The sequence below is a fragment of the Methylobacterium indicum genome, assembly GCF_017347565.1.
In the GTDB taxonomy this organism is placed as follows: domain Bacteria; phylum Pseudomonadota; class Alphaproteobacteria; order Rhizobiales; family Beijerinckiaceae; genus Methylobacterium; species Methylobacterium indicum.
This window is the reverse complement of sequence record NZ_AP024145.1, coordinates 3393264-3450072: the sequence shown is the minus strand read 5'-3', so window position 1 is coordinate 3450072 and position 56809 is coordinate 3393264. Positions and strand designations below refer to the sequence as shown.

The following is a 56809-nucleotide window of genomic DNA, read 5'->3' as shown; positions in this document are numbered from 1 at the left end:
GGATCCCGCCGCCCTGGAGGCTCTGGCGGTCGAGATCGACGGCCTCGTCATCGACGTGGTGCGCCATGCCCGGGCGCACGACACCGATGTCCGCACGATGAGCGCGCTGATCCTGGCGGTGGATGCCGCCCGCGCCGCGGTGGCCGATTGCCGGCGGGACGGCACGCCGATGCGGGAGCGGTCGGGGCGGGTCCTGTCGCTGAGTTCGGCCGGGAGTGGGTGACCCACGACCCATCAGGTGATGAGGCGGTCGCGCTCCCTCAGGGCCGGAAACAGCCGTCCCCACAAGGCCGCCACCGCGACCGTCGCGACCCCACCCGCCACCACCGCCGGCACCGCCCCGATGAAGGCGGCCAGCGTGCCGGATTCGAACTCGCCGAGTTCGTTCGAGGCGCCGATGAACACGGTGTTGACCGCCGCGACCCGGCCGCGCATCGCGTCCGGCGTCTCGCCCTGGACCAGGCTCTGGCGCACGTAGACGCTGACCATGTCGGCCGCCCCCGTGACGAACAGGCAGACCATCGACAGCGGCAGCGAGGTCGAGAGGCCGAAGCCGATCGTCGCGAGACCGAATACCCCGACGGCGACGAGGAGCCGCGGGCCGACGCCGCGGGTCAGCGGCTGATGGGCGAGGAGGATCGCCATCAGGACCGAGCCGAGCGCCGGCATGCTGCGCAGGAGCCCGAGGCCGAGGGGGCCGACGAACAGCACCTCCTGGGCGAAGATCGGCAGGAGTGCGGTGGCACCTCCGAGCAGCACCGCCACGAGGTCGAGGGTGATGGCCCCCAACACCACCGGCTGCGAGCGGATATAGGTGAGGCCGGCGAGCAGCGTCGACCAGGTCACGGCGGGCCGGGTGGCGACGGCGGCCGGCCGCGGCCGGATGCCGATGATGCTGGCGGCGGCGAGCGCGAAGCAGGCGGCGGCGAGGCCGAACACGACGGCCGGTCCGAGCGCGTAGAGCAGGCCGCCGAAGGCCGGGCCGGTGACCGACGCGCTCTGCCACAGCGAGGAATTGAGCGCGATGGCGCTGCCGAACTGCTCGCGCGGCACCAGGGTCGGCAGGAGGGCCTGGCTCGCCGGGTTGGCGAAGGCCCGGGCGGTGCCGACGAGGATCATTAGGGCGTAGACCGGCCAGGCCGGCGCCGTACGGGAGAGGGCGAGCGCCATCAGGCCGAGCCCGGCGAGCGCCAGCAGCCCGTAAGCCAGAGCCGCCACCCGGCGTCGGTCGTAGGTGTCGGCGACGTGGCCGGTGACCAGGGCGCCCAGCATCGCCGGTGCGAAGCTCGCCAGCCCGACGAAGCCCAGCGCCAGGGCGCTGCGGGTGAGATCGTAGACGAACCAGCCCACCGCCACCGCCTGCATCTGATAGGCCAGACCGGTGAGGAAGCGGGCCCCGCCGAAGAGCCGGAAGTCGCGGTTGCGGAAGAGCGTCCAGCCGGACGGCGCGGGGGAGTGCATGGTCGGTCCGTGCCCCGCCGACCTTGCGGGGCGGGGTTCAGGAGGAGAGCCCGTCGGGCGGGCCGGTCAGGCGGGGGTCTTGGTCAGGCGAGCGCCTTGCGGGCGAGGAGCGAGAGGCCGAAGGCCAGGGCCGAGACGGCGACCGAGATCGCGATGAACAGCGTCCGCCGCGGCTCCTGCGCCGATTCGGCCCGCACCGGCTCGACGATCATGCTGAAGAACTCGATCTGCCGGTCGGCGATCATCCGTGAGCGCTCCCGCGCGGCGATCGTCGCCGCGTAGTACTTCTCGGCGTTCTTGCGCTCGGCGTCGAGCTCCTCGAACTTGGTCAGCGTCGCCGAGAGCACCCGGCGCTGCTCCGGATCCTGGTTGGCCGCCTCGCGCTCGATGCGCGCGATGGTGTCGTCGAGCTGGGCGATCTGTGCCTTGAGGTCCTGGACGCTGCGGCTGTCGTCGCGCAGATCGCGCTGGAGCAGGCTGAGCTTGACCGCGAGGTTGATCCGTTGCGTCCGGATCTCGGCGACCATCTTCAGGTTGGTGTCGTTGGATTTCTGGGCGTCGAGCACGCCGTCGCGGTTGCGCAGGTCGCGCACCGCGAGCTGGACCTTCATCAGCCGCGCCTCGGCGCGCTTCATCTCGCGCTCGCTCTCCGCCAGGGCGTCGGTTCGGGCCCGCTCGGTGAGCTGGTTCACCAGCCGCTCGCTCTCGGCGAGCACGGCCTTGTTCAGCGTCAGGGAATCGTCCGGGTCGAAGGCGTTGACCGACACCTCGATCAGGCCGGAGGACTCGACACTGACCTTGACCCGGTCGGCCCAGTATTTAACCAGCTTCTCGATCGGCTTCGCGGGATCGAAGCGGGAATACTGGTCGATGTCGTCGCGGGAGAACATCCGGCGCAGCGGCAGGCTGCGCTCCAGCGTCTCCACCATCGTGCGGCTCTTGATGTACTCGCCGACGATCATCGAGTCCTGGGCGATCATCTGGGCCGGAATGCTCGACGTGGTCCCGACCGAGTCGGGCGTCGCCTTCTCGGCGCCGCCGATCGCCGGCCGCAGGGCGAAGCGGGCATCGGTCACGTAGCGGTCCGACAGGTAGAGGCCGAAGAACACCGCGCTGCCGAGCGACGGGATCACGAACAGGAACAGGCACAGGAGCGGGGTCACGATGTCCCGGCGCCGATGCGCCCGGATCGTGCGGATCGTGGTCTTGTTCGGGTTCGAGAAGCGCGACACCCGGGCCGCCTGCCGCAGGGCCTCGCCGATCATCCGGGAGCGGTCGGCGGGGCTGAGCGCCTTGCCTTCCGGGTTGCGGGCGTCGATCGTCATGGACAGGTGTTCCGGCTGCGGTCGGGGCCGGGGCGCGGGGCGCGCCGGCCGGCAGGGAGGGCATGGAGCGGGGCGGCGGCGCTCACTGGTTGAGGCGCTGATAGACCTCGATCGCGTCGTTGACGTCGGGATAGATCACGGCACGGCCGTTCGCCAGCACGATCCCCTGCTGGGCATAGTCGCGGATCGTGTCCATCGAGTGCGAGCACATGATGATATCGGCGTTCGCCCGCCGCTGGCTCCATACTTCCTCGCAGCGCTTGGCGAAGCGGGCATCGCCGACGCCGGTGATCTCGTCGACGATGTAGCAGTCGAACGGGATCGCCATGCTCATCCCGAAGGCCAGCCGCGCGCCCATGCCGGACGAGTAGTTGCGGATCGGCACATTCATGTAGTCGCCGAGCTCGGCGAAATCCTCGACGAAGGCGAGTACCCGGCGCGGATCCTCGCCGTGGATGCGCGCGACGAAGATCACGTTCTCGCGACCGGTCATGAACGGGTGGAAGCCGCCGGCGAAGCCGAGCGGCCAGGAGATCCGGGTGGTGCGGATCACCCGGCCCCGGGTCGGCAGCTCGCAGCCGGCGAGCAGGCGCAGCGTCGTCGACTTGCCGGCGCCGTTGATCCCGAGGATGCCGTAGCTCACGCCCGGCTTCAGCGTCAGCGACGCCTGGTCGAGGATGACGCGGCGGTATCCGTCCGTCTTGTAGATCTTGGTGACGTTGTCGAGGCGGATCATCGGCGGAAAGGCACGCTCGCAGGGCTGGCGGTCGCCGTCCGGACGAAGGGCCGGACGGCCAGGGCCTGTCCGATCATGCGCCGCGCCGGCATCCACACGGTTAACGAGGCCGGCCGCGTCGGCCGGCAGCGTCGGGGCTTAAGCGGAGAAAGCGGCGAATCTGAGAAGGATCGCCTCCGCGGACCCTGGGGGCGGGATCGCGGGCGACGTCCGTCACGGTTCCGTACATCGCGCGCCAGGTTCAAGTTATTATAAAGTAAAAGCGCGGCGCGCCGTCGTCTTGAGTTCCGCAGGCTTTCGATTAAAAGCCGCTCCCATTCGTATCGTTGACGGAAAGACGCCCGTGCTGATTGCGTTCCTGATCATGCTGCGCGAGGGGATCGAGGCGGCCCTGATCGTCGGCATCATCGCGGGATACCTCGCCCAGACCGGGCGGCGGGCCTGGATGCCGGCGGTGTGGGGCGGCGTCGTCCTGGCGGCGTGCCTCTGCCTGGCCCTCGGCCTCGGATTGCAGGCGATCGGCGCCGAGTTTCCGCAGAAGCAGCAGGAACTGGCCGAGGGCGTGATCGCGCTCCTCGCCGCCGGGATGCTGTGCACCATGGTGTTCTGGATGCGCAAGGCGGCCCGCTCGGTGCGGGCCGAGCTGCACGGCGCCGTCGACGAGGCTCTCTCCCGCGGCGGCAGGGCGCGGGGCGGCTTCGGGCTCGCCGTCATGGCCTTCCTGGCGGTCGGCCGCGAGGGGCTCGAATCGGTGTTCTTCCTCCTCGCCACGGTGCAGCAGGATGTCGGCTGGGGCGTGCCCGTCGGCGCTGGCCTCGGCCTCCTCGCCTCGCTCGCGATCGGGATCGCGCTTGCCAAGGGCGCGGTCCGCCTCGACCTGCGGCGCTTCTTCCGCTGGACCGGCGTGTTCATCCTGTTCGTGACCGCGGGGTTGCTCGCCAGCGCGCTCAAGGCCTTCCACGAGGCCGGGCTGTGGAACCACCTCCAGGCCACCGCCTTCGATCTCGGTCACGTCCTGCCCGCCGACACGGTGCTGGGCACCCTGCTCACCGGCATCTTCGGCTACCAGGAGGCGCCGGCCTGGGGCGAGGTGATCCTCTATCTCGGCTTCCTGATCCCGGCCCTCTGGGCCTTCCTGGCGAGCGCCCGGCCGGCGCCCGCCGCGCAAGCCCGCCACGCCTGATTGCCTGAAGGACATCCCCGATGACCGCCCGCCGGCCGGCCGCCCTCGCCATCCTCCTCCTCTCCGCCGGTCCCGCCCTGGCGCAGGCCCCCGAGCCCGTCGCCGTCACGGTGACCGACAAGGGCTGCGAGCCCGCCGCCCTCACGGTCCCGGCGGGCAAGTCGGTGTTCAAGATCAGCAACAAGAGCCGGCGCGTCCTGGAATGGGAGATCCTCCAGGGCACGATGATCGTCGAGGAGCGGGAGAACATCATCCCGGGCTTCGTGCAGTCGCTCTCGGCGACGCTCCAGCCCGGCACCTACGCGATGACCTGCGGGCTCCTCAGCAACCCGAGGGGCTCCCTCACGGTGACGGCGGCCGCCGCCGCCGCCCCGGGCGCCCCCGATCCGATGGCCCTCGTCGGCCCGCTCGCTGCCTACAAGCTCTACGTGATGACCGAGGTCGATGCGTTCCAGGCGCAGACCGCCGCCTTCGTGGCGGCGGTGAAGGCCGGGAAGATCGCCAAGGCCAAGGCCCTCTACCCGCAGGCGCGCCGCCACTACGAGCGGATCGAGCCGGTGGCGTCCCTGTTCAACGACCTCGACAAGAGCATGGACGTGCGGGCCGACGACTTCGAGAAGAAGGAGGCCGATCCCGGCTTCATCGGCTTCCACCGCATCGAGAAGGGGTTGTGGGCCGACAACAGCACGGACGGGCTGGCGCCCCATGCCGACCGGCTGCTCGCCGACGCCACCGAACTCAAGCGCCGCATCGCCGACCTGACGATCCCCCCGGCCCGGATGGCCGGCGGCGCCGCCGGCCTGATCGAGGAGGTCGCCGCGACCAAGATCTCCGGCGAGGAGGACCGTTACAGCCGCACCGACCTGTGGGACTTCCACGCCAACGTCGAGGGCTCGCGCAAGATCTTCGACCTCCTGCGTCCCCTGGTGGCGCCGCGCGACCCCGACCTCGTCGCCCGCACCGAGAAGAATTTTTCGCGGGTCGAGTCGCTGCTGGCGAAGTACCGGACCGAGGATGGCGGCTTTGCCCCCTACGACCACCTGAGCGATCGCGACCGCAACGCGCTCAAGGCCCCGATCACCGTGCTGGCCGAGGACCTCTCGACCCTGCGCGGCAAGCTCGGCCTGGATTGAGGCGCCGCCCATGGCCTCCTGCCCGTTCTCGACCTCCCGCCGCTCGCTGCTGCGAGGCCTCGCGCTCGGTACCGGCGCCGCCGCGCTCGGCTCCGGCTCGGGTCGCGCCGCCGACGCGACGCCCTCGGCGCAGAGCGACGGCACCCTCGACCGCCAGCCGTTCCACGGCCCGCATCAGGCCGGCATCGTCACACCGCAGCCCGCCGCCGCCCTGTTCGTCGCCCTCGACGTGCTGGCGGAGGATCGCGGCGAGCTCGCCAAGCTGTTTCGGGTGCTGACCGAGCGCTTCGCGTTCCTGAGTGCCGGCGGGCCCGTGCCCTCCCTCGACCCCCGGCTGCCGCCGGCGGATTCCGGCATCCTCGGACCGCAGGTCCTGCCCGACAACCTGACCGCCACGCTCGCCGTCGGCGCGAGCCTGTTCGACGACCGCTACGGGCTGGAGGGCGCCAGGCCCCGGCACTTGCGCCCGATGGACCGGTTCCCGAACGATTCCCTCGACGGCAAGCTCTGCCACGGCGACCTGCTGCTGCAATTCTGCGCCAATACCGCCGAGACCAACCTTCACGCCCTGCGCGACGTGATCCGCCACACCCCGGGCCTCGTCGCGTTGCGCTGGAAGCTCGAGGGGATGCTGCCGCCCCACGTCGTCAAGCGGCAGGGGCAGGACACGGTGCGCAACTTCCTCGGGTTCAAGGACGGCACCGCCAACCTCGACGCGGCCGACGCCGCCCTCATGCGCCGCCAGGTCTGGGTCCAGCCGGGCAGCGGCGAACCCGGCTGGGCTGCGGGCGGCTCCTACCAGGTCGTGCGGATCATCCGGAACTTCGTCGAGCGCTGGGACCGCACCCCGCTCGGCGAGCAGGAGCGGATCTTCGGCCGCCACAAGGACAGCGGCGCGCCCCTCGGGGCGACCGACGAGCACGCCCTGCCGGACTACGCCTCGGACCCGGCCGGGGTCCGCACGCCGATGGACGCCCATATCCGGCTCGCCAACCCGCGCACCGCCGAGACGGCGTCGAGCCTGATCCTGCGCCGCGGCTACAACTATTCGGCCGGAATCACCCCGTCGGGCCAGCTCGACATGGGCCTCCTGTTCTGCTGCTTCCAGGCCGACCTCGATGCCGGGTTCGTGGCGGTGCAGAACCGGCTCAACGGCGAGCCGCTGGAGGAATACATCAAGCCGGTCGGCGGTGGGTACTTCTACGCCCTGCCGGGCGTGCCCGAGCCGGGGGGGTTCCTGGGGCAGGGGCTGCTGGTCGGGGCCTGAGCGCGGCCCCGATCCTCCCTATTCCGCCTCGTCGCTCCCGGGCGGCTCCGGCAGCGCCATGACCCGGGGCGTATGACCCGTCGCCTCCAGGAAGCGGATCAGGTCGTCCGGCGCCACGGCCGTGGTGGCGCCGTTGTGGAGCGGGTGGAAGTTGACCGGGTCGTGCGCCATCAGCCCGGCATCGAGGATCACCGCCACGGCGCCGTCGCGGTCGTTGATGAGGCCGAACGGCGTCACCGAGCCCGGACGCACGCCGAGGCGCTCGTAGAGCAGATCCTGCGAGCCGAAGGAGAGCCGGCCGGTGGCGCCGAGCGGCCCGTGCAGGCGCTTGAGGTCGATCCGCGCCTCGGCCTCCGCCACGACGAGGAAGAGCCTCCCGCGCTTGTCCTTCAGAAACAGGTTCTTCGAGTGCCCGCCCGGAATCCCGGCCTTGAGGTCGCGTGATTCCGCCACCGTGTGCACGGGCTCGTGCGCCACGGTGGCATGCGCGATCCCGAGGCGGTCGAGGAGCGCGAACAGCTCCTCGGGGGTCGCTGCACTCATTGCGTTCGGCTCACGCGGCGAGGTGGCGGCCGAGCGCCGCCGGATCGACGTTGCCGCCCGACAGGATCACCCCGACTCGCTTGCCCTGCACCGGCACCGCGCCCTCGAAGGCGGCCGCCGCCGCGAGGCAGCCGGTCGGCTCGACGACGAGCTTCATCCGCTCGACGAAGAACCGCATGGCCGAGACGAGCTGGGCATCCGTCGCCGTCACGATGCCGGCGGCCTCGCGCTGGATGATCGGGAAGGTGTGCTGGCCGAGATGCGTGGTGAGCGCCCCGTCGGCGATCGAGACCGGAACCGGGATCCGCACCACCTCGCCCTTGGCGAGCGATTGCTGGCCGTCGTTGCCGGCCTCGGGCTCGACGCCCCAGATCGCGACCTCCGGCGACAGGGCCCGGGCCGCGAGGCACGAGCCGGCGAGCAAGCCGCCGCCGCCGAGGCAGACGAGCAGGACGTCGAGGGGGCCGACCTCCTCGATCAGCTCCTTCACGGCGGTGCCCTGGCCGGCGATCACGTCCGGGTGGTCGTAGGGCGGGATCATCGACAGGCCGCGCGCCTCGGCGATCCCCCGGCTCACCGCCTCGCGGTCCTCCTTGTAGCGGTCGTAGGTCACGATCTCGGCGCCGTAGCCGCGGGTCGCCGCGACCTTGATGGCGGGAGCGTCGTGCGGCATCACGATGACGGTCGGCACGCCCTGGAGTGCGCCCGCATACGCGATCGCCTGGGCGTGGTTGCCCGACGAGAAGGCGAGCACGCCACGCTGGCGCTGCTCGGGCGAGAGCGCCGCGATGGCGTTGCAGGCACCCCGGAACTTGAAGGCGCCGGCCCGCTGCAGCGGCTCGGCCTTGAAGAACAGGGTGGCGCCGGTCCGTGCGTCGGCGGTGCGGGAGGTGAGCACGGGCGTGCGGTGGGCGATGCCGCGGATGCGCTCCGCGGCGGCCTCGACGTCGGCGAAGGTGACGCTCATCAGCGGTTCTCGAAGTTGGGTTTGCGCTTCTCGACGAAGGCCTTCATGCCTTCCTTCTGGTCGTGGGTGGCGAAGAGCCCGTAGAAGACCCGGCGCTCGTAGCGGATGCCCTCGGTGAGCGTGGTCTCGAAGGCGCGGTCGACGCTCTCCTTGGCCACCATCACGGCGGGCAGCGACATCGACGCGATGGTCTCGGCCGCCTTCATCGCCTCGGCGAGGAGATCGGCCGCCGGCACGACGCGGGCGACGAGGCCGGAGCGCTCGGCCTCCGCCGCATCCATCATCCGGCCGGTGAGGCAGAGCTCCATCGCCTTGGCCTTGCCGACCGCACGGGTCAGGCGCTGGGTGCCGCCCGCACCCGGGATGACCCCGAGCTTGATCTCGGGCTGGCCGAACTTGGCGGTGTCGGCGGCCAGGATGAAATCGCACATCAGCGCCAGCTCGCAGCCGCCGCCGAGCGCGTAGCCCGCCACCGCGGCGATGATCGGCTTGCGGCGCCGGCCGACCTTGTCCCATTCGCCGAACGGATCGGCCATGTAGAATTCGGGATGGGTGCGGTCCTGCATCTCGCGGATGTCGGCACCGGCGGCGAAGGCCTTCTCGGAGCCGGTGATGACGATGCAGCCGATCCCCTCGTCGGCCTCGTAGCCGTCGAGCGCATGGTTCAGCTCGGCGATCAGCGCGTTGCAGAGCGCGTTCAGCGCCGCCGGGCGGTGCAGGGTGACGAGCGCCACGCGCCCGCGGGTCTCGACCCGGATGTTCTCGTAGTCCACGGCGTTCTCCCGATCGTCTCTCCCGCTTGGCTAGGGGAGGGCGAAGCGGGGCGCAAGCAGGTCGACGGGAGGGCAGGGCTGCCGGAGGAGCACCCCCGTACCTTCATCTTCCGTGCCATCCCGGGGCCGCGCAGCGGAGCCCGGGATCCGTAGCCGCCGACGGTGACGGACGAGACCGTCGGTGTCCCGCTTCATCTTGAACGGTCAGCAACCATGGATCCCGGATTCTCGCCTGCGGCGAGCCCCAGGATGGCACCGAGGGTGGTAAAACCGCCGGGAGGCGACTGATCACGCCGGCGGTGGCGGGTCCGGCGCTTCGACCACCGCCTGGCGCTGGAGCTGCAGGGCGACGAACCAGCACAGCGAGGCCCAGGCGGCGCCGATGCACCAGCCGGCGAGCACGTCGCTCGGCCAGTGCACGCCGAGATAGATCCGGCTGATGCCGACGAGCAGCGTGGTGACGACGCCGAGCCCCATCACGAACGCCTTCACCCGGCCCGAGCGCTCGACCCGGGCGAGCAGGATCGCTAGCGTCAGGTAGGCGATGGCCGACAGCATGGCGTGACCGCTCGGGAAGCTCGCCGTGAAGGTCTCCATGCCGTGCGGCACCAGGTCGGGCCGCGGGCGGTGGAAGAACAGCTTGAGCCCCGTCGACAGCAATTCGCCGCCGCCGATCGCGATCACCACGAACAGGGCGGCGCGCCGCCGCGCGGTGATCGCCAGATAAAGCACCACGCAGGCCGTGACGTAGACGATGCCGAACACGCTGCCGAAGGCCGTGATGTCGCGCATCGTCTCGGGCAGCCAGGACGGCCCGATCGGCTGGGCGAGGTCGCCGGGGACGCGGAGCGCCAGGAGCAGCCGGTCGTCGAAGCCGAACGAGCCGCCCTCGCGGATCTCGTCGGCGAGCTTGAAGAACCCGAAGCCGAACAGGCTGACGGCGAGCAGCGAGGCGAGCGGCCCGATCTCGTTGAGGCGCAGGCGCAGCCACACCGCCGTGGCGTGGCGCCGGAACGGAATCTCGACCATCAGGCGCCCCCGAACGGAAACCGGCCGCGGGGCTCCCAGGGCCCGCCGAGATAGCGCCAGAGCAGGAGCCCGGTCCCGGTGATCGTGCGGGGCACGAAGGACGCCTCCAACTCGCGGTGGAGCGCGCGGGCCTCCTCCGGCGCGACCTTGTTCTGCACGGTGACGTGCGGCCGGTAGCCCTGCCGGTCCTGCGGCGTCAGCCAGGGCTCGAACGTCGTGGCGAGGCGCCCGCGCAGGGCCGAGAGCCGGCTAGACGCGAGCGTGTAGGCGACGCCGCGGCCGATGAAGCGCAGGCCCGCGACCTCGACCGGCATCGGCGCCTCCGCCCGCACCGAGGCGGCTAGGGCCTCGACCACGGCGCGCTCCTCCTCCCCCGGCAGGTGGTGGAAGAGCGTGACATGGGCGGGAATCTTGTTGAGGGCCGGCGGGAAGTGGCGGCGGCGCTGGCCGTCGAACTCCGCGAAGGCGGCCTCGTCGAGTTCCAGGGTGAGGATCAGGGGGGCTTGCGACATCCTTCAGGCGACATGGCGCGGGCGGCGCCAAAGGCCAGTGCTGTTCAGCTCGTACCGTTCCCGCTACACGGCGCCCATGCGCGACAGCACCGACATGGTCCATCTCGGCCGGGATGGCTGGCTCTTCCTGACCGGCGGCAGCAACCGGGTGCGGGAGCAGTACCGGGCGAGCCTGCCCGTCGCCTGGCGGCTGTGGCGCTGGCGCCGGCTGGTCGAGGCCCGCACCGCGAAGGCCGCGTCCCTCGGCCTCCGCGCCTTCCACGTCGTGGTGCCGGAAAAACTCAGCATCTACGACGACCGCCTCGACGGGCTGTCCCTCGACCCGGCGCTCTCCCCGGCCCGCCGGCTCGGCGTACGGCTCGCCCGCTCGCGGGTCGCCGGCTCCTGGATCGACCTCGTCGGCCCGTTGCGGGCGGCGCGCGACGCCGAACCGCCGCTGTATCTGCGCACCGACACGCACTGGAGCCAGGAGGGCTGCCGGCTCGCCTTCGGCGAGATCATGCGGGCGATGGGCGCGGTGCCGCCGGCCGACCTCGCCGGTCGGCCGTTCCACGACCATGACGGGGTGCGCGACCTCGGCGCCAAGCTCGACCCGCCGTGGCGCGAGACGATGCGGGTGCACGAGGTCCAGCGCGACGCCGTGCGGGTCTTCGCCAACCCGCTCGTCGAGGGCCACGAGGCGCGGGGCACGGCGGCCGACCTGCATGTCGGCGCCCACGTGGTCTTCCGCAACGACAGCCCGGCCGCCGACCCGCGGACCCTGATGCTGTTCGGCGATTCCTGCTCGCACTTCCACCCGATCTTCCTCACCGGCCTGCTGGCCGAGAGCTTCCGCGAGCTGCACTTCGTCTGGTCGGCGAACCTCGACTGGGCCTATGTCGAGCGGGTCCGGCCTCATCTCCTCCTGGTCGAGGTGGCGGAGCGCTTCCTCGCCCGGGTGCCGACCGACCGGTTCGACGTCGCGGCCGAGGGCGCGCGCGCCTTGGCCCCCGTCCCCACGGCCTGACCCCGCCCATTGCGGTGCCGGAGCGCCGCCCCACCTTCGGAGGCGACGGGTGAGGAGGGCACGATGGGGCTTCTGGTCGACGGCGTCTGGCACGACCAATGGTACGACACCAAGGAGACCGGCGGGCGCTTCGTGCGCAAGGACGCGGCCTTCCGCCACTGGATCACCCCAGACGGCGCGCCGGGGCCGAGCGGGGAGGGCGGGTTTCCCGCGGAATCCGGGCGCTACCACCTCTACGTCTCGCTCGCCTGCCCGTGGGCGCACCGCACCCTGATCGTGCGGGCGCTGAAAGGGCTCGAGGATGCGATCTCGGTCTCGGTGGTCGATCCGCTGATGGGGTCCGAGGGCTGGGTGTTCGGCGAGAGCCCGGGAGCGACCCCCGATACCGTGAACGGCGCGACGCGGCTCTACGAGGTCTACCTCAAGGCCGACCCGCACTATTCCGGCCGGGTCACCGTGCCGGTCCTGTGGGACAAGGTCCGGGGCACGATCGTCTCGAACGAATCGGCCGAGATCATCCGGATGCTAGGCGCCGCCTTCCCGGGCGGGCCGGACCTCTACCCGGAGGACCTGCGCGCCGAGATCGACACGGTCAACGCCCGGGTCTACGACCGGGTCAACAACGGCGTCTACAAGGCCGGCTTCGCCACGACGCAAGCGGCCTACGCGGAGGCCGTGACGGCGCTGTTCGCGGAGCTCGATGCTCTCGACGCCCGCCTCGACCGCTCACGCTACCTGGTCGGCGACCGGCTGACCGAGGCCGACATCCGGCTGTTCACCACGCTGGTGCGGTTCGACCCGGTCTATGTCGGGCACTTCAAGTGCAACCTGCGCCGGATCGCCGATTATCCGAACCTTGCGCCCTATCTGCGCGATCTCTACCAGACCCCCGGCATCGCCCCGACGGTGAACCTCACCCACATCAAGCGGCACTATTACGAGAGCCACGGCACCATCAACCCGACCGGCATCGTCCCGCTCGGACCCGTCCTCGATTACGACGCGCCGCACGGGCGGGCCGAGCGGTTCGGGGGATAGCCGGCGCTCAGCCCGAGGCCGGACCCGGTCGCCGCCCTTCCGCGAGATGCACCGCCTGGGCGCCGACCTCGTAGGCGAGTTCCCGCGCCGTCCGGAATCCGATCGGCGTCGGGTCGGTCACCGGGAGCGGCAGGTCGGATTCCGCGATCCGGCCCGCCACGAGGTCGGCGAGCACCGCGCCGAAGGCGGTGCCGGGCGCGATGCCGCGGCCGTTATAGCCGCTGAAGCCCACCACGTTGCGGGCGAGCCGGTGGAAACGCGGCAGGGCATCCGCCGTCATGCCGATCCGGCCGTACCACTCCGATTCGAACGGCACGTCGGCGGCCTGCGGAAACAGCGCTCGCAGGGTGCGCCGGGCCCAGGCGCGGTGGATCGCCGTCCCGGTCCCGCGCAGGGCGCCGACGCTGCCGATCACCAGCCGCCCGGCGGCGTCGAGGCGGAACGAGGTCAGGACCGGCTTGGTGTCCCAGGCGCCCTGGCGCCCGGGCAGGATCGTGCCGCGCAGGTTGTCGCTCAAGGGTGCGGTCGCGATGTTGAAGTAGGGCAGGTGGGCGATCTCCGCCCGGATCTCCGGCCAGGGCGCGCGCGTATAGGCGTTGGTGGCGACGATCACCCAGTCGGCGGTCACGCCGCCCGCCGGCGTCGTCACGTGCCAGCGCGAGCCGGTCTCGGTCGCGCCGATCACCGGGCTGCCGGCATGGATCGTCACCCCCGTTCCCAGCGCCGCCCGGGCGAGGCCCCTTGCATAGGCCAGCGGCTGGATCGTGCCGGCGCGCTCGTCGAGGAGGGCGCCCGCATAGGCCCGCGTTCCGGTGAGGCGGGCCGTCTCGGCCGCGTCGAGGAGGCGCACCGGCGCCCCGCGGGCCTGCCACTGCCGGGCCCGGTCCGCGACGTCGGCCAGGCCCTTGGCGCCGACCGCGCAGTGCAGGGTCCCGGCCCCTTGCGCCTCGCAGGCGATGCCGTGCCGGGCGACGAGATCGAACACCCGGCGCGGCGCGTCGCCGAGGAGCGCGAGCAGCCGCTCGCCGCGCTCGCTCCCGAGGGCGGCCGGCACGAGGTCGGGCTTCACCCACAGCCCCGCATTGACGAGGCCGACATTGCGCCCCGAGCCGCCGAAGCCGACCGTCTCGCCCTCGAGCACCACCACCCGGGCGCCGGCTTGCGCGAGATGGAGAGCCGCCGACAATCCGGTATAGCCCGCCCCCACCACCGCCACGTCGGCGGTGGTCTCGCCGCGCAGCGCCGGCATGTCGGGAGCCGGCGGGGCGGTGCGCGCCCAGAGGCCGTGCGAGCGGGGATCGGTGGTCACGGGGCTGTCGGGTCCTGGCATCGGTCCGGCACCATGCCCCATCGGGTGGTCCGGCGCCACGGCTGGCGCCGGAGCCGGACCGGCCTAGACTTGCCCTCCAGGGAGGCCCGCATGACCGAATCCAACGCCGTGGACGCGGCGATCACCAGCCGGCGCAGCGTCCGGGGCTTCCGGCCCGATCCGGTGCCGACGGCGACGATCCGCGACCTCCTGGCGCTCGCCGGCCGCGCCCCGAGCGGCAGCAACATCCAGCCCTGGAAGGTCCATGTCGTCACCGGCGCCGCCCTCGCGCGGCTGACCGACGCCCTCTCGGCCGCGCACGAGAGCGACACGCCGGAGGCGCGAGAATACGAATATTATCCGGTGACCTGGCGCGAGCCGTATCTCGGCCGGCGCCGGGCGCTCGGCTGGCAGCTCTACGGGCTCGCCGGCATCGCGAAGGGCGACACGGCGGGCGCCAGGCGCCAGATGGGCCGCAACTTCACGTTCTTCGGCGCCCCCGTCGGCCTCGTCTTCACCATCGACCGCGACCTGGAGCAGGGCAGCTGGCTCGACTACGGCATGTTCCTCCAGACCCTGATGCTCGCCGCCCGCGGGCGCGGCCTCGACACCTGCCCGCAGGCGGCGATCGCGAGCTATCCCGGGGTGGTGCGGGGGCAGCTCGGCATCCCGGAGAGCGAGATGGTGGTGTGCGGCATGGCGCTGGGGTTCGCCGACCCGGAGGAGCCGGCGAACCGCCTGCGGGCGGAGCGGGAGCCGGTGGAGAGCTACGCGGTGTTCCACGAGGGGTGAGCGGACGCCCGGCCCCGTTCATCCCAGCGCCGGTCCGCCATCGTCAGACGGTCACATGATCCCGTGCATCCTCGTACCGCGACAGGTCCGGCTCGGCCGAACGCCCACCGAACAGCCTACCCGCCACCCGGCGAAAGGCCGGCCGACTCGCCGTGCGCAAAACCGCGTGCAGTGCGCGGATGCCGGCCTGGGTTCGCGGATGCATCAGCCGCGGCGCGATCTTCGGCACGCCTTGCGCCTCCTCGACCATCGGGCGCATCGCCCGCTCATAGGCCGTGAAGGCGGCCGGGACGTCGCCGGTGCGGGCGAGCTCGCCCGCGAGCACCCGCGCCCCGGCGATGGCCAGGGTGGCGCCGATGCCGGCAAGCGGCGTGACGCACCAGGCCGCGTCGCCGGCGAGGGCGACGCGGCCGCGCGACCAGCGCGGCATCCGCACCTGGCGCAGCACGTCGAAGTAGACGTCGTCGGCGGCGTCGAGGGCCGCCAGCACCCGCGGCGCCTGCCAGCCGGCATCGCGGAATCGCTCGCGGAGAAAGGCCTTTTGGCGGTCGCGGTCCCAGCCCTGCGCCTCGGCCAGCGGACCATGGACCGACAGCATCGCCCGGGTGGTGCCGTGCGGGTCGGGGCGCAGCGACAGGCTGCGACCGCCGGGCGCGTTGTACCAGCGCCAGAGCCGGTCGTCGTCCGGGGTGCGGGGCACCGTGAAGTAGGCGATCGTCAGATCCATCCAGCGTGGATCGTTCTCGCCCGGGAACACCCGCTCGCGGGTCGTGGAGCCGACGCCCTCGGCGACGACCACCGCGTCGTAGGCGGCCGTCTGCCCGCCCGCGAAGGTGACGGTCGCGGCCTCCGCGCCGTCGTCGATGCGCTCGACCACGTCGCCGAAGCGGAAGGCGGCGTGGGGGCGGGCCGCCGCGAAGAGCAGGCGCGCGAGGTCGCCGCGCAGGATCTCCATCTCGGCCGTCGGGCCGTCGCCCTCCATCTCCCCGGTCATGAAGCGCGCCCGGGGACGGCCGGCGGCATCGACCCAGGCGGTGCCCTCCTCGCCGGTGCCGCGGTCGAGCGCCGCCCGCTCCAGCCCCATCTCGCGCAGGATCCGGCGGCCGATTCCGCGGACGTCGACGTTCTGGCCGCCGTCACGGAAGGCGGGGGTACGCTCGACCACCGTGACGTCGAACCCGGCGCGGCCGAGCCACCAGGCCGCGGTGGTGCCGGCGATGCTGGCGCCGGTGATCAGGATGCGGCGAGCCATGCGCTTGACCCTATTCCACCCGCACCACGGGCTCGAACCGCCCCTTCACCTTCACCGGCACCGTGAAGGTGCGCCCGGCGAAGCGGTCGTCGGTGCGGTCGGGGTCGAGGCCCTCGGTGGCGGAGGTCACCACCAGGGTGTCGGCATCCGGCCCGATGAAGGCCGGGCAGGTCACCTGGCGGGCCGGCATGGCGAGGCTGCGCACCCGCGTGCCGTCGGGGGCGTAGGCGTCGAGGCTGGCCCCGCCCCAGCGGGCGTTCCAGACCAGGCCCTCGGCATCGATCACCGCGCCGTCCGGCGCGCCCTCGGAGGCCGGGACCTGGACGAAGACATGTCGGTCGCCGACCGGCAGGCCGGTCGCCGGATCGGTGTCGATGCGCCAGATCGTGCCGGCCTCCGAATCGGCGAAGATGGCGCTCGTGCCGTCGGCCGTGAACGCGATGGCGTTCGGGATGGTGAGGCCGGTGAACAGGGTCCGCATCGCGCCGCGGAAGAACCAGTGGATCGCGCCGTAGCCTCTCTGCGCCTCCCGGCCCATCGTCCCGAGCCACAGGGCGCCGCAGGGGTGGACCCGGCCGTCGTTCGAGCGGGTCTCCGGCCGGTCGGCCTCGAGCGCCGTCAGGAGCCGCATCCGCCCGGTCGCGATGTCGCGCAGGTAGAGCCCGTCCTCGGCGCCGAGCAGCAGGGTCGCATCGTCGACCCGCGCCACCATCGAGGCCATCACCGGCAGGTCGTGCAGGGTGGTGACGCCGCCCGAGAACGGTCGCTCGCACAGGTGCTTGCCGAGGATGTCGAGCCAGTAGAGCCGGCCGAGGCCGGGATGCGCCGCCGGCCCCTCGCCGAGGATGCAGGCGCGGTCGCAGAAGATGCCGGCCCAGCCGCTCATCGGGCGGTCTCCTTCGTGAACCGGTACGCGATGATCTCGCGATAGGTCTCGCCGGGGCGCAACACCGCGCTCGGGAAGCCCGGATGGTTCGGCGCGTCGGGAAAGGCCTCGGGCTCGAGGCAGAGCCCGCTGCGGGCGGCGAAACCCAGGCCGGCCTTGGCGAGGTGGGTGCCGTCGTAGAACTGCACCGCCGGCGCGGTGGCGAGCACCGTCAGCGCGAGGTCGCTGCCCGGTGCCGTGACCCGGCCGACGGGGCGCGGCTCGGCGGCGGAGTCGCGCCCGAGCACGAAGGCATGGTCGAAGGCCCGGTCGCCGATCCGCGTCGCGCGGCGCAGGTCGAAGCGGGTGCCGGCGACCGGAGCGACCGCGCCGGTCGGGATCTGGGCCTCGTCGACCGGCAGGTAGGACTCGGCCGGGATCTCGATCGCGTGGTCGTCGATCGGCGGGGCGGGGTGCCCCTCGGGCGGCAGCATCAGGTTGAAGTAGCTGTGGTTCGTCAGGTTGACGATCGTCGGCGCGGTGGTCGCCGCCGTGAGGGTGAGACGCAGTGTGCCGGGCGCGACGATGGCATAGGTGCAGGCGACCGCGAGCGCCCCGGGATAGCCCTCCTCGCCGTCGGCCGACCGGTAGGTGAGGGTGAGGCTGCGCGCCCCGGTCTCGGTGAAGGTCCAGTTGCGGCGCGAGAAGCCCCGGGCCCCGCCATGCAGGTGGGTGCGGCCGGCCTCGTTGCGGGGAAGCTCGTGGGTCACCCCGTCGAGGGTGAAGCGCCCGCCGGCGATCCGGTTGGCGAAGCGCCCGACGACGGCGCCGCATTGCGGGGTCTTCTCCACGTAGTCGTGCGGGTCATCGCGCCCGAGCACCACCGGGCGGCCGTGGACGTCGAGCCGGCGGATCACGGCGCCGAGGCTCAGGATCGCGACATCCAGCCCCTCGCCGGACAGCCGCGCCTCCAGGATCGGGCTGCCGTCCGGCATCGTGCCGACGGGGACGGGCGCTCTGTCGGTCATGCGGATGTCCTGATGCGAGCCGGGGTCGGGGCGGGTCGGTCTTAAGGGTAGGGCGCCCCGGGCGCCCTCTCCACCGCCGCCGCGCTGTTGCGCAGGCCGTCACGCACCACCACCTCGGTCGCCGCGGCGGCGGCGGGCGGGTCGCCGGCCCGGATCGCCGCCGCGATCGCCGCGTGGGCTTGCCAGGCGACGGCGTGCTCCTGCGGGTCGGTGGGCCGGCTGAGCTGAAAGAGCACCGCGAGCGCCGCCTCGGTCACCGCGCCGACCGAGTGCATGAAGACGTTGCCGGAGGCGTCCGCCAGGGCGAGGTGGAAGGCGAGATCGGCCCGCGCGAAGGCCGGATCGAGCCCGGCCGCCGCCCGCGTGGCGGCGACGCAGGCGTCGAGCCGCTCGAGGTCGGCGGCCGTCCGGCGCTCCGCCGCCAGCGCGGCGGCGGCCGGCTCGACCGCGAGGCGGATCTCGGCGAGATCGCGCAGGAAGCGCGCGTCGATGCCACCCTCGATCGTCCAGGCGAGCACGTCGCGATCGAACAGGTTCCAGGCCGCCCGCTCGCGCACCCGCGTGCCGACCCGGGTCCGGGCTTGCAGCAAGCCCTTGGCCGACAGGGTCTTGATCGCCTCGCGCAGGAGCGTGCGCGACACGCCGAAGCGCGCCAGCAGGGCCGGCTCGCCCGGCAGCGCCTCGCCCTCGCGGTAATCCCCGGCGACGATGCCGGTGCCGAGCATGCGCGCCACCCGGGCATGGCCCGGCCCCTCGACCCGGCCCATGTCGGGCCTTCCGGACAATCTCTTGCGCGAAATCGCCGCGGCCCCACTCCCATCCACGGTTGCGCCCTCCCGGTGAGTGTCGGCCTCTTGCCCGCGCGTCAGGAATCCGCGATAAGGGCCGGACCGCTGCAATAATCATATTAAATGATTTACGGCGCGTCGAGCGGACCGACGGGCTTCGAGGGAGGAAGCGGTGGCGGCAATCTATCCGGACCTGGCGGGCAAGGTCGTGGTGGTGACGGGCGGCGGCTCCGGGATCGGGGCGGAGCTGGTCCGTCATTTCGCCCGGCAGAAGGCCCGGGTCGGTTTCCTGGACATCGCGGACGAGCCCTCGCGGGCGCTCGCCTCCGAGCTGGAGGGGGACGGCCTGTCGGTCGCCTTCGAGCATGCCGACGTCACCGACATCCCGGCGCTGAAAAGCGCGATCGGCCGCATCCGCGACCGGTTCGGCCCGGTCGACGTGCTGATGAACAATGCCGCCCACGACGAGCGCCACGCCACCGAGGAGGTGACGGAGGCCTATTGGGACGGCCGCATCGCGGTGAACCTCAAGCACCAGTTCTTCGCGGCGCAAGCCGTCCTGCCCGACATGAAGGCGAAGGGCGGCGGCGCGATCGTGAATTTCGGCTCGGTCTCGTGGATGATCGGCCAGGGCGGCATGGCCGCCTACACCGCCTGCAAGTCGGGGGTGATCGGCCTGACCCGCTCGCTGGCGCGGGATTTCGGTCCCTTCAACATCCGGGTCAACGCGCTCGCGCCGGGCTGGATCATGACCGAGCGCCAGCTGGCGCTGTGGGTGACGCCGGAATCGGATGCCGAGATCAACGCGCGCCAGTGCCTCAAGCGCAAGCTGGTGCCGGCGGATGTCGCGCGCTTCGCGGTGTTCCTGGCTTCGGAGGAGGCCGGGGCGTGCACCAACCAGCATTACGTCGTGGATGGCGGGTGGGTGTGAGGGTGTCCGCAGCCGAACATGGCGCGGGTTTCCCCTCTCCCCGCGGGCGGGGAGAGGGCTTCACCCCCCTCGTCGGGGGTGAAGCAAGCCCGCAGGGCGGGGGTGAGGGGGAGGTGCCGAATGTGGCTGCTCCGGAAACACCCCCTCACCCTCGCTCCGGCTTTGCCTCCGCTTGCCGACTACACGACAAGGTGTAGTCGGCCCTCTCCCCGCCCGCGGGGAGAGGAGGGAACCCGCGCCATGTCTTGTGTCGGTTAGCCCCGAGCCTCCCCCAGCGGAAGTATCAGGCCGTTCCCACGCACCAGCCACACGACAGAAACACCAACCCCGGCAGATGAGCAGGCCACAATCCTGCCGGGCCCCCACTCACCGGCAGCCCCGCGCGAGGAAGACGCGGGGATTTGGGAGGAACCATGAAGTCGTTCGTCGCCCTCATCGGCGGAGCCCTGATGGCTGCCGCGCTGCTCGCAACCCCGGCTGCCGCCCAGCAGAAGGGCAAGGTCGGGGTGTCGATGCCGACGAAGTCCTCGGCGCGCTGGATCGCCGACGGCCAGGGCATGGTCCAGGCGCTCAAGGCCAAGGGCTACACCGCCGACCTGCAATACGCCGAGGACGACATCCCCAACCAGCTGTCGCAGATCGAGAACATGATCGCGACGGGCGCCAAGGTGCTGGTGATCGCGGCGATCGACGGCACCACCCTGTCGGACGTGCTGCAGCAGGCGAGCGACCGTGGCATCAAGGTCATCGCCTACGACCGCCTGATCCGCGGCTCGAAGAACGTCGATTACTATGCCACCTTCGACAACTTCCAGGTCGGCGTGCTGCAGGGCAGCTACATCGTTGACAAGCTCGGCCTCAAGGACGGCAAGGGTCCGTTCACGGTCGAGCTGTTCGGCGGCTCGCCCGACGACAACAACGCCTACTTCTTCTACGACGGCGCGATGTCGGTGCTGAAGCCCTACATCGATTCGGGCAAGCTCACCGTGCCGAGCAAGCAGCTCGGGATGGACAAGGTCTCGACCCTGCGCTGGGACGGCGCGGCGGCCCAGGCCCGCATGGACAACCTGCTCTCCGCCTTCTACGGCAACAAGCGCCTCGATGCGGTGCTGTCGCCCTATGACGGCATCTCGATCGGCATCATCTCGTCGCTCAAGGGCGTCGGCTACGGCTCGTCGGACCAGCCGATGCCGGTGATCACCGGCCAGGATGCCGAGATCCCCTCGGTCAAGGCGATCATCCGCGGCGACCAGAGCATGACGGTGTTCAAGGACACCCGCGAACTCGCCAAGGTCACGACCGACATGGTCGACGCGATCTCCACCGGCGGCCAGGTCCCGGTCAACGACACCAAGACCTACAACAACGGCGTCAAGGTGGTGCCGTCCTACCTGCTGAAGCCGGTCACGGTCGACAAGTCGAACTGGGAGAAGGTCCTGGTCGACAGCGGCTACTACAAGGCGTCGCAGGTTAAGTGATGGCGGGGTCCCCGGCCCTCGCGGTGGCGCCCGGCGCATCTCCGATCCTGGAGATGCGCGGCATCACCAAGGCGTTCCCGGGCGTGAAGGCGCTCGACGACGTCACCCTCGCCGTCCGCGCCGGCGAGATCCACGCCGTCTGCGGCGAGAACGGGGCCGGGAAGTCGACCCTGATGAAGGTGCTGAGCGGGGTCTATCCCGCCGGCTCCTATGACGGCCGCATCCTGTTCGACGGTGAGGAGCGGCGCTTCTCGGGCATTCCCGACAGCGAAGCGCTCGGCATCATCATCATCCACCAGGAGCTCGCCCTGGTGCCGCTCCTGTCGATCGCGGAAAACATCTTTCTCGGCAACGAGGCGGCGTCGCGCTTCGGGGTGATCGACTGGCCGCTCGCCATGGCGCGCACCCGCGAGTTGCTGGCCCGGGTCGGCCTCGACGAGGCGCCCGAGACGCTGGTGACCGATCTCGGCGTCGGCAAGCAGCAGCTCGTCGAGATCGCCAAGGCACTCTCCAAGAAGGTGCGGCTCCTCATCCTCGACGAGCCGACCGCCTCCCTCAACGAGAGCGACAGCGCGGCGCTCCTCACCCTGCTCGAAGCCTTCCGGCGTCAGGGCATCACCTCGATCCTGATCTCGCACAAGCTCAACGAGATCGCCCGGGTCGCCGACAGCGTGACGATCCTGCGCGATGGCGCCAGCGTCGAGACCCTGCCGCGCGAGGCGATGCTGGGGCCGGACGGGCGGCTGAACGAGGACCGGATCATCAAGGGCATGGTCGGGCGCGACCTCGCCCACCGCTATCCGCCGCGGCAGGGCGTGACGATGGGCGAGCCGCTGCTCGAGGTGAAGGGCTGGAGCGTGCGCCATCCGCTCCATCCGGACCGGCTGGCGGTGGAAGACGTGAGCCTCACGATCCGCCGCGGCGAGGTCGTCGGCATGGCGGGGCTCCTCGGGGCCGGGCGGACCGAGTTCGCCATGAGCCTGTTCGGCGGCGCCTACGGCCAGCGCGTCGCCGGCGAGGCGCGGTTGCGCGGCGAGCCCGCCGATCTCCGCAGCGTCGAGACGGCGATCCGCTCCGGCCTCGCCTACGCCACCGAGGACCGCAAGGGCTACGGCCTCGTCCTGCACGAGGACATCCGCACCAACGTGTCGCTGGCCAACCTCGCGGGCGTCGCGGCACGCGGCGTCATCGACGAGGACCGCGAGCGGGCGGTGGCGGAGCGCTACCGCGAGCGCCTGCGCATCCGCTCGTCGGGCATCGACCAGGCCACGGTGAATTTGTCGGGCGGCAACCAGCAGAAGGTTGTGTTGAGCAAGTGGCTCTTCGCCGACCCGGACGTGCTGATCCTCGACGAGCCGACCCGCGGCATCGATGTCGGCGCCAAATACGAGATCTACGCGATCATCAACGACCTCGCCGCCCAGGGGAAAGGCGTGCTGATCATCTCGTCGGAGATGCCGGAACTGCTCGGCCTATGCGACCGCATCCTCGTCATGAACCGCGGCCGCATCGTCGGCGAACTCCCCGCCGCGGAGGCCTCGCAGGAGGCGATCATGCGGGCCATCGTCACCTCGGGAGGCTGAAGACCAACGATGAGCGACACCGCCACCCCCCTCGAGGCGCCGCGCCCGCCGACTCTCGCCGGCCTCAACGCCAAGGCCTTCTCCGGCTCGCTGCGCGACTACGGCATGATCCTGTGCCTCGTCGGCATCGTGCTCTTCTTCCAGTTCTTCACCGACGGGGCGCTGCTGCGCCCGCTCAACCTCACCAACCTGGTGCTGCAGAACAGCTACATCGTGGTGATGGCGCTGGGCATGCTGCTGGTCATCGTGGCGGGCCACATCGACCTGTCGGTCGGCTCGACCGCCGGCTTCATCGGGGCGCTCGCCGCGGTGCTGATGGTGCAGATGGGCCTGCATCCGCTCCTCGCGACGCTCCTCTGCCTCGTCGCCGGCGGGCTGATCGGCGCCGCGCAGGGGTGGTGGGTGGCTTACCTGCGCATCCCGTCCTTCATCGTGACGCTCGCCGGCATGCTGGTGTTCAAGGGCCTGACTCTGGCGCTGCTCGCCGGCCAGTCGGTCGGGCCGTTCCCGCCGGATTTCCAGAAGCTCAGCTCCGGCTTCATCCCGGACATCGTCACCGGCGGCTCGCTGCGGATCACCTCGGTGCTGGTCGGCATCGCACTGGCCCTCATCCTCGTCGGCTCGAACCTGCGCCGGCGGCTCGGCCAGCAGCGCCAGGGCTTCACCCCCGAGCCGGTCGGCGCCTTCGTGCTCAAGAACGGGCTCGTCGCCGCGGTGATCGTCGCCTTCAGCACCTGGCTCGCCACCTATCGCGGCCTGCCGAACGTCTTGATCGTGATGTTCGCGCTGATCCTGCTCTATCGCTTCGTCACCAGCCGCACGGTGATCGGCCGGCGGATCTACGCGCTCGGCGGCAACGAGAAGGCGGCCAAGCTCTCGGGCATCAACACCGAGCGCCTGACCTTCCTGACCTTCGTCAACATGGGGGTGCTGGCCGCGCTCGCCGGCCTGATCTTCGCCGCCCGCCTCAACACCGCGACCCCGAAGGCGGGCCTCGGCTTCGAGCTCGACGTCATCGCCGCCTGCTTCATCGGCGGCGCCTCGGCCTCGGGCGGCGTCGGCAAGGTCACCGGCGCGGTGGTCGGCGCGCTGATCATGGGGGTCATGAACAACGGCATGTCGATCCTCGGCATCGGGATCGACTACCAGCAGGTCATCAAGGGGTTGGTGCTGCTCGGGGCGGTGAGCATCGACCAGTATTATCGCAAGCGATAAGATCGGCGGGGCTCTGCGCTGGGCCCGCGTCACGCGCCGGTGATCGTATGCCCGAACTCGATGTCGAGACCGTTCGTCGGCCCGATGCGTGAGCATCTCGGGCCGATGATATCGCACGGGTGAGCCGATCTCGTCGGAAGGCGAGGGCCGTACCATCTCCCCGCCTCCTGGCATCGGTCAACGTCGCCGCCAAGGCATCCGGCGCATCGGCACCGGCGCCCGTTCGGGCTTGACCCCCGAACGGGTGCGCTCGACGGCGCGGCGGGCTCACTTGTCGGTGCAGAGCCCCGCGGCCGAGAGCCGGCGATGGTTGCGCGGGTCGCAATCGGTGGCCAGGAACGAGGCCCATTCGGCCTTGGTGCCGTAGAACGCGTTGCGGTCGACGTCGCCGCGCACGCCCGGCACCCGGCCGGTCGAAGTGAACTGCCACAGCATCCAGTCGCGGTTGACGTAGCGCTGCTCGGGCTCGGCCGCGGTGGAGCGGACCCAGTGCGGGTAGTCCGGCAGCTCGCCCTCCAGCACGTCCTTGTGGAAGGTGATGTCGGTGTAGATGATCGGCCGCTTGCCGGTATAGGCCTCCATCTCCCGCAGCATGTACTCGGTCATCGCGAGCGCCTGGGCCTTCGGCAGCTTCTTCGGGCAGAGCTGGGAATGCCCGTTCCACTCGACGTCGAGAACCGGGGGGAGGGCGGTCGGGTCGTTGGGGACGTTGCGCTTGAACCAGTCCATCTGGTCCTTCGCCGAGCGGCACCAGAACACGAAATGGTAGGCGCCCCGCGGCACGCCGGCCCGGCCGGCGCCGTCCCAGTTCTCGCGGAAGCGGTCGTCGACGTGGTCGCCGCCCTCGGTCGCCTTGATGTAGGCGAACTGGGTGCCGGCGCCCTTCACCGAGGTCCAGTCGATCGGCCCCTGCCACTTCGAGACATCGATGCCCTGGATCGGGTGCAGCTTCGCCTTGGCGACGCCCGGATGGGGCTTCGCGTCGCCCTTGGTGGGATAGAAATCCGCACCGCCGCCGGCGCAGGCCGCCAGCGTCGCGAGGCTCGCGGCCGCCAGCGCGCGCCGGCCCCACAGGACGCTGCGCGACAGGACGGAGGACCACGGGGCGGAGGGGATCGTCGACTCCATCGGCATCGGGGCGCGGCCTGACTTGACGCGGAACACTATGGCTATTCGATGCGGTGGGGCCGGTTAATGGAAGCTTGACGGAATTGGGACGGAATTTCGAAACCCGTGGCACCAAAGCCACGTAGGCCTAGCTCGCAGCTCGTCGTGGGGATCACCGTCGGGCATAAGCCTCGCTCGGAATTGACGTTTGTCGAGGCGCCGCGTGGACAAGGTTCTGTTTACCATCGGGTACGAAGGCGCCGATACCGAGCGTTTCGCCGCGGCCCTGCGCGACGCGGGCGTCGCGACCCTGGCCGACGTGCGCGCGGTGGCGGCCTCGCGCAAGCGCGGCTTCTCGAAGAGCGCGCTCGCGGCCGGGCTCTCCGAAGCCGGCATCGGCTACCGGCATCTGCGCGGCCTCGGCACGCCGAAGGCCGGCCGCGAGGCGGCCCGGGCCGACGATGCCGCGCTGATGCGCCGGATCTACTGCGAGGAGGTGCTGGAGACCGGGGCGGGGCAGACCGCCCTCGACGAACTGGCGGCTTTGGCCGAGGCCGGGCCGACCTGCCTGCTCTGCTTCGAGCGCGACCCCGCGCGCTGCCATCGGCGGATCCTGAGCGATCGGCTGGCGGGGAGGGGGTTCGCGGTCGTCGATCTGTTCGCGTGAGTCGGCGGGAGCCGGTCAGCCCTCGCCCACCCGCCGCAGCGGCGCCTCGCGGGGAAGCGGCAGCCCGATGCGCCGGCGCCGCTGGATCGTCGCGCCCTCGGCATGGGCGGCCTCGATGTTGCCGTAGAACTGGTCGGCGCTCGCCGCCCAGGTGTAGCGCAGGGCTTCCGCCCGGCAGGCCTCGCGGGGGATCGCCAGAGCCGCCCGGGCCGCCGCGCCGAGATCGTGGTCCAGGACCCCGACGCTCGTGCCGCCGATCACGTCGAGGGGGCCGGTGACCGGATAGGCGGCGACGGGCAGGCCGCTCGCCAGCGCCTCCAGCAGCACGATGCCGAAAGTGTCGGTCAGGCTCGGGAAGACGAAGACGTCGCTCGCCGCATAGACCTGGGCCAGGGCCTCGCCGGTGAGCGTGCCGAGGAAGCGGGCCTCGGGAGCGAGGCCGGCGAGCCGCGCCCGGTCGGGCCCGTCGCCGACGACGAGCTTGGTGCCGGGCAGATCGAGGCGCAGGAACGCCTCGACGTTCTTCTCGACCGCGAGGCGCCCGACGAACAGGAAGAACGGGCGGGGGAGACCGGCGAGCGCGTCCGGGACCGCCGCGCCGTCGCGGGGGCGAAACAGGTCGGTGTCGACGCCGCGGGTCCAGCGCATCAGGCGGCTGAAGCCGCGCCCCGCGAGATCGCGCTCGAGCGAGGGCGTGCTCACCATCGTGCCGCTCGACGCGCCGTGGAAGCGGCGCAGCCAAGCGTAGCTCCAGCGTTCCGGCACCGGCAGGCGGGCGGCGAGGTATTCGGGGAAGCGGGTGTGGTAGCTCGTGGTGAAGGGCCGCCCCTGGGCCAGGCAGACCCGGCGGGTCGCGAGCCCGATCGGCCCCTCGGTGGCGATGTGGACGTGAGTCGGGGCGAGGGCCGGGAAGCGGGCGGCGACGCCCCGGGCGGTGACGAGCGAGAGCCGGATCTCGGAGTAGCCCGGCAGCGGCACGCTGGCGAAGTCGAGGGGCGTCAGCATCACCGGGTCGTGGCCGCGGCGGCGGCCGGCCGCGACCATGTGTTCGAGGGAACGGACGACGCCGTTGACCTGGGGGTGCCAGGCGTCGGTCGCGACGAGGAGCCTCACGCGACGGCCCGGGTGCCGATGGACGGGTGCTCCGGCAGGGTGCGGGCGGCAGGTGCCAGGTCCTCGACCGGGACGACCGGGCGGCTGCGGGAGGTCAGCGGCACCGGCGCCTCGGCGCTGGCCCGCTTCCACTCGGCGAAGCGGATCACCTCCATGGTGCCGTCGTAATGCTCGACGACCGCCGTGCAGGATTCCACCCAGTCGCCGGTATTGAGGTAGTGCATGTCGCCGACCATGCGGCTCGCCGCGTGGTGGATGTGGCCGCAGATCACCCCGTTCGCGTCGGCCCGGCGGGCCTCGGCGATCAAGAACTCCTCGAACCGGCCGATGAAGTTGACGGCGTTCTTCACCTTCAGCTTGGCCCAGGCCGAGAGCGACCAATAGGTCAGGCCGAGGCGCCGGCGCACCCAGTTGAGGTGGGTGTTGACGAAGAGCGCGGCCGTGTAGGCGCCGTCGCCCAGCAGGGCCAGCCAGCGGGCGTGGCGCACCACGAGGTCGAACTGGTCGCCGTGGATCACGAGGTAGCGCTTGCCGTCCGCCGCCTCGTGCAACACCTGATCCTGGATCTCGATGCCGCCGAAATGCATGTCGAGGAAGTCGCGCAGGAACTCGTCGTGGTTGCCCGGCACGTAGACGAGCCGGGACCCTTTCCGCACCTTCCGCAACAGCTTCTGCACCACGTCGTTGTGCGATTGCGGCCAGTACCAGCCGGAGCGCAGCTTCCACCCATCGACGATGTCGCCGACGAGGTAGATCTCGTCGGCATCCACTTCCCGCAGGAAGTCGAGCAGAAGCTCGGCCTGACATCCCTTCGTTCCGAGGTGGAGGTCAGAGAGGAACAGGGTTCGCACGCGAAGCGCGTCGGCGTCCTCGGCCACGTGCACTCTCCTTGGCGGCATCTCGCGCCAGCCAAACCCCATTCGCGTATCACTTTGATGACGCGCGGGCGGATCGCCGATCCTTGGCCGGGGAGGCAGGCGCAGATTCGTTTGCGGAGATTTAAGGACGACCATGCGGATCGCGCAGATCAGCCGCTCGGGGAGGCCTCTACCTCGGCCGTGCCGATTCGTGGTTCTGACAGGACGCCCCGCCGCGGCTCTCGCGGCCGCGCCTCTTCCCCCCGCGACCTCAGAAAAGCGCCCCGCCCATGGCAGCCCCCCTCGTCGTCCCCGGCCAGTCGGTCACCGGAGCTGGCGCGTCGGCACGCGGGGCCGCCCGGCCCTATCTCGGCATCGGGCTGAAGGTCCTCTCGGCGCTCGCCTTCACGCTGATGTCGGCCGGCGTGAAGACCCTGGCGGACCGGTTCCCGACCGGCGAGATCGTGTTCTTCCGCTCCTTCATCGCCATCGCGCCGCTGCTGGTCTGGCTGCGCTGGCAGGGCGGCGTGATCGAGGCGGTGCGCACGCAGAACCTCAAGGGGCACATGCTGCGCAGCATCATCGGCGCCTGCGGCATGTTCGCGGGCTTCGCCGGCCTGTCCTTCCTGCCGCTCTCCGACGCGGTGGCGATCGGCTACGCCTCGCCGCTCCTCGTCGTGGTGCTCGCGGCCATCGTGCTGCGCGAGCGGGTCCAGGCCTATCGCTGGGCCGGCGTCAGCGTCGGTTTCCTCGGCGTCCTGATCACGCTCGCGCCGCATCTCGAATTCGGCGGCGCGGGCGGCGGCGGCACGACGGGCGCGCTGTTCGCCATCCTGGCGGCGGCCTGCTCGGCGGCGGCCACGATCCAGGTGCGCAAGCTCACCGGCACCGAGCGCACGGGCGCCATCGTCCTCTACTTCTTCCTGTTCACCTCGCTGCTGGGTCTCTCCACCCTCGTCCTCGGCTGGAAGATGCCGGGCTGGACCGATCTCGCGCTGTTCGTCGTCGTCGGCGTGCTCGGCGGCATCGGCCAGATCCTGCTCACCGAGAGCTACCGGCACGGCGACGCCTCGCTGGTCGCGCCCTTCGAGTACACGACCATGCTGTGGTCGGTGCTGATCGGCTGGTTCGTGTTCGGCCAACTCCCCACCGCCTCGATCGCGCTCGGCGGCGGCATCGTGGCGGCGGCCGGCGTGTTCGTGGTCTGGCGCGAGCGGCGCCTGGTGGTCGAGCGGGCGCGCGAGGCCGCGGCGGGCGGGGCCCGGGCGGGGTAGAATCCCCCTCGACGGCGCGGGCGACGGCTTCGCGCATCTTTGGCGCCCGTTGACGCCCGCGCTCGGGCGCCCTTACTCCGGGGGACGATCGTCAGGCCCCCGGGCCCAGCAGGGAATGCCCGTCATGTCCGCACGCCGCCTCACGCCCCGCGCGGGAGCCCGCCCGTGAGCGCCGGCCCGGCGACACGTCCGGCCGGCATCGTGCCGGTGGACCTGCGGCTCTACGGCCTCCTCGATGTCGGGGTGTGCGGCGGCGATGCCGAGCACCTCGCCCGGATGGCGGCCGAGGCGGCCGCCGGGGGCTGCACGCTGCTGCAATACCGCGAAAAGACCATCGCCAATGCCCGCGAGACGGTGGAGCGGCTGCGCCGGATCCATGCGGCGCTCGAGGGCACCGGCGTGCCGCTCCTCGTCAACGACCGGGTCGACCTGGCGCTCGCCGCGGGTGCCGAGGGCGTGCATCTCGGCCAGGAGGACATGCATCCGGCCGACGCCAAGCGGCTCCTGCCGCGCGGCGCGATCGTCGGGCTCACCGTCAAGAACGCCGCCCAGGCGGACGAGCTCTACCGGCTGCCGGTCGACTATGCCTGCATCGGCGGCGTCTTCGCCACCACCAGCAAGACCAACCCGGATCCTCCGGTCGGGCTCGACGGGCTCAACCGCATCGTCTTCCGGGCACGCCTCGCCCGCGGCGGCAACCTGCCGGTGGGCGCCATCGCGGGAATCGACCGCGGCAACGCCGCCGCGACGATCGGGGCGGGGGCGGACGGGATCGCGCTGATCTCGGCCCTGTTCGGCACCGGCCAGGACGTCGAGGCGCGGGCCCGCGACCTGCGCGGCGTCATCGATGCGGCGCTGGCCGCGAGGGGCTCCGCATGATCGAGACCTGCATGATCGAGACCTGCACGATCGAGACCTGCACGGTCGGAGACCGGACATGATCTCCGTCACGATCGCGGGCTCGGATTCCGGCGGCGGCGCCGGCATCCAGGCCGATCTCAAGACCTTTTCCGCCCTCGGCGTCTACGGCGCCAGCGTGATCACGGCGCTCACCGCCCAGAACACCCGCGGCGTCCAGGCGATCCACGACGTCGAGCCCGAATTCGTAGCGCGCCAGATCGAGAGCGTGTTCACCGACCTCGACGTCAAGGCGCTGAAGATCGGCATGCTCTCGCGCAGCCCGACCATCGCCGCGGTGGCCGAGGGGCTGGCCCGCCACGCCGCCGGCCTGCCCGTGGTGCTCGACCCCGTGATGGTGGCGACGAGCGGCGACCGGCTGCTCGCCGACGACGCCGTGGCGGCGTTGCGGGCCAAGCTCGTGCCCCACGCCGCGGTGCTGACCCCGAACCTGCCGGAAGCCGCCGTGCTCCTGGGGGAGGGGATCGCGGACTCGGAGGCCGCGATGCTCGACCAGGGGCGGCGCCTCCTGGCGCTCGGGCCCCGGGCGGTGCTGATGAAGGGCGGCCACGGCACCGGCGCCGAGAGCGTCGACCTGCTGGTCGGCCCGGGCGAGGCGGTGCTGCGCCTCGCCGGCCCCCGGATCGAGACCCGCAACACCCACGGGACCGGCTGCACCCTGTCGGCGGCGCTCGCCGCCGGGCTCGCCCGCGGCCTGCCCCTGCCGGAGGCCGCCCGCGCCGCCAAGGCCTACCTGAGTGCCGCGCTCGCGGCCTCCGGGCAGCTGCGGATCGGCCACGGCAACGGCCCCGTCCATCATTTCCATGCATGGTGGAACTGACGCCCGACCACCAAGAAACGCCCCGCGCGGCCCGATGAACCCTTGCGCGCTCCCGGCGATTGCGTTTGATGGAGCGTACGGGCGTTCGGTATGCGGAACGACCGGCGGTGATCCAGCGGGGTTCGAGGGCGGGCGATGGGCGTCGAGCGGGGGCGGGAGCGCACCAGGGACCTTGTGAGCGGGGCGCAGGTCTTGTCGGGGCAGCTCGGCAAGACCATCCAGCGGCTGCGCAAGGCCTACAACCTGTCGCTGTCGGAACTGGCCGAGCAGTCCGGCGTCGCCAAGTCGATCATCAGCCAGATCGAGCGCAACGAGACCAACCCGACGCTGGCGACGATCTGGCGCCTGAGCCAGGCCCTCGACGTCTCGATCGAGCGGGTGCTCGCCACCGGCGACGAGGAGCCCTTCATCGAGAAGTCGTCCCGGGCCGACACGCCGATCCTCGTCTCCGACGACGGCCGGATGCGGCTCGCGATCGTCGGCTGGATCAAGACCGTCGAATGGCTGCAATGGTACGACCTCTCGGCCGATCCGGGCGGCGTGCTCGATTCGGACGCTCACCAGCGCGGCTCGGTCGAGTCCCTGTCGGTGACCGAGGGCGAGTTCGAGGTCGACGTGGCCGGCGCGGTGCAGCGGGCCCGGGCCGGCGAGACCCTGCGCTACCGCTGCGACCGGCCCCACACCGTGCGCTGCGTCAGCGAGACGACCGGGCGCGCCATGATGGTGGTCATCATGAAGGCGGCGGTGATGGAATGACCGCGCGAACCTTCGGTTGATCTCACAAGCAAAAATACACGGAACCTTATCGGATCGGATGGGAGACCTGCGTGATGCAGGGAAACCTCCATGCCGCCCGTCCTCGCCGCCCCCCACATCGCTCCGCCGACGAGCGACCCATCGATTCTCGACGCGAGGTCGGAGCCTCGCCCGGCGCTTCGGGGCCCGATTGACGACCTTGAGACCCGTCCGGTCGCGAGGCGATCGGGCGCTGTTCTCGGTGGGCCCGCCCTAGTCTGCTGGAGCGTTGTCGCAGCGGCGGGCGGCCTCCTCCTCGCCGCGGTGTCGGTGGGCGGCTTCCGGATCGCCGACCACGTCCTGGCCAGCGCGCTGGTTCAGCTTGCCGCCCTCGGGGCCTGCGGTGCTGCCCTGCGCACCCGCGGCTGGGAGCGGCTCGGCTCGGGTGCCGAGGTTGCGTCGCAACTCCTGCTCGCCGGGCTGCTCGCGCCTCTGTTGAGCGTGGTCGCCGCTGGTACGAACCTTCCGTATCGCGATCAAGACCTGCTCGACCTCGACATGGCGCTCTTCAGTTTTGACTGGGCGCACGTGATCGCGGCGGCTCGGAGCTGGCCGCTCCTCCTGGAGGTCCTGAGCCACGTCTATGCCAGCCTGCTGCTGCAACTCGCGATCCTGGTCGCGGTGCTGCTCATCATCGGATGCGTGGCCCGGGCCCAAGCCTTCTGCCTCGCCTGGGTCCTGACGCTCGCCGCCACCGTCGCGGTCTTCCCGCTCATGCCGGCCCTCGGGGGTTACCTGCATTTCGGCGTCGCACAGGCCGACACCCACGTGCTGGTCACCGCGGCCTGGCACCACGTCGAGATCCTGGCACCCGCCCGAGCAGGCACGCTCTCGGCCCTCACCGGCGACACGCTGGGCGGCATCGTCACCTTCCCGAGCTTCCACGCCGCCGCCGCGGCGCTGCTCGCCTGGGGCTTCTGGGGCGTGCCGGTGCTGCGCTGGCCGGCGCTGGCGATCAATCTCGCGATGGTCGCCGCGACGCCCGTGATCGGCGGCCACTACCTCGTGGACGTCCTAGCCGGCCTCGTCATCGCCGGTCTCGCCCTCTGCGTCGCCACCCGTCTGGCGCGGGTGGCGCCGCCTTCCTCGGCTAGACGAGATCCGGAAGCCCTCGCGCCGACGTCATGACCCTCCGGACTTCCTGTCAGGACGCCGTGCCGACCCACCGCACGATGTCGGCGAGCACGGTCGACAGGGCCCGGTCGAGCCCGTTGGCCGCGACGCCGGCATTGACCTCGGCGACGGGTACGCGGGCCTGGAAGATCCGGGCGGCCACCACCTTGCCGGTAGCGTCGGCGACGAGCTTGGCCGATATGTCGACCACCGCCTCGCGCGAGCCCGCCGCGATGTCGAAGGAGCGGATCTCCGTCACCAGGATCGTGTCGGCCACGACCTTGTCGCCGGGCCGGCTCACCGAGCGCAGGCGCCCGGTATTCTCCAGGCTCTGGACCAGGCGGGCCTGCATCAGCCGGGGCAGGCGATCGGCCCATTGGCCGCCGCCGAGGAACGACAGCGAGCCGCCGGCCTCGCGCACGATGATGCGGTCGGCCTCGAAGGGCTGGAGCCCGACCGGCTCGGCCACCACGATCGAGCGGCGGGCCGCGCCGCTGCGGGCCGCGCCCGGAAGGGCGGTGAGGTCGAAGGTCGTCGGCACCGCGCCGCTGCCGCAGGCGCCGACGGCGAGGGCCAGGAGGGCGGCGAGGACCGGGCCGGACCGGCGGGCGCCCGGGGCGCGGACCGTGGTGATCACCGAAGGGCTCATGGGGGACGACGAACCGAGGGCGGACGGGGCCGGAACCGGCCCGGAAGCTTGACCGAACATGCTCCAACAACGCGCGGGCGCGCGCGTGGGTGCTATGCCGGCGGTGCTGCACGGCGACATGATCAGCGACCGTTGTATTCCGGCAACGTCGGCTTGCCGCCGAAGATCACCTGGGACGGGTCGCGCTCGATCTTGCGCACGGCGCTGTTGAGGGTGTTGAGGGTGCGCTGGCCGTCGGTCGAGAGGGTCTGCACCTCGCGCCGCCCGGCGCCGCTGAGTCGGCTGACGCTCTGGGTCAGGGTGGCGGTGCGCTTGTCGAGGTTCTCCGACATGGTGCGGAAGGCACGGCCGGCATCGCGGATCGAGATCGCGGCCTCGCGCACCTCGGCGAAGGTGCTCTTGCCGGCGTCGCCGGAGGCGGAGCCGAGGAAGCCCTCGGCGCCCTTCAGCACCGCGTCGAGCCGGTCGGCGGAGGCGTTGAGCTTGCCGGCAAGCGAGCGGGCATCGTGCACGCCGGCCTGCACGTCCGGCGAGGCGGCGGCCAAAGCGGTCGAGAACCGGTCGACGTTGTCGATCAGGCTCGCGAGCTTGCGCCCGTCCACCGCCTTGGTCAGGGCGTCGAGGGCCGGCGCGCTGTCGCCCAGCGTCTTCGAGAACCGCTCGACATTGGCCAGCGTGCGGTTGATCGCACCCTCGTTGCCCGCGACCACCCGGTCGAGGCGCTGGAGCATGTCGTCGGCGCGCTGCGCGATGGTGCGGGCCGCCGCCATCAGGTCCTGGATGTCCGAGGCGTCGGCGTAGATCGTCGGGACCGGATCGTCCTTGGTCGGGGCGAGCTGCGGCGCGTCGGCGCTGCCGCCGACGAGGGCGATCGACGCGACGCCGGTCAGCATCGTCATGTCGAGGCGCGCGCGCGTGTCGACGCGCAGGGGCGTGCCGCGATTGACCTCGACGATCGCCGTCACCCGGCGCGGGTCCTGCGGCAAGAGCCGCACGTCCGTCGCCTCGCCGACCCGGATGCCGTTGAAGGTGACCACCGCCCCCTTGGCGAGCCCTCCGACGCCGCCCGAGAACACGATGCGCACCGGCATCCGGGCCTGGTTCGACGAGGAGCCGCGCAGCCAGAACGCGAAGGCGAAGCCGAGGGCGATCACCGCCAGCGTGAAGGCGCCGATCAGGACGTTGTTGGCGCGGGTTTCCATGCCTTAACGGTTTCCATGCGCGTGCGGGGCGGGGAGGCGGGGCGGCAGGGGAGAGCCGGATCGGGATCTCGCGGCACGGGCCATTCCGCCGAGCTTAAGGGGGGCCGTCGGGGCGACGGGTGCGGGAGCGCACATCAGGCGACGCCCTCCACCGCGCCGCGGGATGACGGCACCACGATCGAGCGCGAGCGCTTGCCGTGAAAGTAGGAGCGCAGCCAGGGATGGTCGGAGGCGAGCATCGCGTCGATCGGCCCCTCCGCGATGATCTGGCCGTCGCCGAGCGCCGCGATGCGGTCGCAGGCGGTGTAGAGGCTGTCGAGGTCGTGGGTCACCATGAACACGGTGAGCCCGAGCGTGCGCTGGAGCGTCGCCACCAGCTCGTCGAACTCGCCGGCGCCGATCGGGTCGAGGCCGGAGGTCGGCTCGTCGAGGAAGAGCACCTCGGGGTCGAGGGCGAGCGCCCGGGCCAGCGCCGCGCGCTTGATCATACCGCCCGAGAGCTCGGAGGGCAGCTTGTCGGCGGCGTCGGGCTTCAGGCCCACCATCTCGATCTTGAGCCGGGCGAACTCGTCGAGCAGGCGCTCGGAGAGCCTCAGGTGCTCGCGCATCGGCACCTGGATGTTCTGCTTGACGGTGAGCGCCGAGAACAGGGCGCCCTGCTGGAAGAGCACGCCCCAGCGCCGCTCGATCACCCGGCGCTGGGCCAGGGTCAGGCGGTCGACGTCCTCGCCGAAGACCTCGATCGTGCCCGAGCGCTTCGGCACCAGGCCGAGCAGGGTGCGGGTCAGCACCGACTTGCCCTGGCCGGAGGGCCCGACGAAGCCGAGGATCTCGCCCCGGCGGATGTCGAGGTTGAGCCCCTTGAGCACGGTGCGCTCGCCGAACGCGACCACGAGGTCGCGCACGCGGATGATCGGCTCCTGCGCGCCGGGCAGGCGGTCGGGCAGGCGGCCGGGAATGGCCGACGGGGCAAGGGAGGGAGGGTGCAAGGGAAGGGCTCGCCTCGCTCAGAAATCGATGGCCGCGAAGAACACCGCGAAGAGTCCATCGAGGACGATGACCATGAAGATAGACTTGACGACTGAGGCGGTGACGTGGCGGCCGAGCGATTCGGCCGAGCCCTCGACCAGGAAACCCTCAACCGAGGCGATGATGCCGATGATCAGGGCCATGAACGGCGCCTTGATCAGGCCGATCAGGACGTGGCGCAGGCCGATCGCGTTCTGGAGCCGGAACGCGAAGGCCTCGAGGGAGAGCCCGCCATAGAGCCAGGAGGTGAGCGCGCCGCCGGCGAGCGCCGCGAGATCGGCCAGGAAGGCGAGCAGCGGCAGGGCCAGCATCAGGGCGATGATCCGCGGGACGATCAGGATCTCGATCGGGTCGAGACCCATGACCCGCAGGGCGTCGACCTCCTCGCGCATCCGCATCGAGCCGATCTCCGCCGTGAAGGCCGAGCCGGAGCGCCCCGCCACCATGATCGAGGTGAGGAGCACCCCGAGCTCGCGCAGCGCCAGGATGCCGATCATGTTGACGACGTAGCTCTGGGCGCCGAAGCGCTGGAGCTGGATGATGCCCTGCTGGGTGACGATGCAGCCGACCAGGAAGGCGATCAGCATGATGATCGGCGCGCCGCGCAGCGCGATCTGCTCGATCTGGTTGACGAGTGCCGGCCCGCGGAAGCTGCGCGGGCGGGCGAGCACCCGCAGGCAGCCCGCCACCACCTCGCCCAGGAAGGCGAGGCCGGCGAGCCCCTGGTGGCCGAGGCTGCGCACGCCGGAGCCCAGGTTCGCCACCGGATCGAGGGGGTGGAAGCGTCGGGCGCGCGCGGCCGGTGCGGCTTCCCGGTAGGCGACCTCGCGCAAGAGGATCAGGTGCTCGGGCGAGGCCCCCGCATAGGCGGTGCCGGCGGGCAGCGCCGCCCGGGTGCGCTCGAGGACCCAGGCGCCCAGGGTGTCGAGGCGCGACAGGCTCGACAGGTCGATGACCAGGGGCGCGCCGCCGGCGCCCGCCAGCATCGCGGCGGCGGCGCCCTCGACGGCGGGCGCCTGGTCGGCGGTCCAGCGGCCGGTGAGGCGCGCGGCGAGACCGTCGCGGACGCGTTCGACCGCGGCGTGGGCCGGATCGGCCCCCCGCGTGATCGGTTCGGTCGGCACGGGCCGGCCTCCCTCGTTCGCCACAGATCCCCTCGGGCCGGTCCTATACCCCGTCATGCTAACAATTCGCAAACCATCGGGTCGACGGGTGTCATTGCCTGGCGCTGCGGGCCGCCCGCGCCGCCGCGAGGGTGAAGGCGAGGCCGAGGCCCGCCACCGGCAGCATCAGCCCGAAGGCGAGGGACCCGCCGCCGGCCCGGTAGGCCGCGCCGCTCGCCAGGGTGGCGGAGGCCGAGGCGAGGGCGGCGCAGGCCGCGTAGGTGCCTTGCGCGGCGCCGCGGCCGCCCTCGGGGGCGAGGCGCGACAGGGCCGCCATGACGCCGAGCTGCGTCGCCCCGAAGGTGAGGGCGTGCAGGGCCTGGAGCGGCAGGACCAGGGTCGGCAGGCCGGCGGCGGCGAGAAGCCCGCCCCAGCGCAGGAGCGCGGCGACGGCCCCGAGGCCGAGCAGGCGGAACGGCGCGTCGCGCAAGTACGGGATGCGCCCGGCCACCGCAAAGAAGCCGACCTCGGCGACGACGCCGACGCCCCAGGCGATCCCGGTCTCGGCCGGCGACAGGCCGAGACCGACCCAGTGGATCGAGCCGAAGGCATAGACGGCGGCGTGGCTCGCCTGGATCGCCGCCCCGGCCGCGATGGCGAGCCACAGGGCGGCGGGCAGGCGTACCCGACCGGAGGCGCGGCGGGCCGGTGCGGCCGCGCTCTCCCGGCGCAGCAGCAGGGCCGCGCCGCAGGCCGAGGCGAGTTCGAGCCCGGCGAGAAAGTTCGGGATGCCGCCGGTGCCGACGACGCCGAGGAGCCACCCGCCGAGCAGCGTCGCGGCCAGGAAGCCGAGGGAACCGCCGAGCCGGATCCGGGCATAGTCGAGATCCGGCCTGCGGCGCACCGCGGCGAGACTCTGGTAATCGAGGCAGGGCACGAGCGACGCGCCGGCGACGGCATTCACGACGATCACCCCCGCGAGCAGCGGCCAGGACAGGGAGGCCGCCGGGGGCATCAGGGCCCAAGTCGCGGCAAGGCCGAGGCTGCCGGCGACCATCAGCGTGCGGGGCGCAACACCCCGGTCGATCAGGCCCACGAGCGGCGCGGTCGCGACGATCCGGACCAGGATCGGCAGGGCGACGAGCGCCCCGATCAGTTCGGGCCCGAGGCCGAGCCCGGCGAGCCAGAGCGGCAGGAACGGCATCGCCACGCCGATCCCGGCGAAGACCGCCGCATAGAGGAGGGCGAGGCGCAGGCCGTCGCGGGAGGAGGGCGGAGGAACCGTCACGAGAACCTTGGGGGCGAGACCGAATCAGCCGCCCCGGGGCGGGCCTGGCGTAAGCCGCCGTTAACGCCGGGATGTCAAGCCTTAACGACGACACGCCTGATCGGGCGACGCCGCGCCGGCCGATCCGGTGGGCGATTGACAGGGCAGGTGAGATGGCCGGGACCCCTTCGCTCCCCATGCCGCGGGAGGAGTACGACGTCATCGAGGGCGCGATGCTGGAGACCGCGCGGGGACGCTGGTTCCTCGGCGAGTTCGCCCGGCGCAACCGCCACGCCGATACCGACGTGCTGCTCCAGGCGATCGGCCGGATCGAGACCGTCGTCACGGCCGAGCGCGGCCCGCCCGGGATGGAGCGCCTGCGCTTCGACCTGATCGAGATGGCGAAGGCGATCAGCCGCACCAAGTCCGAGATCGCGGCGATCCACACGCCCGAACAGGACCAGAGCCAGCTCGGCGCCGCCTCGGAGGCCCTCGACGGCATCGTGCGGACCACCGAGCGCGCGACCTCCGACATCCTTCAGGCCGCCGAGGAGGTCCAGGAGGTCGCCTGGACCCTGCGCGAGACCGGCGCCGAGAGCAGCGTCTGCGACCGCCTCGATCACAACGCGACCCAGATCTACACCGCCTGCTCGTTCCAGGACCTGACGGCCCAGCGCACCAGCCGCATCGTCAACACCCTGCGCTACCTCGAGCAGCGCCTGACCGCGATGATCGAGATCTGGGCCAGCGAGGACGATCCCCCGGCGCAGGCCGGGCAGCGCGCCGAGATGCCGGGAACCGCCCTCGACCAGGACGACGTCGACGAGATCGTCGCGACGGGCCGGGGGAGGGGGGATGACGGCGACAGGCCCGAGGCTGCGCCGCGGCTGCGTCTCGTCGAGACCGCTCTGGCCGACGACGACATCGCCTTCGTGCCGGTGCGCGAGGAGGCGCCGCCGATCGACGACGCGGTCACCCTCGAGGACGCCTTCGCGGAGATCGACGACCTCGCGGTCAACGAGAAGCTCGCCCGCTTCACCTGAGCGGCCCTGCGTCGCTGCGTGAGTGCTTCGCCCTCGCGGCGAGGCCTCTGCCCTCGCGGCGCCATGATCGCCGCACAGGGACCGCGCAGCCCACAGCCTCGAACCCGGTCCCGATGTCCCTGAACCTCCTCAAGCTCTGCGTCGGCTGCGAGTCCATCGCCGATCTCGAGGAGTGGATCGCCGCGCGCCGGGCCGAGGCCGTGCGCCAGGGCCGCCCGCCCGAGCAGGCCCATATCACCCGGATGGTCCCGAAGCGCGGCGACGAGATCGTCGGCGCGGGTTCGCTCTACTGGGTGATTCGCGGCCTGATCGCCTGCCGCCAGCCCGTCCTGGCGATCCGCCCCTTCGTCGATGGTGAGGGCGTCGGCCGCTGCCGTCTCGTCCTCGATCCGGCCGTGACGCCGGTCGAGCCGCGGCCCTGCCGGCCGTTCCAGGGCTGGCGCTACCTCACCCCCGCCGATGCCCCGCGCGACATCTCCCGCCACGCGGCCGGCGACCTCGCGGCGATGCCCGAGGCGATGCGGCGGGAATTGGCGTCGCTCGGGCTGCTCTGAGGGAACGGGCGGCCGGCGACCGGCCGCGCCCGGAAACCCGCCCTCCGGTCTCAGCCCTGGCGACCGCCGACCCCCGCCTCCAAGGTCCGCAGGATCCAGGTGTCGCGCGGCAGCTTCGCCTTGGCGGCAGTCGCGTCGATCTGGTCGGACAGGGCGGTCGGGACCGGCACCGTCACGAGGATCTGCGTCGCGTCCTGGGACGGATCGTAGGCGAGCGTCGTGACCTGCGCGGCGAAGCTGCGCAGGGCCGATCGCTTCTGGGGTAGCGTCAGGCTGCCGTCGCGGTCGATCACAGGGCAGTAGGACGCCACCGCGTGGTCGATAATCGCTCCATTCGACAGGCCCTCGGCCCTCAGGCGCGTCACCGCATCGCCCAGGGCGCGATTCGAGCCTGCGGCGGCGCCCGGCTTCATGATCGCCTCGAACAGGGGCCCGTCCGGCGCGGCCTTGCCGCCGGCCGGACAATCGAGGCCGGCGGCGAGGGCCGGGCCGGCCCCGAGCAGCAGGAGCCCCGCGAGGGCGAGAGCGGGGAGGCGGGACGCGACGGGCATGACATTTCCTCGGCTCGGTGGGACCGATCGGGGCCGGGCCATCCCAGCGGCGAGGGTGGATCGGCCGGGATCCGCGATCGGCTCGTTCGATGATCGGAGAACGTCATCGGCGAGGCGACGTTGCGTCGCCCCGACATGAAATGCCCGCAACCCGGCCGACAGGTCGCGTCCATCACGACGATTTCTTGACCATGCCGTAGCGTTTCCCTCCAGTGTGGTCCGCACTGACGGCGGAAGCCCGACGAAAAAGGCCCCTCCGACCGCACGGGTCGAAGGGGCCTTTTTGCCTCGGGACGTCGGGGTGCGTCAGGCGCCCTCGAACCGCCCGCTGGCATGGGCCAGCATCGTGTAGACCTTGCCGCTCTCCGAGGTGAGGTAGGCGTTCGCCCGGCGCGGGTCCTGATCGGTGCGGGACACCTCGCCGAGGAGGCGCTCGAATTCCCGCACGTAGTGATCGACGGTCCGGCGGAAATCCGGCTCGGCGCGGTAGCGGCGGCGGATCTCGTCGAAGGTCTGCTGGCCCTCCGCCGTGTAGAGACGGCGGGTGAACAGGTTCGTCTCGCCGCGCCGGTAGCGCTCCCACAGGTCCACGGCCGCGGGGTGCTCGATCATTCGGGCGATGTTGCTCGAGATCGAGTCGATCGCCGCCGCGCCCGCCTCGTCCGGGGTCTCGCCGGCCTTGGCCGACGCAGCCCCCTTGCCCTTCTCGGCACCCTTGTCGCCGCTCTTGTCACTGCCCTTGGCGAGCGACGGCACGTCGTCGTCGTCCAGCGAGGCGCGCGAGAGGAGGTCGGAGAGCCAGCCGCCGGACCCGTTGCGGCTTTGAGCGTCGCCGGTGGTCCGGGTCGCACCCTGCGGCGCGGCCGGCCGGCCCTGCCCGACCGGCGCCTTGCCGGTCTCGCCCGACGGCCTCGCCGCCGGGGCGGGCGCCCTCACGGCCGGGGCCTGGGGCTTCGCCGCCGGAGCCACGGGCTTCGGAGACGAGGCCTGGGGCGCGGCTGCCTTGGGGATGGGCGCCGCGGCGACCGGAGCCTGCGACCGGGGGGGCGAGGCGGCGGGAGCCGGGGCGACGGCCGCAGCCGCAGGCTTCGGCGCCGACACCACGGGGGCGGCGACGGGGGCGGAACGGCCGGCCTCGGCGACGCGGGGCTGCGTCACGTCGACCGCGCGGGGCGAGCGCTGGACCAGGGCCGAGAGCTCGTTCAGGGCCTTGATCTGCTCGGCCACGACCCGCCGCATCTCGCCGGTGGCGTCCTGGGCCTCCTGCGGGATGGTGGTCACGCCGCGCTGCAGGTCGCCGCGGATCTCCTCCAGGGTCTGGCGGATCTCGCCCGCCATGGCGCGCATCGATTCGACCGTGCCCTGGAAGCGCGCGGCGGCGTCGCCGAACGCGGTCTGCATCTCGCCCGAGGCGCCCGCCACGGCCTGGCGGACCGTCTCGGCCGCCCGCTCGCCCTCCTGGCCGGTACCGGCGCGCAGGCGCTCGAAGGCCTCCGTCACCGCGCTGCCGGCCTGGCGGGCGCCGGCCTCGATCTCGCGGCCCAGCGCCTGGGTGCGGGCCTCGATCGTCTTCAGGGTCGCCTCGACCCGGGCACCGACGCCCTCCGTGGCGGCGGCGAGGGCCGCCGAGCGGGCGTCGATGCTGCCGAGCAGGGTGTCGATCTCGGCCCGGCGCTCGCCGAGCGCGGCGCTCACCCGGCCCTCGGCACCCTCCAGGGCGCCGGTGGCGGCGGTGAGGTCGCCGATATGCTGGCGGGCGGTCTCGGTCAGCGCCTTGCCGCGGGCATCCAGCGTCGCGGCGAGACCCGCGGCCTGGCGAAGAGCCCCGGTCGCCGCGCCCTGGAGCGCGCCGACCTGCTCGGCGACCCGGTCGGAGGCACGACCGGTCTCGGCCGCGATCTCGGCCAGGGCCGCCTGGATCTCCTCGACCCGGCCCGACAGGCCGCCCTCGATCGCCGAGAAGCTCTCGCCCGAGCGCCCGATCAGCTCCTGCAGGGCGCTGCAGGCGGTCTCGATGCGGCCGACCAGGCCGCCGAGCTCGCCGCCCAGGCGCTGGTTGACCCGGGTGAGGGCCTCCACCGCCCGGGTCGCGCCCTCGTCGGCCGACCGGCGCAGGGTCTCGGCCGCCTCGCGGGAGAGGGCCGCCAGGGCCTCGGCCCGCTCGGCGAGCAGAACGGCCGCGCCGCCCATCCCCTCGGTCACCGCCCGCTCCAGCGCCTCGCTGCGCTCGGCCAGGACCGAGACCAGCTCGCTGCCGGGGCCCTCGACCAGGCCGCGCAGCTGCGCCACCTGGCGGTCGAGCCCGTCGACCGTCTCGCCGCTCGCCGCCAAGGCCGCCACCAGGGCGTTGCCGCGCTGGTCGATGGTCCGGTGCAGCGAGGCGGTCGTCGCCTCGAGGCGCTGGCCGAGCGCGCCGCCGCGCTCGTCCACGATCTGCCGCAGGGCCTCGACCCGCTCGGCGAGGTCGCGGTTGAGCGCGCCGCCGCGGCCGTCGATCGCCTCGGCCAGCTCCCGGGCGGTCTCGGCGAGCGTCCGGGTCAGGGTGGTGCCGCGCTGGTCGACCAGCGCCGCGAAGGCGGCGGCGCGGCGGTCGAAGCCCGTGCTCAGCTGCGTACTGCGCTCGTCCACCGCCGCCGCGAGGGCCGCGGCGCGCTCCTCCACCGCCGCGGCGAAGGCCGCGGAGCGCTCGTCCATGGCGCCGTGCAGGTTCGCCACCCGCTCGTCGAGGGCGGCGGTAAGCGCCGCCGTGCGGGCGTCGACCAGGGCCGCGTAGGCGTCGCTGCGGTCGTCGAAGGCGTCGGCCAGGGCCTCGCCGCGGGACGCGACCAGGGCCGCGAAGGCGCGCATCCGCCCGTCGATGCGGGCCGTGAAGGCGGCCGAGCGCTCGTCGACGCTGCCCGACAGGGCCTCGGTCCTGGCCTGCATCAGGCCAGCGAGTTCCGTCGCCTTGGCGTCGACCAGGGCACCGAAGGCCTCGGCCCGCTCCTCGACGGTGCCGCCGAGGATCGCGAGCCCGGTCTGCAGGCGGTCGGACACCGCCTCGCCGCCGGCTTCGAGCTGGCGGGACAGGGCCTCCACCTGCCCGCCGAGCACGGCGTCGAGGGCGGCGCGGCTGCGCTCCAGGGCGGAGGACAGCTCCGCCACCCGGTCGTCGAGCAGGGCGGCGAGCGCCGCACCGCGACCCTCGAAGGTCTCGGCGAGGTCGGCGTTGCGCGAATCCAGCAGGCCGGCGAGCGCATCGCCGCCGCTGCGGATCGTGGTGGCGAGCACGTCGATGCGCTCCTGGACCCGCCGGGCCAGCACGTCCCCGGCGCCGGTCAGCTCTGCGAGCGCCCGCTGGCGGCCGTCGATCAGGCGCGCGAGGTTGCCGCCGCCCTGCTCGATCGTGCCGGCGATGGCCGCCTCGCGCTCGGCGAGCAGGGCCGCCATGGCCTCGATGCGCTCGCCCAGGGTCCGGGCGAAGGCGTCGCGGTGCCCGTCGAGGGCGTCGCCGAGGCCCGCCTCGCGCTCGGCCAGCAGGCCGGTGACGGCCTGCGTGCCGCGGGACACGGCGTCCTCCAGAGTCGCGACGCGGGAGTCGAGCAGGCCGGCGACCTCCTCGCCCCGGGCGGCGATCGTGCCGGCCAGGGTCTCGCCGCGGCGCTCCAGGGCGGTCTCGACGGCCTGGGCGCGCATCTCGATCAGCGCGTCGAGGTCGGCGAGCGCCGCGTCGACCCGGCCCGACAGGTGGGTGCCGCCAGATTCCGCCGCCGCCGCGAAGGCATCGGTGCGGGCGTCGATGAGCCCGGCCAGCGCCTGGGCGCGGGCCTCCACCGCCTCGGCGAAGGCCGCGCCGCGGCTCTCCACCAGGTGGTCGAGGGCGGCGAGCCGGTCGTCGAACAGGCTGGACAGGGCGCGGGTGCGGGAATCGAGGGTGCCGACCGCCCGGCCGACCCGCTCCTCGAGGGTCGAGGCCAGGGTGTCGCCGCCCTCGGCGAGGACGCCGCGCAGGGTGCCGACCCGGTCGTCGAGCACGGCGCCGATCGCACCGGCGCGCTCGTCGAGCAGGTGGCGGACCGCGCCGGCCCGCTCCTCGAGCGCGTCGTGCAGGGCGCGGATCCGGTCGTCGAGCCCGGCATGCAGCGCCTCCGACCGTCCGTCGAGGAGGCTGCGCATCGTCGCCGCCTGCTCGTCGATGAGGTGGCCGAGCGCCCGCAGCCGCTCGCCGAACAGGCGCTCGACCGTCGCCTCGCGCTCGTCCAGCAGGGTCGCCAGCGCGGTCGAACGGTCGCCGAGCGCCGCCTCGAGGCGGCCGGAGCCCTCCGCGAGCACCCGGTCGGCCTCCTCCACGGTGCCCTGCAGGGCGGCCAGCACGGTCTCGCCGCGCTTGCCGATGAGGTCGGACAGGGCGAGGCCGCCGCGGTCGAACAGCCGCGCCAGCTCGGTCATGCGGTTGGCCAGCGTACCGAACATCGCCCGGCCGCGCTCGTCGATCTCCTGGGCCATCGCGGCAATGCGCTCGTCGACGAGGGCCGCCAGGGTCTCGGTGCGGCCGTCGAAGGCGGCGCGGATCGCGTCGGCCTGGGTCGCGAGGTCGCGGCTCGCCTCGCCGCTGTGGCTCTCCACGAAGGTGACCAGCTCGCGGGTGCGGGCGCCGAGCTCCTCGTCGAGGCCGCGGGTGCGGGCCTCGATCAGGCGCAGGGCCTCCTCGGCCTTCACACCGAAGGTCTCGTCGACGATGCGGCCGCGCTCGTCGAGGGTCTGGGCCAGCCCTTCGAGGCGGGCGATGACGCGGTCGTCGAAGCGGGCGGCGCCGGCATCGAGCGAGCGGGTCAGCTCCTCGGTCCGGCGGCCGAGCTCGTCGCCGATCTCGCCGACACGGGCGGTCAGGGCGTCGCTCATCGCCTGGCTGCGGGCCGTGATGGCGCGGGCCAGCTCGTCGGCGCGGCCGTCCAGCGCCTGGGCGACCTCGCGGCCGCCCTCGGCCATCACCCGGGCCATCTCGCCGGCCCGCACGATCAGGGCCTCGTTCAGTGCCGTGGCGCGGGCGCCGATATGCTGGTCGACATGCGCCACCATGGTGCTGAAGGTGGCGCCGATCTCGGCAGTGCGCTTCGCCGAGCGGTCCTCGAGGGCGCCGAGCTGGGCCTCGACGGCCTCGCGGGCCTCGCGGGTGCGCTCCGCGATCGTCTCGGCGACGGCACGGCCCTGGACCGTGATGAGGCGGTCCATCTCCTCCAGGCGCCCGGAGACGCTCTCGGTCAGGTCGTGGGTGTCGCGGGAGATGCGGTCGGCCAGGATGTCGCCGCGGGCGATCGCGTCCTGGAGCGCCGCGAGGCGGGTCGTCAGCACCTCGTCGACCGCGCGGCCGCCGGTCTCGGCGGCGCTCGCCAGCGCCGTGCCGGTCTTCTCCAGCGCGTCGTTGACGCGCGCGCCCTGGCCCGCCACCGCCACGACGATGTCGCGGCCGACCGCCGCCAGGCGGGTCTGCGCCTCGTCGGCATGCTGGCCGATCATGTCGGTCAGCGCGCGGCCATGGCCGTCGAAGGCCGCACCGACCTCGGCGAGGCGGGTGTCGAGATCGCCCGCGGCGCTCTCGGCAGCCAGCGCCAGCGCCGCCGAGACATCCTCGGCTTGGCGCGTCAGGTGCTCGACCGCCGCCCGCAGGGTCGCCCCGGTCGTATCGGCCCGCTCGGCGACGAGGCGCCCGGCCTCGTCCGCCGCCGCGGCGAACGCCGCCGTCGCGGCCAGCGTCCGCGCGTCGAGCGCCCCCGTCGTCCGCTCCGCCGCCGCCGCGATCGCCAACGCGGCTTCCTCGGCCCGGCCCGCCAGACCCACCACGACGCCATGCAAAGCCGCATCCGCCTCGCCGGCCCGCGTCCCGATCAGGCTCGCCGCCTCCTCCGCCACCCGGGCGAAGGACGAGGCCGCATCCGCCAGACGTGCCTGCAGCGCGCCCGACGCCTCCTCGGCCCCAAGGCGGAACGCCTCCACGCTCTCCGCCGTCCGCGCGCCCACCGCGCCCGTCGCCGTCTCGGCCGCGCGACGCAGCACCATCGCCGCTTCCTCGGCCCGGGCCTCCAGTTCGCCCGTCGTCGCCGTGGTCGCCTGGCGGAACAGCTCCACCGCCGCCTGGCTGCGGGCATCCAGCTCCGCGCCCGTCGTCTCCAGGGTGCGGCGGAAGATGTGCGCCACCTCCACGGTGCGGGTGCCCAGCGCCCCCGTCGCCTGCTCGGCCGAGCGGCGCATGATCTCGGCGGCCTCCACCGAGCGCGCCTGCAGCGCGTCGCCGACCGTATCGGCCGACGAGGTGAGGGCGGCGGCCGCCGCTTCGGCGCGCTCGGCGAGCCCCCCCAGGGCGGTGCGCAGGGCGGTATCGGCGGTCTCGGTGCGCTCGCCGATCAGGCGGCTCGCCTCCTCGGCGGCGGCCACGAAGGCGGCCGCCGCGGTGGCGGTGCGTCCGTCGAGGGCGCCGGTGGCGGATTCAGCGGCGAGCGACAGGGCCGCGGAGACGTCCTCGGCCTGGCGCGTCAGGTGCTCGACGGCCGCGCGCAAGGTGGCGTCGGTGGCGTCGGTGCGCTCGGCGACGAGGCGGCCGGCCTCGTCGGCGGCACGCGCGAAGGCGCTGGCCGCCGCGAGGGTGCGGGCATCGAACTGCCCGGTCGCCTGCTCGGCCGCCCCGGCGATCGCCGCGGCGAGAGCCTCGGCCCGCTCGGCCAAGCCGTCGATCGAGCCGCGCAGGGTCGCGTCCGCCGCGCCCGCCCGCTCGGCGACGAGGCGCCCGGCCTCGTCCGCCGCCGCCGCGAACGCCGCCGTCGCGGCCAAGGTCCGCGCGTCGAGCGCCCCCGTCGTCCGCTCCGCCGCCGCCGCGATCGCCAACGCGGCTTCCTCGGCCCGGCCCGCAAGACCCACCACGACGCCGTGCAAAGCCGCGTCCGCCTCGCCGGCCCGCGTCCCGATCAGGCTCGCCGCCTCCTCCGCCACACGGGCGAAGGACGAGGCCGCATCCGCCAGACGTGCCTGCAGCGCGCCCGACGCCTCCTCGGCCCCGAGGCGGAACGCCTCCACGCTCTCCGCCGTCCGCGCGCCCACCGCGCCCGTCGCCGTCTCGGCCGCGCGACGCAGCACCATCGCCGCTTCCTCGGCCCGGGCCTCCAGTTCGCCCGTCGTCGCCGTGGTCGCCTGGCGGAACAGCTCCACCGCCGCCTGGCTGCGGGCGTCGAGCTCCGCGCCCGTCGTCTCCAGGGTGCGCCGGAAGATGTGCGCCACCTCCACGGTGCGGGTGCCCAGCGCCCCCGTCGCCTGCTCGGCCGAGCGGCGCATGATCTCGGCGGCCTCCACCGAGCGCGCCTGCAGCGCGTCGCCGACCGTATCGGCCGACGAGGTGAGGGCGGCGGCTGCCGCTTCGGCCCGCTCGGCGAGGCCCGCAAGGGCGGTGCGCAGGGCGGTATCGGCGGTCTCGGTGCGCTCGCCGATCAGGCGGCTCGCCTCCTCGGCGGCGGCCACGAAGGCGGCCGCCGCGGTGGCGGTGCGCCCGTCGAGGGCGCCGGTGGCGGATTCGGCGGCGAGCGCGAGGGCCGCGGAGACGTCCTCGGCTTGGCGCGTCAGGTGCTCGACGGCCGCGCGCAAGGTCGCGTCGGTGGCGTCGGTGCGCTCGGCGACGAGGCGGCCGGCCTCGTCGGCGGCACGCGCGAAGGCGGTCGCCGCCGCAAGCGTGCGGGCGTCGAACTGCCCGGTCGCCTGCTCGGCCGCCCCGGTGATCGCCGCGGCAACCGCCTCGGCCTGCTCGGTCACGCCATGGAGGGTACCGCGCAGGGTCGCGTCCACCGCGCCCGCCCGCTCGGCGACGAGGCGCCCGGCCTCGTCCGCCGCCGCCGCGATCGCCAGCGCGGCTTCCTCGGCCCGGCCCGCCAGACCCACCACGACGCCGTGCAAAGCCGCATCCGCCTCGCCGGCCCGCGTCCCGATCAGGCTCGCCGCCTCCTCCGCCACACGGGCGAAGGACGAGGCCGCATCCGCCAGACGTGCCTGCAGCGCGCCCGACGCCTCCTCGGCCCCGAGGCGGAACGCCTCCACGCTCTCCGCCGTCCGCGCGCCCACCGCGCCCGTCGCCGTCTCGGCCGCGCGACGCAGCACCATCGCCGCTTCCTCGGCCCGGGCCTCCAGTTCGCCCGTCGTCGCCGTGGTCGCCTGGCGGAACAGCTCCACCGCCGCCTGGCTGCGGGCGTCGAGCTCCGCGCCCGTCGTCTCCAGGGTGCGGCGGAAGATGTGCGCCACCTCCACGGTGCGGGTGCCCAGCGCCCCCGTCGCCTGCTCGGCCGAGCGGCGCATGATCTCGGCGGCCTCCACCGAGCGCGCCTGCAGCGCGTCGCCGACCGTATCGGCCGACGAGGTGAGGGCGGCGGCTGCCGCTTCGGCCCGCTCGGCGAGGCCCGCCAGGGCGGTGCGCAGGGCGGTATCGGCGGTCTCGGTGCGCTCGCCGATCAGGCGGCTCGCCTCCTCGGCGGCGGCCACGAAGGCGGCCGCCGCGGTGGCGGTGCGCCCGTCGAGGGCGCCGGTGGCGGACTCGGCGGCGAGCGACAGGGCCGCGGAGACGTCCTCGGCCTGGCGCGTCAGGTGCTCGACGGCCGCGCGCAGGGTGGCGTCGGTGGCGTCGGTGCGCTCGGCGACGAGGCGACCGGCCTCGTCGGCGGCACGCGCGAAGGCGGTGGCCGCCGCAAGCGTGCGGGCGTCGAACTGCCCGGTCGCCTGCTCGGCCGCCCCGGTGATCGCCGCGGCGACCGCTTCGGCCCGCTCGGTCACCCCGCCGACCGCGCCCCGCAAGGTCGCGTCGAGCGTCTGGGTCCGCAGGGCGACGATCTCTCCCGCCGCCTCGGCGGCCCGGGCGAAGGCCATGGCGGCCTCCTGGGTCTGGTCGCCGACATGGAGGGCGGCGGCTTCCGCGGCCTTGCGGAACTGCTCGGCCAGCGCCATGGCGCGGGCGTCGAGATCGGTGCCGATCTCGTCGGCGGTGCGGCGCAGGGCCTCGCCGGCACCAGCCGTGCGGTCGGCGAAGCGGTTCTGCAGGGTGTCGGCCGCGACGGCCAGAGCCGCCTCGGTCTCGTGGGTGCGGCGGTCGAGCCCCTCGATCAGGTCGCGGCTCTTGGCGTCGAAGGCCGCGGCGAGGCCGCCGAGCGCCTGCTCGATCCGGCCCTCGGCCTCGGCGGTGCGCTCGCTCACCAGGGCGGCGACGCGCTCGCCGGTCCGGTCGAGGTTGCGCTCCAGGCTGCCGCCATGGCCGATCAGCACCTCCTCGACGCGCCCGATCGTCTCCTCGAGGCGGGAGGTCAGGTCGGCGCCGCGCACGCCGAGCGCCTGCGCCGCGTCCTCCACCAGGGTCGAGAGGTCGTCGCGCACCCGGACCGCCCGGTCGCCGAAGGCGGTGATCACGCCGTCGCTGGCGCGGGCGAGCCCGGCCTCGGCCTCGGCCGCGCGAGCCGCGATCGCCGCGGCGACGCCGGTGCCGGCCTGCTCGATCTCCTCGCGCAGCGCGATGCCGCGATCGGCGATGTGGGCCGCGATGGCGCTGCCTGACGCCGCGAAGCGCTCGGTGATGCCGGTGCCGGTCTCGGCGAAGCGCTCGGTCAGGTCGGTGCCGCGGGCGAGGAAACGCTCCTCCAGGCTGACGGCCGAGCGCTCGAAGGTCTCGCGGACCTGCGCGCCCTCGCGGTTGAGGGCCTCGATCACGCCGGCGCCGGTCTCGGCGAGCGTGCGGGCGACCTCGCCGGCATTCTCGGCCAGCGTCCGGGTGAGGAGGCCGCCGGTGCGCTCGAACGCCTCCGTGACCTCGACCGCGCGGCTCTCGAGCGCGCGGCTCAAGGACTCGCCGACGCCATCGAGATCGGCCTTCACGCCCTCGCTGGTCGAGACGAGGCGCTGGACGAGGTCGTCGCCGCGGCCGGCCACGGCCTCGACCACCCGCTCGCCCGCGGCGGCGAGCGCCGCCGTGACCGCGTCGCCCCGGTCACCCAGGGCGGCGGTGATCGCCTCGCCCCGGGCGCCGAGGGCGTGCGTCACCCGCTCGCCCGCGCCGTCGACCGCGGTGACGATCCGCTCGGCGGCGGTGTCGAGCTCCTGGGTCAGGTTCTGGTGCGAGCCCTGGATCGCGCCGCGGACGCGCTCGGCATTGGCGACGATCGATTCGCGCTGCGCCACCAGCTCGTCGACGAGGGTGCGGATGCGGATCTCGTTGTCCGAGTAGGCGCGCTCCAGCGTCGAGATCTCGCCGCGGACCAGGGTCTCGAGCTCGCCGGCCCGCGCCAGCGCCCGCTCGACGCCGTCGCCGACCGCCGCGACCTCGCGGCGGACCGCCTGCGACATGGTCAGCACCGCGTCGGTGGAAAAGCCCTCGGGCTCGGCGAGGCGGATCGCCACCTCGCCGACGGCACGGGCGACGAGGCGCATCTCCTGGGCCCGCACCGCCAACATCGCGGCGATGTAGAACAGCATCACGGGGGCGAGCACCGCCGCGGCGCCGACGGCGCCCTGGAGGCCGGTGAGCCCGGCGGCGAAGCCGCGCAGGTCGCCGCCCGACTGAGCCCAGGCGAGGGCGGCGAAACCCGAGAGCCAGAGGAGGGCGGCGAGACTCGCGACGGCGTAGGGGGTGCGGGACGGCTCGACCCGCAACGTCTGCTGCAGGGCGCCGACGCTGCGGCGGTCGTCGTTGGCGACGAGCGAGCGGTCGGGCGGCAGCAGCCCGCCGTCGCGGCGGCCGTCGCGGGGACCGGGCAGGGCGCTGCCGTCGAAGGCCGGCTCACGCCCGGCGGCGGTGGCGAGCGGGTCGGAATCGTGAACGTCGGGCAGGCGCGGCTCGACCCGGCTCCCCTCGATGGTACCGTCGAGGGCGCGGGCCTCCGACGACCGAGGCTCCTGCCCCCCGGCCGGATGGTCCAGGTTCAGGGCCTGCTCAATCGCCGACAGCGCCGCTTCCGCCGGATCCTTGAGCTTCTTTTCCGTCGCCATCGAACGCCCCGTTACGCCGTGAACGCCGCCGGGCAGCCCTCACGAGCCGCCGCGCCGCATCATCCCCGAGATCCCGCGAAACCCGCGCCGTGCCGCCAGCCGACGCGATCTCAGCGGTTTACCACGAGAACCTTAGACGCAAGGAGTACCAGCCGGATACCCGGAGGGCGCGAACCCTCCCAAAAAGCTTAAGGGAATGGTTACCATGCCTCCCGGCGCCCCGGCACGGCGTCGCTATCCTGCCGCAGAATCTGGGCTTTGGCCAAAGCAAGCCGGGGCCGGCCCGGTGCGCATCCGGCTGTGGACAGGGCTCCACCGCCGAACCGGGAACCCGCCAGCGGGCGCCCTCGGCCCGTGCCCGCCCGGGACGGAAGGCCTTGCGCGAACCGGATCCTTCGCGGAATCCCTACCGCACGATTGAGTTGACCCTGCGAGAGATTCCGATGGAGACGCTCCTGGACCGCGCGCATCTGATGCGCCAGACCTTCGACGACGAGGACCTCGCCCGCGAGGTCCTCGCGCTGTTTGCCGGCCAGTGCGAGCGGCTCCTGCCCGGGCTCGTCGACCCGGCCCTGGCGCCGCACGCGCGGGCGGACCTCGCCCATACCCTGAAGGGATCGGCCCTCGGGGTCGGCGCGGCCCGCGTGGCGGATCTCGCCGGGCGGATCGAGGCCGCGCTGCGCGCACCCGACGCCGCGACCGCCGATGGCCTCGCGCCGGCCCTGGAGGAGGCGGTGCGGGAGACGCTGGCACTGATCTGAGGGCGGCACCCCGCGCCTCGGAACGACAGGAGTGCCGCGCGACGCACGGCGCGCTTGCTTTCCGGGGCGGCAGCCGCCAATCAGGCCGCGCCGCGTCCTCGTCCGATCCGCGGCCGCGCTCGAGGCTTCCGGAGTCCCAGATGGTCCAGATCACCTACGTCGATGCCGCCGGCACGGCCCGCTCCGTGAAGGGCGAGGTCGGCTCGACCGTGATGGAGACCGCGATCCGCAACAACGTGCCGGGCATCGACGCGGAATGCGGCGGCGCCTGCGCCTGTGCCACCTGCCACGTCTATGTCGGCGAGGACTGGGCGGATGCTGTCGGCCCGGCCGAGCCGATGGAGCAGGACATGCTCGACTTCGCCTCCGACGTGCGGCCGACTTCGCGCCTGTCGTGCCAGATCCGCCTCAAGCCCGAACTCGACGGCCTGACCGTCACGACCCCGGCCCGCCAGGGCTGAGTTCTCCCTGTCCGGGCTCCGCGCGACCGGGGCCCGGCTGCTCCGGCGCGGGAGCGGGACGTCACCGCAGCAGCGCCCTCGTCGCCTGGTCGATGCCTTCGAGCGTCAGCGGGTACATCCGGCCGGAGAAGATCTGCCGGATCATCGCGTTCGACTGGGTGTAGCCCCACTGCGCCTGCGGCACCGGATTGAGCCAGGCCACCTTCGGGAAGTGATCGAGGACCCGGTTCAGCCAGACCTGGCCGGCCTCCTCGTTCCAGTGCTCGACCGAGCCGCCCGCCATCGCGATCTCGTAGGGCGACATCGCCGCGTCGCCGACGAAGACCACGCGATAATCCGACGGATAGGTGCGGATCACGTCGAGGAGCGGCGTGCCCTCGGTGTGACGGCGGCGATTCTCCTTCCAGACCGTCTCGTACAGGCAGTTGTGGAAGTAGAAATGCTCGAAGTGCTTGAACTCCGAGCGCGCCGCCGAGAAGAGCTGCTCGGCCAGCTCGACGTGCCAGTCCATCGAGCCGCCGACATCGAGGAACAGCAGCACCTTGACGGCGTTGCGCCGCTCCGGCCGCAGGCGCAGGTCGAGCATGCCGTGGCGCGCCGTCTCCCGGATCGTGCCGTCGAGATCGAGCTCGTCCGCCGCCCCGGTGCGGGCGAAGCGGCGCAGGCGCCGGAGTGCCAGCCGGATGGTGCGCGCGCCGAGTTCCGCCGAATCGTCCAGGTCCTTGAAGGTGCGCTGGTCCCAGACCTTCACCGCCCGGAAGTTGCGGTTGCCGTCCTGGCCGATGCGGATGCCTTCCGGGTTGTACCCATAGGCGCCGAAGGGCGAGGTGCCCCCGGTGCCGATCCATTTCGAGCCGCCCTGGTGGCGCTCCTTCTGCTCGGCGAGCCGCTGCTTGAGGGTCTCGAACAGCTTGTCCCAGCCGAGCGCCTGGAGCTGTGCCCGCTCCTCCTCGGTGAGGTATTTCTCCGCCAGCTTGCGGAGCCATTCCTCGGGAATGGCCTGCGGCTCCACCGCCTCTCCGACCGTGACCACGCCCTTGAAGACGCGGCCGAACACCCGGTCGAACTTGTCGAGGTTGCGCTCGTCCTTCACCAGGGCGGTGCGGGCGAGGTAATAAAAGTCCTCCACCCGCTGGTCGGCGAGGTCGCGGTCGAGGGCCTCGAGCAGGGTCAGGTACTCGCGCAGCGAGACCGGGACCTTGGCGGCGCGAAGCTCGGTGAAGAAGGACAGCAGCATGGCGCCGATCAACGCGCGAGCGCCGTGCCCGGGTCAAGTCCCCTTCACCGCCCCCTTCACCGCCGGCACCGGGGCCTGACGCCGCGCCTCCGCGGCGAGGTTCCAGACGATGCCGCCGACGATCAGCCCGGCGCCGACGAACAGCCACGGATCGAGGGGCTCGCCGTAGAGCTGCCAGCCCAGCACGGCGATCAGCGGGATGCGCAGGAAATCGAGCGGCATGACCAGGATGGCGTCGCCGCGCCGGTAGGCGCTGGTGAGGCACCAATGCGAGGTGAGGCCGGCGATGCAGAGGACCGCCAGCGCCAGGGCGTGGTGCCCCTCGAAGGGGTGGGCCGGCACGCCGGGCAGGAGCCGACCGGCCACGAGGTTGAGGGGCAGCTGGATCAGGTTCATCCAGAACAGGATCGACAGCACGCTCTCGGTCCGGGTCAGCGCCTTGGTGGCGACCGCGGTCAGGGCGAACATCACGGCGGAGAGCAGCACCACGAGGCTCGCCGGCTGCAGGGCGGCGACGCCCGGGCGCAGCACCACCAGCACGCCGAGGAAGCCGAGAACGACCGCGGCGAGCCGGCTCGCGGTCAGCCGCTCGCGCAGGATCACGACCGCGAGCAGCGTCACCCAGGCCGGCGTGGTGAATTCGAGGGCGAAGACGACGGCGAGCGGCAGGAGCGTGACGCCGTACGACCAGGCGTAGTTGCCGCCCCAATGGACGAGGTTGCGGGCGAGGTGCAGGCGCATCCGCCGCGCCGGCAGCGGCCGGCGGCGCAGGAACGCGACCGTCCCGACGATCGCCACCCCGGCCGCCGCCCGGGCCGCCAGGATGTCGAACAGCCCGAGCGCCGGCGCCACCTCGCGGACCGCGATGGCGGTGGCCGAGAACGACAGGAGCGCGCCCGCCATCCACAGGACGACGGCGACGAGGTCGGGGAGGGGCTTCACCGGTGTCTGGTGGATCGGCGGCGCGGCGTCGCAGACGGGGGATCTTGATCCTGCAACAGCACCGGATCGACCCCGCAGGCCTGCGCGATGGCGGCGATCACCGCCGGGCTGCCGTCGCGAGCCCCCGTCTCCATCGCGGCCAGCGCTTCGGACGGAACGCCGACCTTCGCCGCGAGGTCGTCCAGAGCCAGACCGGCATGTCGGCGGGTCGCCGCGAGGAGCGACTCACCGGCGAGCACCGCAGCCGTCAGCCAATCCGGTGCATAGGCGACGTCACCTGCGGCGCGAGCGGTCAGGTGTTCCTTGGCCAAGAGGGCAGTGATGCGATCCTCCGCCTCCTCGTCGCCGGCACGAGCCAGCAAGGCGTCGTAGGCCCGCCGTGACAGAATGACGAGTTCTTCGCCTCCCTCGGTGACGATCGACTGCACGCTCATGGGTCTGACCTCATTCATAGATGTCGCGCCGATCACCGACCTTGAAGACCTCGATGGCGTCCGCCGTCTCGACGAAGACCGCGCGATAGGAGCCGGATCGGATTCGCAGCCCCGGCACGCCGACCAAAGCCTTGACGTCCCCGGTTCCCATCTCGGCGTAGCGCTCCAGCTTCAAACGCATCTGCACCCGCGCCCTGTCCGGCAGCTTCGCGAAGGCCTTCAGGGCCGGCCCGGTGAAACGGATCGTCTTCATGCCCGACGACGGTCAGATGGGAGGATGGAAGCCGCGAGATAAGATCGTCGCTACGGCCACCGCACCGTCGGCGGCATCGACGACAGGATCGACGCGACGTTGCCGCCGGTCTTCAGGCCGAAGATCGTGCCGCGGTCGTAGAGCAGGTTGAACTCGACGTAGCGGCCGCGGCGGACCTGCTGCTCGTGGCGGTCGGCCTCGGTCCAGGGCGTGGCGAGGTTGCGCCGCACGATCTCGGGATAGACGCCGAGAAACGCACCGCCGACCTCGCGGGTGAAGGCGAGGTCGGCCTCCGGCTCGCCGGTCCAGTGATAGTCGTAGAAGATGCCGCCGATGCCGCGGGGCTCGTTGCGGTGCTTCAGGTGGAAGTACTCGTCGCACCAGGCCTTGTAACGGGCGTAGTCGGCGGCCGGGTGCCTAGCGCAGGCCGCCTCGAAGGCGGCGTGGAACGCCACGGTGTCGGGATCGCCTTGCGTCCGGCGCCGGTCGAGGACCGGGGTCAGGTCGGCGCCGCCGCCGAACCACGTCTTCGTCGTCACCACGAACCGGGTGTTCATGTGCACGGTCGGGACGTGCGGGTTCCACGGATGGGCGATGAGCGAGATGCCGGTGGCGAAGAAGCGCGGATCCTCCGCCGCCCCGGGAATCTGGCCGCGGAACTCGGGGGCGAACTCGCCGTGGACCGCCGAGACGTGGACGCCGCATTTCTCGAACACCCGTCCGCGCAGCATCGCCATGGTGCCGCCGCCGCCGGCCGCGCCGGAATGGTCGGTGCGCTCCCAGGGCGTGCGCTCGAACTGCCCCGGCCCGCCGGCCTCGGGCGCGAACGGGCCGGTCGCCTCCGCCTCGATCTCCTCGAAGGCGGCGCAGATCCGGTCCCGCAGGGTGGAGAACCAGTCGGTGGCCGCGGCTTTGAGCGCGGCGAGATCGGAAGCAGGCTCGGTCATGGGCTTCTTCTTCACACAGGGCCGGACGGGGGCCAAGAGCCTGAGCGCCAAGAGGCCGAAGGCCAAGAGCCCGAAGGCCGCGCGCCTGGGCTCAGGACCAGGCGGTCTGGCGCAAGGCCTCGCCGAGCATCATCCCGGCCGCCACCGCCACGTTGAGCGAGCGCAGGCCCGCCCGCATCGGGATCGCCACCCGGGCGTCGGCATCCGCGTGGACAGCCTCGGGTACGCCCGCCGATTCGCGCCCGACCATCAGGCAGTCGCCGGCCTGGAAGGCGTGGGCCGTGTACGGCACCGAGCCGGCGGTAGTGGCGAGGACCAGCCGGATGCCGGCCTCCCGCCGCCAGGCATCGAAGGCGGCGTAGGAGCGGTGGCGGGTGATGGCGACGTGGTCGAGGTAGTCGAGGCCGGAGCGGCGCAGGTGCCGGTCCGAGACGTCGAACCCCGCCGGCTCGATGATCTCGACGGCGACGCCGAGGCAGGCGGCGAGCCGCAGCATCGTGCCGGTATTCTGCGGGATG

The 56809-nt window shown here is 72.7% G+C and carries 50 protein-coding genes (2 of these 50 only partly in view); 21 read left to right on the top strand and 29 right to left on the bottom strand.

Annotated features, from left to right (window positions below):
• Window positions 1-223: the end of a TAXI family TRAP transporter solute-binding subunit gene (locus tag miv_RS16175; RefSeq protein ID WP_048430706.1), read on the top strand. The gene continues 1199 nt to the left of window position 1, outside the view; the window shows 223 of its 1422 coding nt (coding positions 1200-1422); its start codon lies off the left edge, out of view; the stop codon is at window positions 221-223.
• Between the two features lie 11 nt (window positions 224-234).
• Here the strand turns inward: miv_RS16175 and miv_RS16170 are convergent, their stop codons facing one another.
• The 3 genes from miv_RS16170 to miv_RS16160 all read right to left on the bottom strand — a co-directional run bounded on the left by miv_RS16170 (window position 235) and on the right by miv_RS16160 (window position 3522).
• Window positions 235-1461, bottom strand: coding sequence for an MFS transporter (locus tag miv_RS16170; RefSeq protein ID WP_207177812.1), 1227 nt, complete (start codon window positions 1459-1461; stop codon window positions 235-237).
• An 83-nt stretch (window positions 1462-1544) separates the two neighbouring features.
• Window positions 1545-2786: a KpsE/RkpR family capsule polysaccharide export protein gene (locus miv_RS16165; protein ID WP_207177811.1), complete on the bottom strand. Its 1242-nt coding sequence runs from the start codon at window positions 2784-2786 to the stop codon at window positions 1545-1547.
• Between the two features lie 82 nt (window positions 2787-2868).
• Window positions 2869-3522: an ABC transporter ATP-binding protein gene (locus tag miv_RS16160; protein ID WP_048430703.1), complete on the bottom strand. Its 654-nt coding sequence runs from the start codon at window positions 3520-3522 to the stop codon at window positions 2869-2871.
• Window positions 3523-3865: 343 nt separating this feature from the next.
• Between miv_RS16160 and efeU the strand changes: the two genes are divergently transcribed.
• Genes efeU through efeB form a run of 3 tightly spaced genes read left to right on the top strand, consistent with a single transcriptional unit; the run spans window position 3866 to window position 7105 of the window.
• Window positions 3866-4705, top strand: coding sequence for an iron uptake transporter permease EfeU (efeU, locus tag miv_RS16155; RefSeq protein WP_048430702.1), 840 nt, complete (start codon window positions 3866-3868; stop codon window positions 4703-4705).
• Window positions 4706-4725: 20 nt separating this feature from the next.
• Window positions 4726-5838, top strand: a complete 1113-nt coding sequence (gene efeO / locus miv_RS16150; protein WP_207177810.1) for an iron uptake system protein EfeO — start codon at window positions 4726-4728, stop codon at window positions 5836-5838.
• 10 nt (window positions 5839-5848) lie between these two features.
• Window positions 5849-7105 carry an iron uptake transporter deferrochelatase/peroxidase subunit gene (gene efeB, locus miv_RS16145; RefSeq protein WP_207177809.1) on the top strand — a complete coding sequence of 419 codons (1257 nt, stop codon included), beginning with the start codon at window positions 5849-5851 and terminating at the stop codon, window positions 7103-7105.
• Window positions 7106-7123: 18 nt separating this feature from the next.
• Here efeB and miv_RS16140 read toward each other — a convergent pair whose 3' ends face one another.
• The 5 genes from miv_RS16140 to miv_RS16120 form a co-directional block, all read right to left on the bottom strand.
• Window positions 7124-7648, bottom strand: a complete 525-nt coding sequence (locus tag miv_RS16140; RefSeq protein ID WP_207177808.1) for a prolyl-tRNA synthetase associated domain-containing protein — start codon at window positions 7646-7648, stop codon at window positions 7124-7126.
• Window positions 7649-7658: 10 nt separating this feature from the next.
• A complete protein-coding gene (locus miv_RS16135) occupies window positions 7659-8615 on the bottom strand; it encodes a threo-3-hydroxy-L-aspartate ammonia-lyase (RefSeq protein ID WP_048430698.1) in 957 nt (318 codons plus the stop codon).
• Window positions 8615-9388 (bottom strand): enoyl-CoA hydratase, encoded by a 774-nt coding sequence (locus miv_RS16130; protein ID WP_207177807.1) that lies wholly within the window; start codon window positions 9386-9388, stop codon window positions 8615-8617. The genes miv_RS16135 and miv_RS16130 overlap by 1 nt, the downstream gene beginning before the upstream one ends.
• Before the next feature lie 288 nt (window positions 9389-9676).
• Window positions 9677-10417: a phosphatase PAP2 family protein gene (locus miv_RS16125; RefSeq protein WP_048430696.1), complete on the bottom strand. Its 741-nt coding sequence runs from the start codon at window positions 10415-10417 to the stop codon at window positions 9677-9679.
• A complete protein-coding gene (locus miv_RS16120; RefSeq protein ID WP_048430695.1) occupies window positions 10417-10929 on the bottom strand; it encodes a 2'-5' RNA ligase family protein in 513 nt (170 codons plus the stop codon). The genes miv_RS16125 and miv_RS16120 overlap by 1 nt, the downstream gene beginning before the upstream one ends.
• Before the next feature lie 76 nt (window positions 10930-11005).
• Here miv_RS16120 and miv_RS16115 point away from each other — a divergent pair, with 76 nt between their 5' ends.
• Both miv_RS16115 and miv_RS16110 read left to right on the top strand, forming a co-directional pair.
• Window positions 11006-11935 carry an alginate O-acetyltransferase AlgX-related protein gene (locus miv_RS16115; protein WP_048461482.1) on the top strand — a complete coding sequence of 310 codons (930 nt, stop codon included), beginning with the start codon at window positions 11006-11008 and terminating at the stop codon, window positions 11933-11935.
• A 63-nt stretch (window positions 11936-11998) separates the two neighbouring features.
• On the top strand, window positions 11999-12973 hold the full coding sequence (locus tag miv_RS16110) for a glutathione S-transferase family protein (RefSeq protein ID WP_207177806.1): 975 nt from the start codon (window positions 11999-12001) through the stop codon (window positions 12971-12973).
• A gap of 7 nt (window positions 12974-12980) precedes the next feature.
• Here miv_RS16110 and miv_RS16105 read toward each other — a convergent pair whose 3' ends face one another.
• Window positions 12981-14282, bottom strand: coding sequence for an NAD(P)/FAD-dependent oxidoreductase (locus miv_RS16105; protein ID WP_207177805.1), 1302 nt, complete (start codon window positions 14280-14282; stop codon window positions 12981-12983).
• 111 nt (window positions 14283-14393) lie between these two features.
• On the opposite strand from miv_RS16105, the gene miv_RS16100 reads away from it, so the two are divergent.
• A complete protein-coding gene (locus miv_RS16100) occupies window positions 14394-15074 on the top strand; it encodes a nitroreductase (protein WP_207177804.1) in 681 nt (226 codons plus the stop codon).
• Between the two features lie 43 nt (window positions 15075-15117).
• On the opposite strand, the gene miv_RS16095 is transcribed toward miv_RS16100, so the two are convergent.
• From miv_RS16095 to miv_RS16080, 4 genes are read right to left on the bottom strand one after another with little or no spacing between them, the layout of a single operon-like run.
• Window positions 15118-16326, bottom strand: coding sequence for an FAD-dependent monooxygenase (locus miv_RS16095; protein ID WP_207177803.1), 1209 nt, complete (start codon window positions 16324-16326; stop codon window positions 15118-15120).
• Window positions 16327-16336: 10 nt separating this feature from the next.
• Window positions 16337-17212, bottom strand: a complete 876-nt coding sequence (locus tag miv_RS16090) for an SMP-30/gluconolactonase/LRE family protein (protein ID WP_207177802.1) — start codon at window positions 17210-17212, stop codon at window positions 16337-16339.
• Complete coding sequence (locus miv_RS16085) at window positions 17209-18219, bottom strand: aldose epimerase family protein (protein WP_207177801.1); 1011 nt, start codon at window positions 18217-18219, stop codon at window positions 17209-17211. Before miv_RS16085 ends, miv_RS16090 begins: the two co-directional genes overlap by 4 nt.
• A gap of 41 nt (window positions 18220-18260) precedes the next feature.
• Entirely contained in the window at window positions 18261-18986 is a 726-nt protein-coding gene (locus tag miv_RS16080) for a FadR/GntR family transcriptional regulator (RefSeq protein WP_207177800.1), read from the bottom strand.
• A gap of 193 nt (window positions 18987-19179) precedes the next feature.
• Between miv_RS16080 and miv_RS16075 the strand changes: the two genes are divergently transcribed.
• The 4 genes from miv_RS16075 to mmsB all read left to right on the top strand — a co-directional run bounded on the left by miv_RS16075 (window position 19180) and on the right by mmsB (window position 24214).
• Window positions 19180-19938: an SDR family NAD(P)-dependent oxidoreductase gene (locus miv_RS16075; RefSeq protein WP_207177799.1), complete on the top strand. Its 759-nt coding sequence runs from the start codon at window positions 19180-19182 to the stop codon at window positions 19936-19938.
• A 413-nt stretch (window positions 19939-20351) separates the two neighbouring features.
• Window positions 20352-21416: a multiple monosaccharide ABC transporter substrate-binding protein gene (gene chvE / locus miv_RS16070; protein WP_207177798.1), complete on the top strand. Its 1065-nt coding sequence runs from the start codon at window positions 20352-20354 to the stop codon at window positions 21414-21416.
• A complete protein-coding gene (mmsA, locus tag miv_RS16065; protein ID WP_244748545.1) occupies window positions 21416-22999 on the top strand; it encodes a multiple monosaccharide ABC transporter ATP-binding protein in 1584 nt (527 codons plus the stop codon). Before chvE ends, mmsA begins: the two co-directional genes overlap by 1 nt.
• A gap of 9 nt (window positions 23000-23008) precedes the next feature.
• Window positions 23009-24214 (top strand): multiple monosaccharide ABC transporter permease, encoded by a 1206-nt coding sequence (gene mmsB, locus miv_RS16060; protein WP_207177797.1) that lies wholly within the window; start codon window positions 23009-23011, stop codon window positions 24212-24214.
• A gap of 267 nt (window positions 24215-24481) precedes the next feature.
• Here the strand turns inward: mmsB and miv_RS16055 are convergent, their stop codons facing one another.
• A complete protein-coding gene (locus miv_RS16055) occupies window positions 24482-25342 on the bottom strand; it encodes a glycoside hydrolase family 25 protein (RefSeq protein WP_089504159.1) in 861 nt (286 codons plus the stop codon).
• A 202-nt stretch (window positions 25343-25544) separates the two neighbouring features.
• Here miv_RS16055 and miv_RS16050 point away from each other — a divergent pair, with 202 nt between their 5' ends.
• Entirely contained in the window at window positions 25545-25988 is a 444-nt protein-coding gene (locus tag miv_RS16050) for a DUF488 domain-containing protein (protein WP_207177796.1), read from the top strand.
• A gap of 15 nt (window positions 25989-26003) precedes the next feature.
• On the opposite strand, the gene miv_RS16045 is transcribed toward miv_RS16050, so the two are convergent.
• Together miv_RS16045 and miv_RS16040 are read right to left on the bottom strand one after the other, a co-directional pair.
• Entirely contained in the window at window positions 26004-27101 is a 1098-nt protein-coding gene (locus miv_RS16045) for a glycosyltransferase family 4 protein (RefSeq protein ID WP_207177795.1), read from the bottom strand.
• A complete protein-coding gene (locus miv_RS16040; protein WP_420865473.1) occupies window positions 27098-28000 on the bottom strand; it encodes a UDP-2,3-diacylglucosamine diphosphatase in 903 nt (300 codons plus the stop codon). The genes miv_RS16045 and miv_RS16040 overlap by 4 nt, the downstream gene beginning before the upstream one ends.
• A gap of 248 nt (window positions 28001-28248) precedes the next feature.
• On the opposite strand from miv_RS16040, the gene miv_RS16035 reads away from it, so the two are divergent.
• From miv_RS16035 to miv_RS16015, 5 genes are all read left to right on the top strand, one after another.
• On the top strand, window positions 28249-29232 hold the full coding sequence (locus tag miv_RS16035) for a DMT family transporter (protein WP_048428903.1): 984 nt from the start codon (window positions 28249-28251) through the stop codon (window positions 29230-29232).
• A gap of 165 nt (window positions 29233-29397) precedes the next feature.
• Window positions 29398-30111 carry a thiamine phosphate synthase gene (gene thiE / locus miv_RS16030; RefSeq protein WP_207177794.1) on the top strand — a complete coding sequence of 238 codons (714 nt, stop codon included), beginning with the start codon at window positions 29398-29400 and terminating at the stop codon, window positions 30109-30111.
• 58 nt (window positions 30112-30169) lie between these two features.
• Window positions 30170-30970 carry a bifunctional hydroxymethylpyrimidine kinase/phosphomethylpyrimidine kinase gene (gene thiD, locus miv_RS16025; RefSeq protein ID WP_207177793.1) on the top strand — a complete coding sequence of 267 codons (801 nt, stop codon included), beginning with the start codon at window positions 30170-30172 and terminating at the stop codon, window positions 30968-30970.
• A 135-nt stretch (window positions 30971-31105) separates the two neighbouring features.
• Window positions 31106-31726: a helix-turn-helix domain-containing protein gene (locus miv_RS16020; protein ID WP_048428900.1), complete on the top strand. Its 621-nt coding sequence runs from the start codon at window positions 31106-31108 to the stop codon at window positions 31724-31726.
• A 309-nt stretch (window positions 31727-32035) separates the two neighbouring features.
• On the top strand, window positions 32036-32893 hold the full coding sequence (locus tag miv_RS16015; protein WP_207177792.1) for a phosphatase PAP2 family protein: 858 nt from the start codon (window positions 32036-32038) through the stop codon (window positions 32891-32893).
• 16 nt (window positions 32894-32909) lie between these two features.
• On the opposite strand, the gene miv_RS16010 is transcribed toward miv_RS16015, so the two are convergent.
• The 5 genes from miv_RS16010 to miv_RS15990 form a co-directional block, all read right to left on the bottom strand.
• Window positions 32910-33527 carry an ABC-type transport auxiliary lipoprotein family protein gene (locus miv_RS16010; RefSeq protein ID WP_207177791.1) on the bottom strand — a complete coding sequence of 206 codons (618 nt, stop codon included), beginning with the start codon at window positions 33525-33527 and terminating at the stop codon, window positions 32910-32912.
• 122 nt (window positions 33528-33649) lie between these two features.
• Window positions 33650-34729, bottom strand: a complete 1080-nt coding sequence (locus tag miv_RS16005) for an MlaD family protein (RefSeq protein WP_048428896.1) — start codon at window positions 34727-34729, stop codon at window positions 33650-33652.
• Between the two features lie 134 nt (window positions 34730-34863).
• The gene (locus miv_RS16000; RefSeq protein WP_425312985.1) at window positions 34864-35634 is read right to left on the bottom strand and encodes an ABC transporter ATP-binding protein; all 771 of its coding nucleotides are present in this window, start codon (window positions 35632-35634) and stop codon (window positions 34864-34866) included.
• Window positions 35635-35736: 102 nt separating this feature from the next.
• Window positions 35737-36882 (bottom strand): MlaE family ABC transporter permease, encoded by a 1146-nt coding sequence (locus miv_RS15995; protein ID WP_244496455.1) that lies wholly within the window; start codon window positions 36880-36882, stop codon window positions 35737-35739.
• Window positions 36883-36973: 91 nt separating this feature from the next.
• Complete coding sequence (locus miv_RS15990) at window positions 36974-38149, bottom strand: MFS transporter (RefSeq protein ID WP_058620430.1); 1176 nt, start codon at window positions 38147-38149, stop codon at window positions 36974-36976.
• 152 nt (window positions 38150-38301) lie between these two features.
• Between miv_RS15990 and miv_RS15985 the strand changes: the two genes are divergently transcribed.
• Window positions 38302-39171 carry a hypothetical protein gene (locus tag miv_RS15985; protein WP_048431506.1) on the top strand — a complete coding sequence of 290 codons (870 nt, stop codon included), beginning with the start codon at window positions 38302-38304 and terminating at the stop codon, window positions 39169-39171.
• Between the two features lie 113 nt (window positions 39172-39284).
• The gene (locus tag miv_RS15980) at window positions 39285-39725 is read left to right on the top strand and encodes a DUF1489 family protein (protein ID WP_048431507.1); all 441 of its coding nucleotides are present in this window, start codon (window positions 39285-39287) and stop codon (window positions 39723-39725) included.
• Window positions 39726-39775: 50 nt separating this feature from the next.
• Here the strand turns inward: miv_RS15980 and miv_RS15975 are convergent, their stop codons facing one another.
• On the bottom strand, window positions 39776-40276 hold the full coding sequence (locus miv_RS15975) for a hypothetical protein (RefSeq protein ID WP_207177790.1): 501 nt from the start codon (window positions 40274-40276) through the stop codon (window positions 39776-39778).
• A gap of 306 nt (window positions 40277-40582) precedes the next feature.
• Window positions 40583-51256, bottom strand: coding sequence for an apolipoprotein A-IV repeat region-like domain-containing protein (locus miv_RS15970; RefSeq protein WP_207177789.1), 10674 nt, complete (start codon window positions 51254-51256; stop codon window positions 40583-40585).
• A gap of 443 nt (window positions 51257-51699) precedes the next feature.
• Here miv_RS15970 and miv_RS15965 point away from each other — a divergent pair, with 443 nt between their 5' ends.
• A complete protein-coding gene (locus tag miv_RS15965) occupies window positions 51700-52017 on the top strand; it encodes an Hpt domain-containing protein (protein ID WP_207177788.1) in 318 nt (105 codons plus the stop codon).
• A 140-nt stretch (window positions 52018-52157) separates the two neighbouring features.
• Window positions 52158-52478 (top strand): 2Fe-2S iron-sulfur cluster-binding protein, encoded by a 321-nt coding sequence (locus tag miv_RS15960; protein ID WP_048426157.1) that lies wholly within the window; start codon window positions 52158-52160, stop codon window positions 52476-52478.
• A 61-nt stretch (window positions 52479-52539) separates the two neighbouring features.
• Here the strand turns inward: miv_RS15960 and miv_RS15955 are convergent, their stop codons facing one another.
• From miv_RS15955 to miv_RS15930, 6 genes are all read right to left on the bottom strand, one after another.
• Window positions 52540-53715 carry a vWA domain-containing protein gene (locus miv_RS15955; protein ID WP_207177787.1) on the bottom strand — a complete coding sequence of 392 codons (1176 nt, stop codon included), beginning with the start codon at window positions 53713-53715 and terminating at the stop codon, window positions 52540-52542.
• Window positions 53716-53748: 33 nt separating this feature from the next.
• Window positions 53749-54657: a DMT family transporter gene (locus miv_RS15950; protein ID WP_053220780.1), complete on the bottom strand. Its 909-nt coding sequence runs from the start codon at window positions 54655-54657 to the stop codon at window positions 53749-53751.
• Window positions 54654-55091 carry a helix-turn-helix domain-containing protein gene (locus miv_RS15945; RefSeq protein WP_053220779.1) on the bottom strand — a complete coding sequence of 146 codons (438 nt, stop codon included), beginning with the start codon at window positions 55089-55091 and terminating at the stop codon, window positions 54654-54656. Before miv_RS15945 ends, miv_RS15950 begins: the two co-directional genes overlap by 4 nt.
• 10 nt (window positions 55092-55101) lie before the next feature.
• Window positions 55102-55344 (bottom strand): type II toxin-antitoxin system RelE family toxin, encoded by a 243-nt coding sequence (locus miv_RS15940; RefSeq protein ID WP_048426155.1) that lies wholly within the window; start codon window positions 55342-55344, stop codon window positions 55102-55104.
• Window positions 55345-55394: 50 nt separating this feature from the next.
• Window positions 55395-56291 (bottom strand): oxygen-dependent coproporphyrinogen oxidase, encoded by an 897-nt coding sequence (gene hemF / locus miv_RS15935; RefSeq protein WP_207177786.1) that lies wholly within the window; start codon window positions 56289-56291, stop codon window positions 55395-55397.
• Window positions 56292-56382: 91 nt separating this feature from the next.
• On the bottom strand, window positions 56383-56809 hold the 3' portion of the coding sequence (locus miv_RS15930) for a tRNA (cytidine(34)-2'-O)-methyltransferase (RefSeq protein WP_048426153.1). It continues 29 nt past the right edge of the window; the window shows 427 of its 456 coding nt (coding positions 30-456); its start codon lies off the right edge, out of view; its stop codon occupies window positions 56383-56385.

Excerpts from the sequence above, each read along its gene's own strand:
- miv_RS16090 (WP_207177802.1), bottom strand. The coding sequence starts at position 17,212 with ATGAGCGGCTGGGCCGGCATCTTCTGCGACCGCGCCTGCATCCTCGGC.
- miv_RS15980 (WP_048431507.1), top strand. The coding sequence starts at position 39,285 with ATGTCCCTGAACCTCCTCAAGCTCTGCGTCGGCTGCGAGTCCATCGCC.
- miv_RS16080 (WP_207177800.1), bottom strand. The coding sequence starts at position 18,986 with ATGGGCCGGGTCGAGGGGCCGGGCCATGCCCGGGTGGCGCGCATGCTC.
- miv_RS16010 (WP_207177791.1), bottom strand. The coding sequence starts at position 33,527 with ATGAGCCCTTCGGTGATCACCACGGTCCGCGCCCCGGGCGCCCGCCGG.
- miv_RS16140 (WP_207177808.1), bottom strand. The coding sequence starts at position 7,648 with ATGAGTGCAGCGACCCCCGAGGAGCTGTTCGCGCTCCTCGACCGCCTC.
- miv_RS16095 (WP_207177803.1), bottom strand. The coding sequence starts at position 16,326 with ATGGCTCGCCGCATCCTGATCACCGGCGCCAGCATCGCCGGCACCACC.
- miv_RS16005 (WP_048428896.1), bottom strand. The coding sequence starts at position 34,729 with ATGGAAACCCGCGCCAACAACGTCCTGATCGGCGCCTTCACGCTGGCG.
- hemF (WP_207177786.1), bottom strand. The coding sequence starts at position 56,291 with ATGACCGAGCCTGCTTCCGATCTCGCCGCGCTCAAAGCCGCGGCCACC.
- miv_RS15985 (WP_048431506.1), top strand. The coding sequence starts at position 38,302 with ATGGCCGGGACCCCTTCGCTCCCCATGCCGCGGGAGGAGTACGACGTC.
- mmsB (WP_207177797.1), top strand. The coding sequence starts at position 23,009 with ATGAGCGACACCGCCACCCCCCTCGAGGCGCCGCGCCCGCCGACTCTC.
- efeB (WP_207177809.1), top strand. The coding sequence starts at position 5,849 with ATGGCCTCCTGCCCGTTCTCGACCTCCCGCCGCTCGCTGCTGCGAGGC.
- miv_RS16035 (WP_048428903.1), top strand. The coding sequence starts at position 28,249 with ATGGCAGCCCCCCTCGTCGTCCCCGGCCAGTCGGTCACCGGAGCTGGC.
- miv_RS15965 (WP_207177788.1), top strand. The coding sequence starts at position 51,700 with ATGGAGACGCTCCTGGACCGCGCGCATCTGATGCGCCAGACCTTCGAC.
- miv_RS16160 (WP_048430703.1), bottom strand. The coding sequence starts at position 3,522 with ATGATCCGCCTCGACAACGTCACCAAGATCTACAAGACGGACGGATAC.
- miv_RS15945 (WP_053220779.1), bottom strand. The coding sequence starts at position 55,091 with ATGAGCGTGCAGTCGATCGTCACCGAGGGAGGCGAAGAACTCGTCATT.
- miv_RS15960 (WP_048426157.1), top strand. The coding sequence starts at position 52,158 with ATGGTCCAGATCACCTACGTCGATGCCGCCGGCACGGCCCGCTCCGTG.
- efeO (WP_207177810.1), top strand. The coding sequence starts at position 4,726 with ATGACCGCCCGCCGGCCGGCCGCCCTCGCCATCCTCCTCCTCTCCGCC.
- miv_RS15975 (WP_207177790.1), bottom strand. The coding sequence starts at position 40,276 with ATGCCCGTCGCGTCCCGCCTCCCCGCTCTCGCCCTCGCGGGGCTCCTG.
- miv_RS16135 (WP_048430698.1), bottom strand. The coding sequence starts at position 8,615 with ATGAGCGTCACCTTCGCCGACGTCGAGGCCGCCGCGGAGCGCATCCGC.
- miv_RS15955 (WP_207177787.1), bottom strand. The coding sequence starts at position 53,715 with ATGCTGCTGTCCTTCTTCACCGAGCTTCGCGCCGCCAAGGTCCCGGTC.
- miv_RS15970 (WP_207177789.1), bottom strand. The coding sequence starts at position 51,256 with ATGGCGACGGAAAAGAAGCTCAAGGATCCGGCGGAAGCGGCGCTGTCG.
- miv_RS16100 (WP_207177804.1), top strand. The coding sequence starts at position 14,394 with ATGACCGAATCCAACGCCGTGGACGCGGCGATCACCAGCCGGCGCAGC.
- thiD (WP_207177793.1), top strand. The coding sequence starts at position 30,170 with ATGATCTCCGTCACGATCGCGGGCTCGGATTCCGGCGGCGGCGCCGGC.
- miv_RS16085 (WP_207177801.1), bottom strand. The coding sequence starts at position 18,219 with ATGACCGACAGAGCGCCCGTCCCCGTCGGCACGATGCCGGACGGCAGC.
- miv_RS16165 (WP_207177811.1), bottom strand. The coding sequence starts at position 2,786 with ATGACGATCGACGCCCGCAACCCGGAAGGCAAGGCGCTCAGCCCCGCC.
- miv_RS15940 (WP_048426155.1), bottom strand. The coding sequence starts at position 55,344 with ATGAAGACGATCCGTTTCACCGGGCCGGCCCTGAAGGCCTTCGCGAAG.
- miv_RS16120 (WP_048430695.1), bottom strand. The coding sequence starts at position 10,929 with ATGTCGCAAGCCCCCCTGATCCTCACCCTGGAACTCGACGAGGCCGCC.
- mmsA (WP_244748545.1), top strand. The coding sequence starts at position 21,416 with ATGGCGGGGTCCCCGGCCCTCGCGGTGGCGCCCGGCGCATCTCCGATC.
- miv_RS16170 (WP_207177812.1), bottom strand. The coding sequence starts at position 1,461 with ATGCACTCCCCCGCGCCGTCCGGCTGGACGCTCTTCCGCAACCGCGAC.
- miv_RS16040 (WP_420865473.1), bottom strand. The coding sequence starts at position 28,000 with ATGCCGCCAAGGAGAGTGCACGTGGCCGAGGACGCCGACGCGCTTCGC.
- miv_RS16125 (WP_048430696.1), bottom strand. The coding sequence starts at position 10,417 with ATGGTCGAGATTCCGTTCCGGCGCCACGCCACGGCGGTGTGGCTGCGC.
- miv_RS16055 (WP_089504159.1), bottom strand. The coding sequence starts at position 25,342 with ATGGAGTCGACGATCCCCTCCGCCCCGTGGTCCTCCGTCCTGTCGCGC.
- miv_RS16020 (WP_048428900.1), top strand. The coding sequence starts at position 31,106 with ATGGGCGTCGAGCGGGGGCGGGAGCGCACCAGGGACCTTGTGAGCGGG.
- miv_RS16115 (WP_048461482.1), top strand. The coding sequence starts at position 11,006 with ATGCGCGACAGCACCGACATGGTCCATCTCGGCCGGGATGGCTGGCTC.
- miv_RS16110 (WP_207177806.1), top strand. The coding sequence starts at position 11,999 with ATGGGGCTTCTGGTCGACGGCGTCTGGCACGACCAATGGTACGACACC.
- chvE (WP_207177798.1), top strand. The coding sequence starts at position 20,352 with ATGAAGTCGTTCGTCGCCCTCATCGGCGGAGCCCTGATGGCTGCCGCG.